The organism is Dorea chungnamensis, assembly GCF_039832125.1.
Classification (GTDB): domain Bacteria; phylum Bacillota; class Clostridia; order Lachnospirales; family Lachnospiraceae; genus JAFBIX01.
The window spans coordinates 57,672-115,342 of the sequence record NZ_JBDOHT010000010.1; the positions used below are offsets into that span (position 1 = coordinate 57,672).

General features: G+C 40.1%; 59 protein-coding genes (2 of these 59 cut by a window edge). 2 read left to right on the plus strand and 57 right to left on the minus strand.

Annotated elements, in window-relative coordinates:
* From dxs to gpr, 34 genes are all read right to left on the minus strand, one after another.
* Positions 1-618, minus strand: partial view of a 1-deoxy-D-xylulose-5-phosphate synthase gene (gene dxs / locus ABE613_RS10035; protein WP_235231518.1) — the 5' portion only. Its footprint begins 1,257 nt before the window's first position; 618 of the gene's 1,875 nt are visible here — the first part of the coding sequence; the start codon lies at positions 616-618; the stop codon falls past the left edge of the window.
* Between the two features lie 14 nt (positions 619-632).
* Positions 633-1,535 carry a polyprenyl synthetase family protein gene (locus tag ABE613_RS10040; protein WP_235231519.1) on the minus strand — a complete coding sequence of 301 codons (903 nt, stop codon included), beginning with the start codon at positions 1,533-1,535 and terminating at the stop codon, positions 633-635.
* Complete coding sequence (gene xseB, locus ABE613_RS10045) at positions 1,525-1,749, minus strand: exodeoxyribonuclease VII small subunit (RefSeq protein WP_235231520.1); 225 nt, start codon at positions 1,747-1,749, stop codon at positions 1,525-1,527. The genes ABE613_RS10040 and xseB overlap by 11 nt, the downstream gene beginning before the upstream one ends.
* A complete protein-coding gene (gene xseA / locus ABE613_RS10050) occupies positions 1,742-2,953 on the minus strand; it encodes an exodeoxyribonuclease VII large subunit (RefSeq protein ID WP_347376290.1) in 1,212 nt (403 codons plus the stop codon). The genes xseB and xseA overlap by 8 nt, the downstream gene beginning before the upstream one ends.
* A gap of 16 nt (positions 2,954-2,969) precedes the next feature.
* Complete coding sequence (gene nusB / locus ABE613_RS10055) at positions 2,970-3,368, minus strand: transcription antitermination factor NusB (protein ID WP_347376291.1); 399 nt, start codon at positions 3,366-3,368, stop codon at positions 2,970-2,972.
* Complete coding sequence (locus tag ABE613_RS10060; protein ID WP_235231523.1) at positions 3,369-3,752, minus strand: Asp23/Gls24 family envelope stress response protein; 384 nt, start codon at positions 3,750-3,752, stop codon at positions 3,369-3,371.
* A gap of 120 nt (positions 3,753-3,872) precedes the next feature.
* Positions 3,873-5,474 (minus strand): peptide chain release factor 3, encoded by a 1,602-nt coding sequence (locus tag ABE613_RS10065; RefSeq protein ID WP_235231524.1) that lies wholly within the window; start codon positions 5,472-5,474, stop codon positions 3,873-3,875.
* A 193-nt stretch (positions 5,475-5,667) separates the two neighbouring features.
* On the minus strand, positions 5,668-6,303 hold the full coding sequence (locus ABE613_RS10070) for a SpoIIIAH-like family protein (protein ID WP_347376292.1): 636 nt from the start codon (positions 6,301-6,303) through the stop codon (positions 5,668-5,670).
* 30 nt (positions 6,304-6,333) lie between these two features.
* Complete coding sequence (locus tag ABE613_RS10075) at positions 6,334-6,933, minus strand: SpoIIIAG-related protein (RefSeq protein WP_347376293.1); 600 nt, start codon at positions 6,931-6,933, stop codon at positions 6,334-6,336.
* Positions 6,923-7,300 carry a stage III sporulation protein AF gene (locus ABE613_RS10080; RefSeq protein WP_347376294.1) on the minus strand — a complete coding sequence of 126 codons (378 nt, stop codon included), beginning with the start codon at positions 7,298-7,300 and terminating at the stop codon, positions 6,923-6,925. The genes ABE613_RS10075 and ABE613_RS10080 overlap by 11 nt, the downstream gene beginning before the upstream one ends.
* Positions 7,301-7,309: 9 nt before the next feature.
* Positions 7,310-8,470, minus strand: a complete 1,161-nt coding sequence (locus ABE613_RS10085; RefSeq protein WP_235231528.1) for a stage III sporulation protein AE — start codon at positions 8,468-8,470, stop codon at positions 7,310-7,312.
* Positions 8,467-8,853 carry a SpoIIIAC/SpoIIIAD family protein gene (locus ABE613_RS10090; protein WP_347376295.1) on the minus strand — a complete coding sequence of 129 codons (387 nt, stop codon included), beginning with the start codon at positions 8,851-8,853 and terminating at the stop codon, positions 8,467-8,469. The genes ABE613_RS10085 and ABE613_RS10090 overlap by 4 nt, the downstream gene beginning before the upstream one ends.
* Positions 8,854-8,869: 16 nt before the next feature.
* Entirely contained in the window at positions 8,870-9,064 is a 195-nt protein-coding gene (spoIIIAC, locus tag ABE613_RS10095; protein ID WP_347376296.1) for a stage III sporulation protein AC, read from the minus strand.
* An 11-nt stretch (positions 9,065-9,075) separates the two neighbouring features.
* Positions 9,076-9,597, minus strand: a complete 522-nt coding sequence (locus ABE613_RS10100; protein WP_347376297.1) for a stage III sporulation protein AB — start codon at positions 9,595-9,597, stop codon at positions 9,076-9,078.
* Entirely contained in the window at positions 9,594-10,538 is a 945-nt protein-coding gene (gene spoIIIAA / locus ABE613_RS10105) for a stage III sporulation protein AA (protein WP_235231556.1), read from the minus strand. Before spoIIIAA ends, ABE613_RS10100 begins: the two co-directional genes overlap by 4 nt.
* Positions 10,539-10,702: 164 nt before the next feature.
* Complete coding sequence (locus tag ABE613_RS10110; RefSeq protein WP_347376298.1) at positions 10,703-12,790, minus strand: polyribonucleotide nucleotidyltransferase; 2,088 nt, start codon at positions 12,788-12,790, stop codon at positions 10,703-10,705.
* A 183-nt stretch (positions 12,791-12,973) separates the two neighbouring features.
* On the minus strand, positions 12,974-13,693 hold the full coding sequence (locus ABE613_RS10115; RefSeq protein ID WP_347376299.1) for a LytR/AlgR family response regulator transcription factor: 720 nt from the start codon (positions 13,691-13,693) through the stop codon (positions 12,974-12,976).
* 113 nt (positions 13,694-13,806) lie between these two features.
* Positions 13,807-15,903, minus strand: coding sequence for an RNA polymerase sigma factor (locus ABE613_RS10120; protein WP_347376300.1), 2,097 nt, complete (start codon positions 15,901-15,903; stop codon positions 13,807-13,809).
* Positions 15,904-16,079: 176 nt separating this feature from the next.
* The gene (gene rpsO / locus ABE613_RS10125; protein WP_235231535.1) at positions 16,080-16,346 is read right to left on the minus strand and encodes a 30S ribosomal protein S15; all 267 of its coding nucleotides are present in this window, start codon (positions 16,344-16,346) and stop codon (positions 16,080-16,082) included.
* Positions 16,347-16,472: 126 nt separating this feature from the next.
* Positions 16,473-18,122, minus strand: a complete 1,650-nt coding sequence (locus ABE613_RS10130) for a Na/Pi cotransporter family protein (RefSeq protein ID WP_347376301.1) — start codon at positions 18,120-18,122, stop codon at positions 16,473-16,475.
* 11 nt (positions 18,123-18,133) lie between these two features.
* Positions 18,134-19,060 (minus strand): bifunctional riboflavin kinase/FAD synthetase, encoded by a 927-nt coding sequence (locus ABE613_RS10135; RefSeq protein WP_347376302.1) that lies wholly within the window; start codon positions 19,058-19,060, stop codon positions 18,134-18,136.
* A 17-nt stretch (positions 19,061-19,077) separates the two neighbouring features.
* Positions 19,078-20,004 (minus strand): tRNA pseudouridine(55) synthase TruB, encoded by a 927-nt coding sequence (gene truB, locus ABE613_RS10140; protein ID WP_347376303.1) that lies wholly within the window; start codon positions 20,002-20,004, stop codon positions 19,078-19,080.
* 16 nt (positions 20,005-20,020) lie between these two features.
* Positions 20,021-20,980: a DHH family phosphoesterase gene (locus ABE613_RS10145; RefSeq protein ID WP_235231539.1), complete on the minus strand. Its 960-nt coding sequence runs from the start codon at positions 20,978-20,980 to the stop codon at positions 20,021-20,023.
* Positions 20,970-21,353 (minus strand): 30S ribosome-binding factor RbfA, encoded by a 384-nt coding sequence (gene rbfA, locus ABE613_RS10150; RefSeq protein ID WP_235231540.1) that lies wholly within the window; start codon positions 21,351-21,353, stop codon positions 20,970-20,972. Before rbfA ends, ABE613_RS10145 begins: the two co-directional genes overlap by 11 nt.
* A gap of 37 nt (positions 21,354-21,390) precedes the next feature.
* The gene (infB, locus tag ABE613_RS10155; protein WP_347376304.1) at positions 21,391-24,162 is read right to left on the minus strand and encodes a translation initiation factor IF-2; all 2,772 of its coding nucleotides are present in this window, start codon (positions 24,160-24,162) and stop codon (positions 21,391-21,393) included.
* A 14-nt stretch (positions 24,163-24,176) separates the two neighbouring features.
* Positions 24,177-24,500, minus strand: a complete 324-nt coding sequence (locus ABE613_RS10160) for a L7Ae/L30e/S12e/Gadd45 family ribosomal protein (RefSeq protein ID WP_347376305.1) — start codon at positions 24,498-24,500, stop codon at positions 24,177-24,179.
* Positions 24,487-24,741 carry an RNase P modulator RnpM gene (rnpM, locus tag ABE613_RS10165; RefSeq protein WP_328282582.1) on the minus strand — a complete coding sequence of 85 codons (255 nt, stop codon included), beginning with the start codon at positions 24,739-24,741 and terminating at the stop codon, positions 24,487-24,489. Before rnpM ends, ABE613_RS10160 begins: the two co-directional genes overlap by 14 nt.
* A 32-nt stretch (positions 24,742-24,773) precedes the next feature.
* The gene (nusA, locus tag ABE613_RS10170; protein WP_235231544.1) at positions 24,774-25,949 is read right to left on the minus strand and encodes a transcription termination factor NusA; all 1,176 of its coding nucleotides are present in this window, start codon (positions 25,947-25,949) and stop codon (positions 24,774-24,776) included.
* Positions 25,950-25,969: 20 nt separating this feature from the next.
* Positions 25,970-26,437: a ribosome maturation factor RimP gene (rimP, locus tag ABE613_RS10175; protein ID WP_235231545.1), complete on the minus strand. Its 468-nt coding sequence runs from the start codon at positions 26,435-26,437 to the stop codon at positions 25,970-25,972.
* 117 nt (positions 26,438-26,554) lie between these two features.
* Entirely contained in the window at positions 26,555-27,397 is an 843-nt protein-coding gene (nudC, locus tag ABE613_RS10180; protein ID WP_235231546.1) for an NAD(+) diphosphatase, read from the minus strand.
* A 12-nt stretch (positions 27,398-27,409) separates the two neighbouring features.
* Positions 27,410-29,650: a DNA gyrase/topoisomerase IV subunit A gene (locus ABE613_RS10185; RefSeq protein WP_347376306.1), complete on the minus strand. Its 2,241-nt coding sequence runs from the start codon at positions 29,648-29,650 to the stop codon at positions 27,410-27,412.
* A 73-nt stretch (positions 29,651-29,723) separates the two neighbouring features.
* Positions 29,724-31,646 carry a DNA gyrase/topoisomerase IV subunit B gene (locus ABE613_RS10190; protein WP_235231548.1) on the minus strand — a complete coding sequence of 641 codons (1,923 nt, stop codon included), beginning with the start codon at positions 31,644-31,646 and terminating at the stop codon, positions 29,724-29,726.
* 84 nt (positions 31,647-31,730) lie between these two features.
* A complete protein-coding gene (locus ABE613_RS10195) occupies positions 31,731-32,915 on the minus strand; it encodes a stage II sporulation protein P (protein ID WP_347376307.1) in 1,185 nt (394 codons plus the stop codon).
* An 89-nt stretch (positions 32,916-33,004) separates the two neighbouring features.
* Positions 33,005-33,976 (minus strand): GPR endopeptidase, encoded by a 972-nt coding sequence (gene gpr / locus ABE613_RS10200; protein WP_347376308.1) that lies wholly within the window; start codon positions 33,974-33,976, stop codon positions 33,005-33,007.
* A 186-nt stretch (positions 33,977-34,162) separates the two neighbouring features.
* Between gpr and rpsT the strand changes: the two genes are divergently transcribed.
* Positions 34,163-34,426, plus strand: coding sequence for a 30S ribosomal protein S20 (gene rpsT / locus ABE613_RS10205; protein WP_235231551.1), 264 nt, complete (start codon positions 34,163-34,165; stop codon positions 34,424-34,426).
* A gap of 407 nt (positions 34,427-34,833) precedes the next feature.
* Here the strand turns inward: rpsT and ilvC are convergent, their stop codons facing one another.
* From ilvC to ABE613_RS10275, 14 genes are all read right to left on the minus strand, one after another.
* Positions 34,834-35,853, minus strand: coding sequence for a ketol-acid reductoisomerase (ilvC, locus tag ABE613_RS10210; protein WP_235233125.1), 1,020 nt, complete (start codon positions 35,851-35,853; stop codon positions 34,834-34,836).
* Between the two features lie 118 nt (positions 35,854-35,971).
* Positions 35,972-36,469 carry an acetolactate synthase small subunit gene (ilvN, locus tag ABE613_RS10215; protein WP_235233126.1) on the minus strand — a complete coding sequence of 166 codons (498 nt, stop codon included), beginning with the start codon at positions 36,467-36,469 and terminating at the stop codon, positions 35,972-35,974.
* 90 nt (positions 36,470-36,559) lie between these two features.
* A complete protein-coding gene (locus ABE613_RS10220) occupies positions 36,560-37,210 on the minus strand; it encodes an HAD family hydrolase (protein ID WP_235233127.1) in 651 nt (216 codons plus the stop codon).
* 95 nt (positions 37,211-37,305) lie between these two features.
* The gene (locus ABE613_RS10225) at positions 37,306-37,494 is read right to left on the minus strand and encodes a response regulator (RefSeq protein ID WP_328282609.1); all 189 of its coding nucleotides are present in this window, start codon (positions 37,492-37,494) and stop codon (positions 37,306-37,308) included.
* Positions 37,495-37,577: 83 nt separating this feature from the next.
* Positions 37,578-39,116 (minus strand): 2,3-bisphosphoglycerate-independent phosphoglycerate mutase, encoded by a 1,539-nt coding sequence (gene gpmI, locus ABE613_RS10230; protein WP_347376309.1) that lies wholly within the window; start codon positions 39,114-39,116, stop codon positions 37,578-37,580.
* Positions 39,117-39,173: 57 nt separating this feature from the next.
* A complete protein-coding gene (locus tag ABE613_RS10235) occupies positions 39,174-39,995 on the minus strand; it encodes an alpha/beta hydrolase (RefSeq protein ID WP_347376310.1) in 822 nt (273 codons plus the stop codon).
* A gap of 66 nt (positions 39,996-40,061) precedes the next feature.
* Positions 40,062-40,811 carry a triose-phosphate isomerase gene (tpiA, locus tag ABE613_RS10240; RefSeq protein WP_235233130.1) on the minus strand — a complete coding sequence of 250 codons (750 nt, stop codon included), beginning with the start codon at positions 40,809-40,811 and terminating at the stop codon, positions 40,062-40,064.
* A gap of 56 nt (positions 40,812-40,867) precedes the next feature.
* The gene (locus ABE613_RS10245; RefSeq protein WP_235233131.1) at positions 40,868-42,061 is read right to left on the minus strand and encodes a phosphoglycerate kinase; all 1,194 of its coding nucleotides are present in this window, start codon (positions 42,059-42,061) and stop codon (positions 40,868-40,870) included.
* Between the two features lie 122 nt (positions 42,062-42,183).
* Positions 42,184-43,197, minus strand: coding sequence for a type I glyceraldehyde-3-phosphate dehydrogenase (gene gap, locus ABE613_RS10250; RefSeq protein ID WP_235233132.1), 1,014 nt, complete (start codon positions 43,195-43,197; stop codon positions 42,184-42,186).
* A 164-nt stretch (positions 43,198-43,361) separates the two neighbouring features.
* On the minus strand, positions 43,362-44,165 hold the full coding sequence (locus ABE613_RS10255; RefSeq protein ID WP_235233187.1) for a histidinol-phosphatase HisJ family protein: 804 nt from the start codon (positions 44,163-44,165) through the stop codon (positions 43,362-43,364).
* A 5-nt stretch (positions 44,166-44,170) separates the two neighbouring features.
* Positions 44,171-45,256, minus strand: a complete 1,086-nt coding sequence (mnmA, locus tag ABE613_RS10260) for a tRNA 2-thiouridine(34) synthase MnmA (protein ID WP_347376314.1) — start codon at positions 45,254-45,256, stop codon at positions 44,171-44,173.
* A gap of 14 nt (positions 45,257-45,270) precedes the next feature.
* Entirely contained in the window at positions 45,271-45,714 is a 444-nt protein-coding gene (gene nifU, locus ABE613_RS10265) for a Fe-S cluster assembly scaffold protein NifU (protein WP_235233134.1), read from the minus strand.
* A gap of 14 nt (positions 45,715-45,728) precedes the next feature.
* Entirely contained in the window at positions 45,729-46,913 is a 1,185-nt protein-coding gene (gene nifS / locus ABE613_RS10270) for a cysteine desulfurase NifS (RefSeq protein ID WP_235233135.1), read from the minus strand.
* Between the two features lie 23 nt (positions 46,914-46,936).
* Complete coding sequence (locus tag ABE613_RS10275) at positions 46,937-47,401, minus strand: RrF2 family transcriptional regulator (protein ID WP_347376311.1); 465 nt, start codon at positions 47,399-47,401, stop codon at positions 46,937-46,939.
* 128 nt (positions 47,402-47,529) lie between these two features.
* Between ABE613_RS10275 and ABE613_RS10280 the strand changes: the two genes are divergently transcribed.
* On the plus strand, positions 47,530-48,858 hold the full coding sequence (locus ABE613_RS10280; protein ID WP_347376315.1) for an oligosaccharide flippase family protein: 1,329 nt from the start codon (positions 47,530-47,532) through the stop codon (positions 48,856-48,858).
* A 31-nt stretch (positions 48,859-48,889) separates the two neighbouring features.
* Here ABE613_RS10280 and ABE613_RS10285 read toward each other — a convergent pair whose 3' ends face one another.
* The 9 genes from ABE613_RS10285 to scpB all read right to left on the minus strand — a co-directional run.
* Positions 48,890-49,423, minus strand: a complete 534-nt coding sequence (locus ABE613_RS10285; RefSeq protein WP_235233138.1) for a stage II sporulation protein M — start codon at positions 49,421-49,423, stop codon at positions 48,890-48,892.
* Positions 49,424-49,478: 55 nt separating this feature from the next.
* Positions 49,479-50,021 (minus strand): NUDIX domain-containing protein, encoded by a 543-nt coding sequence (locus ABE613_RS10290; protein WP_235233139.1) that lies wholly within the window; start codon positions 50,019-50,021, stop codon positions 49,479-49,481.
* 90 nt (positions 50,022-50,111) lie between these two features.
* Positions 50,112-51,665 carry a ribonuclease Y gene (rny, locus tag ABE613_RS10295; RefSeq protein WP_347376312.1) on the minus strand — a complete coding sequence of 518 codons (1,554 nt, stop codon included), beginning with the start codon at positions 51,663-51,665 and terminating at the stop codon, positions 50,112-50,114.
* A gap of 72 nt (positions 51,666-51,737) precedes the next feature.
* Positions 51,738-52,352, minus strand: a complete 615-nt coding sequence (locus ABE613_RS10300; RefSeq protein WP_235233141.1) for a regulatory protein RecX — start codon at positions 52,350-52,352, stop codon at positions 51,738-51,740.
* 2 nt (positions 52,353-52,354) lie between these two features.
* Positions 52,355-53,425: a recombinase RecA gene (gene recA, locus ABE613_RS10305; protein ID WP_235233142.1), complete on the minus strand. Its 1,071-nt coding sequence runs from the start codon at positions 53,423-53,425 to the stop codon at positions 52,355-52,357.
* Positions 53,426-53,678: 253 nt separating this feature from the next.
* Positions 53,679-55,349, minus strand: a complete 1,671-nt coding sequence (locus tag ABE613_RS10310; protein ID WP_347376316.1) for an alpha-glucosidase — start codon at positions 55,347-55,349, stop codon at positions 53,679-53,681.
* A 20-nt stretch (positions 55,350-55,369) separates the two neighbouring features.
* Positions 55,370-55,837: a YbaK/EbsC family protein gene (locus tag ABE613_RS10315; RefSeq protein WP_235233143.1), complete on the minus strand. Its 468-nt coding sequence runs from the start codon at positions 55,835-55,837 to the stop codon at positions 55,370-55,372.
* An 85-nt stretch (positions 55,838-55,922) separates the two neighbouring features.
* Complete coding sequence (locus ABE613_RS10320) at positions 55,923-57,128, minus strand: D-alanyl-D-alanine carboxypeptidase family protein (RefSeq protein WP_235233144.1); 1,206 nt, start codon at positions 57,126-57,128, stop codon at positions 55,923-55,925.
* A 68-nt stretch (positions 57,129-57,196) separates the two neighbouring features.
* Positions 57,197-57,671: the 3' portion of an SMC-Scp complex subunit ScpB gene (gene scpB / locus ABE613_RS10325; RefSeq protein ID WP_235233145.1), read on the minus strand. 104 nt of this gene lie beyond the right edge of the window; 475 of the gene's 579 nt are visible here — the last part of the coding sequence; its start codon lies off the right edge, out of view; it ends in the stop codon at positions 57,197-57,199.

Here is a 57,671-nt window from a genome sequence, read left to right on the forward strand (position 1 = left end):
TGCATTGGTTACTCCTTTTTTTAAGCCAGTGTAGATATCTGCTGTTCGAAGTCCTGCCAGATACTTAGACATTCCTCCTACATTTTCTGATATCGACATCTTATTATCATTCAATACAATTATAAAATTAGTCTTTAGAAGTGACGCATTATTCAGTGCTTCATACGCCATTCCTCCAGTCAGTGAACCATCTCCGATCACTGAGATAACATGATATTTTTCTCCTTTGATATCTCTGGCATGAACATAACCCAGCCCTGCCGATATAGATGTAGAGCTGTGCCCGGTATCAAACGCATCACAGGCACTTTCTTTGCGCTTAGGGAAGCCACTCATTCCTCCATATTTACGCAGATCATCAAATCCCTCTTTTCTTCCGGTTAAAAGCTTATGTGTATAAGCCTGATGACCGACATCCCAGATAATCTTATCTTCTGGAAGCTGAAAGACCAGATGCATAGCCATTGTCAATTCCACGACCCCAAGATTAGATGCAAGATGACCACCTGTCTTACTAATCTTTTCAATCAAAAAATGTCGGATTTCTTCCGCTAACTGATCTAACTCATCTGGATTCAGTTCTTTAATATCATTTGCCTTTTGTATACGTTCTAACATAATCAGGTTCCCCTCTATTTGTCTCTGTGAATCAGTTGAATCAACAACTGTTCCAGATATTTATTTTCTCCTGATAACTGATGCAAAAGTCCAATTGCTTTTTCCGAAAGCTCCTCTACGACCTTTCCCGCCTCAGTTGTTCCCATTAATGTGACATACGTCGTCTTTTCATTCTTTTCGTCACTGTGAATTGGCTTTCCAAGCACTTCTTCTGTACTAGTCACGTCCAGGATATCATCTTGAATCTGAAAAGCAATTCCTACATAATGAGCAATTTTTTCCACTTTTTTTACTTCTTCCTCAGTAGCACCAGCCAAGATTGCACCAATCATCATTGATGCCTCTATCAACGCTGCCGTCTTCAATTCATAGATTGTGTCCAACACCTCTTTGGTCACGGCATGTCCTGTCTCTTTTACGTCAATCACCTGACCGCCGATCATACCATATATTCCGGCCTTTTCTCCCAAAACCGTCAATGCTCTTCCAATCAAAAGTCCATCTTCTGGATCTGACACAAAAGCTTTAAAAGCAGTCTCAAATGCATAATTAAGCAAGGCATCCCCCGCCAGAATTCCCATATCTTCTCCATAGACCACATGCGTTGTTTTTCTTCCACGTCTATACTCATCATTATCCATCGCCGGTAGATCATCATGCACAAGAGAGTAAGTATGTATCATCTCAATTGCTGCCATAAATGGCTGAATCGCTTTGGAAGTTCCCTGAAACAAAGAGTATGTCTCTTGCATCAGCATTGGCCGCAGACGCTTTCCACCAGCCAGAAGACTATAACTCATCGCTTCCATTATGACGCTTTGATATCCCTTCTGTTTCGGAAGATATTCCTGTAAGATACCCTCGATATTCTGAACTTTCTGCTTCATTTGTATCTGAAAATCATCTTTAGAACTCATGAGTCTCTCCTTCTTCATCTAATATCAGCATTTTTTTCTCTACTTTGTCTATTTTATCATTACACTGTTTTAACAGATCCATACCTTTATGGTATAACTGAAAAGAATCTTCCAGAGAAATTTCTTCTTTTTCCATCTTCTGGATCGTATCTTCCAGTTGACCAAAAAGTTCTTCCAGATTCTGTCCCTCTTGTAATTCTGCCTGATTAGCCATGCTGCTCCTCCTTCACCTCTTCCACAACAGCGTGTATTACTCCATCTGTCACATACACGGACAATAGATCCTGCGGACGCACTTGCTCAATACTTTTAACAACAGTTCCTGATTCACTTTCTACATACGAAAAACCATGATTCAGCTTTTGAATCGGCGATAATCCTTTCATAATCTCCATGTAAATAGCCATCCTGTGTCTGGCATCTCTGACCTTCCCATCCATCAACGCCCGAAGTCGATCTTCTAATTCCACGATTCTTTGCTGATGTTCTTGTAATTTGTAACGTGGATGTAGATATTTTAACCTTGTCTGTAGTTCTTTCAGATGAAGGCGTTCCATCTGTATCCTCTGAGCCAGAAGTCGATTCATTTTGAATTGATATTCCTGCAATCGCTGCTCGGTCTGCCGAACATCACTGACCGCCAATTCTGCAGCTGCTGACGGAGTCGGTGCCCGAAGATCAGCCACATAATCTGCAATTGTAGTATCCGTCTCGTGACCAACCGCAGAGATTATCGGAATACTACAGTTAAAGATTGCTCTGGCAACTTCTTCTTCATTAAATGCCCACAAATCTTCTATCGAACCACCGCCACGGCCCACAATCATTACGTCAACATCTGCTTTTTCCAGCATCTGGATTCCTCGTACAATGCTTTCCTTTGCTCCCTCGCCCTGTACCTGGGCAGGATATAGTATCAGCTGGACATAAGGATTCCTGCGCGCAGTAATATTCATAATATCCCGGATTGCGGCTCCTGTGGAAGCCGTTACTACACCAATCCGTCTGGCATAGGCCGGGATCGGCTTTTTATACTCAGGCGCAAACATACCCATCTCTTCCAGTTCTTTCTTCAACATCTGAAAACGTTCATAGAGAAGCCCATCTCCATCGAGATGAATTTCTCTGGCATAGAGCTGATAGGAACCACTTCGCTCATAGACATTTACCGATCCCAGAACCACTACCTGCTGACCTTCGCTCATACGAAAAGAGAGTCCGCCTCGCTGCCCTGCAAACATAACACAGGCAATCGTTCCAGACTCATCTTTTAATGAAAAATATATATGTCCTGATGTGTGATACTTACAGTTCGAGACTTCACCCTTCACATAGATACGGTTCAGCATATAATCCTGGGTAAACATATTTTTAATATATGCATTTACCTGTTTTACAGTATATACATTTCGAGCCATTATCTACCTCTGCTTATTATTCTGCAAGTTTTCCAAGCACAGCATTTATGAAAGCAGGGCCTTCATTACTACTATACTTTTTCGCTAATTCTACTGCCTCATCAATTGCTACGCCTGTCGGTACATCTTCATCCCACTTCATCTCATATACAGCAAGTCTGAGAATCGTCAGATCCACCTTGTTCATTCGACTGGTCTTCCATCCGGTAGTATGCTCATTAATCAACGAATCAATTTCCGCAATCTTCTCCGCAATTTTAGATGATTTGGTTCGAATATAATCCAGATCTTTTTCCCTGGCATCCTCTAATTGTTCAAAATAAAGCTGTAATTGTTCTGGCATTTCCTGCTCTGCATTAAACTCTACTCCAAACAATACCTTAAAGATATGTTCTCTTAACTCTGTTCTCTTCACTTATACTTCCTCCGGCACATCTACCCCGGCCACACGGATATTCACGTCAGCAACTTCAAGACCTGTCATATTTTCAATTGCCGCTTTTACCTTCTCCTGCACCTTAGCTGTAGTCTCTTTGATACTATACCCATACTTCAGGTTCAGCGCCAGTGAAACGGTAACAATTCCTTCCAGTACATCAACTTTTACTCCTTTAGACAGAGACTTCATTCCCAACTTGCTAATCAACTCTCTGGTCGCATTCCCGGCCATTGATGACACACCGTCCACTTCCATCGCTGCAAGACCGGCAATGATAGATACAACATCATCTGCGATCTTAACCTCTCCAAGATTCTCGTCAGCTTTTATTGTATACGTACTTTTCTCTTCTTTACTCATTCTAGAAACCTCCTGTCTCATCTTACAATTCATTTTATTATATCAAATTTATACACATTTGCAAAGTGGGGACGGGGGTTTTTTCATTTTCCCCCGTCCCAAATTAAATTTACCGTGTCCCTATCTGCCAAATTCGGATAATTCTAGTCCGTTGTTTCTTTCCAATGTCATACGGATGCTCCAGTCATTGACGAACAGGAGTAACGGACGTCCTTTCAGATCTTTTACTTTCTTCATATCTGAAGTTCCAGTGAGTTTATCGAGATCAATATCTGTATTTTCTATCCAGCGAATGTGTTCATATGGCAGAGTATCCAGACGGATCTCTACGTTATATTCATTCTCAAGTCTGTATTTCAGTACATCAAACTGGAGAACACCAACTACTCCAACGATAATTTCTTCCATTCCTGTATTATATTCCTGGAATATCTGGATTGCACCTTCCTGAGCGATCTGGTTGATACCTTTGATGAACTGCTTTCTCTTCATGGTATCTACCTGACGCACTCTTGCAAAATGTTCTGGCGCAAAGGTCGGGATTCCTTCATATGCAAATTTATCACCGGATGTCGTCAGAGTATCTCCAATGGAAAAGATTCCCGGATCAAATACACCGATGATGTCTCCACCATATGCTTTTTCAATCATCTTCCTTTCACTTGCCATCATCTGCTGTGGCTGAGAAAGCCGTACTTTTTTGCCGCCTTGTATATGAAATACATCCATTCCTGCTTCGAATTCACCGGAACAGATTCTCATAAATGCAATTCTGTCTCTGTGTGCCTTATTCATATTCGCCTGAATCTTGAATACAAATGCAGAGAATTCTGATTCTTCCATCGGATCTATCGCCCCCTGATCAGACATTCTTGGAAGCGGTGAAGTCGTCATTTTTAAGAAATGTTGTAAAAATGTCTCTACTCCGAAATTTGTAAGTGCTGATCCAAAGAATACAGGTGACAATTCGCCTTTACTGACTAATTCCTGATCAAATTCTGCACCGGCACCATCCTGAAGTTCAATCTCTTCTTCAAGCTTCTCCCTTTGTTCTTCTGTCACCCAATCTGTAATCTCAGGGGCATCGATTGCGATCTTCTTTACTTCACCCTGTGTTGTTCCCTTATGGGTATCGGAAAAAAGTTCTACTTTCTTCGTTGCTCTGTCATAAACCCCTTTAAATTCCTTACCTGAACCAATCGGCCAGTTTACCGGGCAGGTTGCAATTCCAAGCTCGCTTTCAATATCATCCAAAAGCTCGAATGTGTCCAACGCCTCACGATCCATCTTATTAATAAATGTAAAAATTGGAATGTGACGCATAGTACATACCTTGAACAGCTTTCTGGTCTGTGCCTCGACACCTTTCGATGCATCAATGACCATCACCGCAGAATCAGCCGCCATCAGGGTACGGTAAGTATCTTCCGAGAAATCCTGATGTCCAGGCGTATCCAGAATATTAATACAATAGCCGCCATAATTAAACTGCAATACGGAAGACGTAACAGAGATACCTCTTTCCTTCTCAATTTCCATCCAGTCAGACACGGCATGCTTTGCAGTGGCTTTTCCCTTGACACTTCCGGCCTGATTGATGGCTCCTCCATACAACAGGAACTTTTCTGTCAATGTTGTTTTACCGGCATCCGGGTGGGAAATAATTGCAAATGTTCTTCTTTTTTTAATCTGCTCCTTTACTTCATTCGTAATCTGTGACATATATATAAACACTCCTATAAATAATATAACCGTTTTTACACGCTATTAGTCAGTATAACACACCTTTTTTCATTCCTCAATTACGAATTTTCGGAATCTATCAAAGAATCCCGAATCCACCATTGTCAGCTTCCTTCGGATGCATAAAATAAAAAAGGAAACCCGAAATGGATTTCCTTAATCTATTCATGATTTATTCCGATTTTCCTTCATTATATACAGGCGTGATTACGATATTCTGCGCTGCCACTCCGGTCTTTCTGGTAACAATATCTTCAATCTGGGCCCGATTCGCATCACTCAATTCTGCGGCATTGACAACTACATCCGCAGTATCGGCTGTTAAACTGACGACAACTTCATCAAACCCTTTGGATGCAAGCAATGTCTCTGCCGCTGCTTCTTTTTCTGCCAATTCAGTCATTGCTACCATCTGATTGACTGCTTCCTGTTTCTGTTCATCACTTAGATTCTCATTATCTATGATTTCCATCAAAGATTCTTTGTTCTTTGCACGCACCTGCTCTCTGGTTACCTTCGCTTCTGCCACAACACCGCTTGCCTCTCCGCTTGTAAGTACTGCTTCCCCTGGAGTTCCGTCTACGCTGTCACCTGCATCACTGTCCTGACTTTCGATATCACCCGCTGAACTTTCCAGATCTTCCTCCGAAATATCCAAAAGTTCCTGATTCGCCAATTCTGCATTTGTCTGTTCTGCATCATTTTTCTCACCAAATATTTTGCCGGAATAATTCAAGTATCCGGCCGCTGCGATCATAACAGCCAATGCTGCAATAATAATCTGGTTCTTCTTCAAAATTCGTTTCACTGTTCATCCTCCTACCATGCCACTTATTTTTTAACTTTTCTTCATTACCCTAATCTTATGCGTGTCTATTCCAAATAATGCTTGGACAGCTTCAGTTATATTCTGTTTCACGACTGCATTATCACCACCTTCCGCAAGAACAACTACTCCTTCTACCTGAGGGCTTAATTCTTTACTTATATAGGGCTCCTGACTCTGCGTATTGTCTCCGTTATATACAGTGGTTTCTCCATGCGTACTGTTCTGCGTTGTACGTGTCCCTCCCTGACTGTCTGTCTCCGTAACCGTCTCGCTGTCCGCCTCTATATCCTTTTCCACCACTTTCTCTGCAGAAGACTCCAAAGTAATCATAACCGTGACTTTGCCAGTTCCTTCCATCTGTGATAAGACATTTTCCAGCCGCCTTTCTAGTTTCGAAAGATACACATCCTGCTCGGTATCAATTCCGCTTCCTGCAGTTGAAACCGTTTCTTCTTCATAAGTATCCGATTGTTCTTTCTTTTGTTCTGTAGGAAGAGCAATGACAAGTAAAAGAACTCCCACCAAAAAAATAATCATTAGCTGATCTTTCTTTATATTTTTTATTGAGAAATCCTTTGGAATCTTAAACCACTTCTTCTTATCTTCCAATTCTTATCTCCTCCACATCAATTTCCATATTTTCTTCACTGCCTTCTTCATTTTCGTTATCATCCTGATATTCCTTCTGAACTTCATTCAGATATTCTTCCGGATTAATTGTTTCCAGATAATCTGTGGAATTCTCTATTTTTTCAATCTGAGTCAAATATTCATCATTCTCGTATAGATTTTCCCAACTGCTCTCCATTCCCAAGAGTTTCACTATCGGCGCAGCCAGCATAATAATCAGGACCAGCCCCGTAAAGAAGCGCAGATATCGTTGATATCCCTTATCAGGAATAATATGCATAACCGCTGTGATCATAACCATATAAAACGCAAGATTTTCCATCCATTGATACAGATATTCAAACATCACATCACCTTAGATATTTCCCGTTGTTGCTGCCACTACAACGATTGTAAGAAGGAACAAAACTCCTGTCGTAAATAAGACTTTTAATAAGAGATGGCATCCTTCACTGACTGTTTCTACACACCCCACCATTCGTTTATCAGAGATTGGCTGGATCAAGGCTGCCATTAATTTGTATAAAAATATAATACATATAATCTGAAGCATTGGCACAACACAAAGGGCAATACAGATTACTGCTCCAGTCATGCCAATACCATTTTTTACTAAAACCGCTGTCCCTAGCACAACTTCTGTGATTCCGCCGATTGCATCTCCAACTCCCGGAATTGCCTCTGCACTGCGTGTAACGACACTTCGTTTTACCGTATCAATAGCCGGATTAATCAACCCCTGAACTACATTTAACCCTATAATACACGCTAATAAAGTTTTTAAGATCCAAGATACGCCCAGTTCAATAAGCTCCGAAAACTTACTGAGATAATCTTCCTCAGACAGATAATTTAGTACTTTTACCATCATGTAGATATGTATCAATGGAAGTAAAAAATTAGCCACCAGAAGTTCTACCAGATAAATCAGAAATAAAACCAGATTATAAAAAGCAACGGATGTAACACTACCTTTTGCAATTGCAACTGCCAAAAAATACAATGGACAAAACACTCCCATAAACGAAGTCAGATTTGTAATCCCACCGCTGACCCAGTCTACTACAGCTGCAAAAGAACTTAATGTCAATGCAATCACCAGAAGATATAAGACATAAAAACTGATTTCTGCAATTTGGCGGCTTTGAAAAACTCTGGAAAAATTCGTAAATACTGCTGCAATCACAGCGATCAGAAGAATATGAATCAGATTGTCTTTGCTGACTCGAAATGCATATCCGACCTGGTCTTCCAATAACCGATTCAGCAATTCTGCAGAGAAAGTCAGATCCCCAGAAAGAATCCCCAATAATGTTTCCTTAAAATCCATCTTTTCTTCTGGAAATAAATCTTTCAGAACATCGTTGATATCCTCAAAATCAAACTGGTCTATCATTTCTTCTTTCAGTCTGCTTTGTTCTTCCTCTGTTTCCGCTGCCGATACCTGACCTCCAATCCCAATCCACACAGCCATGATTTCAAATATCGTAAGCCATATAATCAGCCTTTTTCTCATGACAAAAACCCCTTGATTGTATCCAGAAGCGCCATAAGAATCGGCATGCTTAATAACATAACTGCCAGTTTGCCGAATATTTCAATCTGCGTGGCAATCGTCTGATATCCTGAATCTTTGCAGATGCTGGAAGAGAATTCTGCCACATAAGTAATTCCTAGCATTTTCATTAATGTGCCTATATAAGACTGATCCATCTTAATATAATTTCCAATTGTTTTCACGGCATCCAAGATGATATCCAGTTGTCCAAGAATGCAGGAAAAAATAATCAGACTCAACGCAGCGCTTATATAGATACCATATTCTGATTTTCCACTTTTGAATTGTACTGCCAGAAGTGTTCCCGCAACTCCCAGAATCCCAATCTGCAGCATATTCATATGTATCCCTTCTTTCCTATAACGAAAACAGTTGCCGGATGGAAGAAAACAATTCATATATATATGGTACAATCCAAAACAGCACCAGTATCAGACCTGCCAGACTTGTCAGAAATGCCTGTTCTTCTCTCCCACTGTGTTTTAAGACCTGGCACAGTACTGATACCAATATTCCAACCGCCGCAATCTTAAAAATTAGATTTATACTCATTTATGCCTCCTTTATATCAGCAGGATCGTAACAAAGATTCCACTCATGACACCCAGACAACGATATAATCTGATTCTTGAATTCATCGTTTCATGTTGTTCTTCCATAGACAGATTCAATTCTTCCAGATAAAGATCCAGCGTCCGGACCTGCATCTCAATATCTGCAATTCCAAATTGTCCGCCCAGTGCCGATAATCTATCCAGAACATCTTTCGGAAGTCCGGCATCTGCAAGATATTTTCGTGTGTTTTCTTCCCATATGATTGAAAATACCCCTCCGGTTCTTCTTTCTGTCTGTTCCGCCAGCTGCTTCATCCAACTCTTGTATGGCTCTTTGGATGATACTGCAATCTGCTGAAATGCTTCGCCCAGATATGCTCTAGAATAAAAGATCTCACTACGGAGCCGGTAGATCAACTTCTGAAGATATCTCATCTGTTCATATTGATCCCGAATGTGCTCTGCAGCCACAATTCCTCCACAGGCAGATATCATTATAACAATCAGACTTCCTATAACTTTCAACATCATGACACTTGTAACGTCTCCCGATACAAAAGAGTTCCTCTGCTGTCATAGATTCCTTCTACCTGTCCTACATGTTCCCGGTTTTCCAGCAATACATACCGTTCAAACCGTTTTTCAGCCACCATCTGATCAAACAAAGGCTTCTTCCGTAATTCTTCCATAGAATCTGCATGCACGGTTGCCAGCATCTTACATCCACAATGCATGGCATATTCAATAGCATGTACATCCTCTGCCGTTCCAATTTCATCCACCGCAATCACTTCCGGCCCCATGGAACGAATCAACATGATCATACCCTCTGCTTTCGGGCAGCAGTCCAATACATCCGTACGGATTCCAAGCTGAGTCTGTGCTACTCCCATATAACATCCGCCGAGTTCCGAGCGCTCATCTACTACTCCAACTGACATTCCGTTTATCCATCCATTTCCATTGGAAATTTGTCGGATCATATCCCTTAGCAGAGTTGTTTTTCCACACCGCGGCGGTGATACGATCAATGTATGGTACAATTTTTTGTTATACGTTATAAACGGAAATATCGGATCCGCACATCCAAGAATCTCATGAGACATTCTCAGATTAATTGACGAAATATATCTTAAATTCTTTACTTTTCCATTTTCAATGATTGCCTGTCCTGTCATTCCAACTCTATGTCCTCCTTCAATCGTAATATATCCTTGCTTCATTTCCTGCTCATATGCATATAAAGAATAATTACTGATATATTCCAGCATTTCTCTGATGTCTTCCCTGGTAACGATATAAGGCTTGCCCCGCTGATTGCCAGGTATTATCTCCTCTCCGCGGTAAACCAGAAGCAGCGGCTTCTCCACACGTAGTTTAATCTCCTGCAAATACTCATATTGCAGATGTTCTTTACCGATCAACACCCGAATGCTGCGGGGTAAAACACTTAATATTCGATTCTCTTGCATCATTGTCCACCTCTTTAACTCAATATATGTTCCAATCCAACATTTATGCCAAAATAAAAAAAGACATAGACTTTTCGTCTAAATCTTTTCATTTGGGTACACCGCATATTGCAAATGGGGACGTAGTATTTTGCAAAAATACTACGTCCCCATTTAACACTTTTTTATTCAGCTACGTCTTTCATACTAAATGACATTCTGCCCATCTTATCTTTTCCAAGGCATACAACTTTGACTACATCGCCTAATGTCAATACGTCTTCTACATGGTTGATTCTTTCTTTGGAAATCTTTGAAATGTGTACCATTCCTTCTTTTCCTGGTGCAAATTCCAGGAATGCGCCAAATTCTTTGATGCTGACTACTTTTCCTTCTAATACCTGTCCGGCCTCAAAGTCTGTTACAATAATGTGAATCAGTCTCTGGGCTTTTTGCATATTATCTGCGTCTGTTCCGCAGATGGATACTGCTCCGTCATCGGTAATGTCAATCTTTACGCCTGTCTGTTCAATAATCGCATTGATTGTCTTACCGCGCTGACCTACAACATCACCAATCTTCTGTGGATCGATCTGCATCTGGATGATCTTCGGTGCGTATGGGCCTACTTCTGGTCTTGGCTCGGCGATTGTCTTTGACATTACTTCATCCAGAATATAGGTTCTTGCCTTCTTTGTTGCAGCAATAGCTTCTTCAATAATTGGTCTTGTCAAGCCGTGGATCTTGATATCCATCTGGATTGCGGTAATACCTTTGTGTGTACCGGCTACTTTAAAGTCCATATCGCCGAAGAAGTCTTCCAGCCCCTGAATATCTGTCAACACCAGATAATCATCATCCGTCTCTCCTGTTACCAATCCTGCAGAGATCCCTGCAACTGCGGATTTGATTGGCACACCTGCAGCCATCAGTGACATAGAAGATGCACAGATACTTGCCTGAGAAGTTGAACCATTAGATTCAAATGTCTCAGATACGGTACGAATTGCATATGGGAATTCTGCTTCGCTTGGAAGTACCGGTACCAATGCTCTCTCAGCCAATGCACCATGTCCGATCTCACGACGACCAGGTCCTCTGGACGGTCTTGTCTCACCAACAGAGTAAGACGGGAAATTATAGTGGTGCATATATCTCTTAGAAGTCTCGGATTCATCCAGTCCATCCAGTCTCTGCGCTTCTGCAAGTGGCGCAAGTGTTGTAACTGTACAGATCTGAGTCTGTCCACGTGTAAACATTGCAGAACCATGAACTCTCGGAATCAGGTCGATCTCTGCAGCAAGCGGTCTGATCTGATCGATTGCTCTTCCATCCGGACGCTTGTGATCTTTCAAGATCATCTTACGAACCGTCTTTTTCTGATATTGATATACCGCTTCACCCAGCACAGCCAGCCATTCTTCATTGTCTGCAAATGCTTCCTCTAATTTTTCTGTAATCTGTCGGATATTTTCTTCTCTTACCTGCTTCTCATCGGTAAATACAGCTTCTTCCATCGCCTCAGGCGGAACGATTTCTTTGATTGCAGCAAATAATTCTTCCGGTACTGCACAGCTTTCGTATTCATGTTTTGGCTTACCGCACTCTTCTACGATTGTTTCAATAAAAGCAATAACTTTCTGATTCACTTCATGTGCAGCAAAAATCGCCTCGATCATCTGCTGTTCCGGAACTTCATTTGCTCCGGCTTCAATCATGATAACCTTTTCTTTTGTAGAAGCAACTGTTAACGCAAGATCAGATACTTCTTTCTGCTCTGCCGTCGGATTAAATACAAATTCTCCATTAACCAGACCTACCTGAGTCGTAGAGATCGGTCCATCAAACGGGATGTCTGAGATGCATGTTGCAATAGCAGCTCCCAACATTGCTGTTAATTCTGGAGAGCAATCCTGATCTACAGATAATACAAGGTTTTCCAAAGTAACATCATTACGGTAATCCTTTGGGAATAACGGTCTCATCGGACGGTCAATTACACGACAGGTGAGGATTGCATTCTCAGATGCTTTTCCCTCTCTCTTATTGAATCCTCCCGGAATCTTTCCAACAGAATATAATCTTTCATTATATTCAACACTTAAAGGAAAGAAATCAATTCCTTCTCTTGGTTTTTCAGATGCTGTTGCCGTACATAATACGGTCGTATCTCCATAATGCATTAAGACTGCACCATTGGCCTGCTTTGCAACTCTGTCAACATCAACGCGCAGAGTTCTTCCAGCTAATTCCATTTCAAACTTCTTATACATATGATTCTCCTTTATCATTCTTAGATATACATTTCTTGCAAAACAGGAGCTGCCGAAACTACTGAAAAACACATTTATCAGGCAAATGTACTTTTCAGTGGTCTCGGTCTAGATATTCCTGTTCGCAATCCTAAATATTATATCATATAGGTTTTAAATATTCTACTACCAAATTACATATTCTCACAGATTTGAACAACTTTCAATTTTTTGATTTACTTCTTCACGGTATTTACGGCTGACCGGAATTTTCTCATTTCCTTTCATCACAATGCTGTTGCCATCCCAGTAGAGGACATGATGCATATTTACCAGATAGCTCTGATGACATCGAAAAAATCCTGCTGATTTCAATACTTCTTCTGCTTCTTGCATCTTCATATAAAATTCAATGGATTCGCAGGGATATTCAACGACTGCTTTAATTTTTCGTTTATCACTCATCAGATATTTAATTGCATTTAATAGGATAAACTCTTTCCTTTTCTGCCTTTTTATTAAAAAGAACTGTCCCTGAACCTTTCTTCGTTTTTCCAGATAAGACCGCAGTATTTCTTCCAGTTTTTCTACTGCCACAGGTTTTATTAGATATGCATACGCCTGTACTTCATATCCCTGAAATACCATATCCTTTCTTGCAGTAATGAAAATTATTGCAGAATCCACATCATTTCTCCGTAAAATATGTGCTGTTTTCATTCCATCTAATCTGGGCATCGTAATATCCATGAAGATTAGATCTGCCCAGATATGTCCGCCTCTTTCCATCACTTCCACCAATTCAGATCCGTCTTCATAACACTCAAAAGTCACTTCCTCTCTGTCAAAAAGCAGATGACTGAGTGTCTGTTTTAATTCTTCACAATCATTTATATTATCTTCACAGATTATTATTTTTAACATATGTTCTCCCCCTTTGTCATTTTCCTATTCGTTTCAAAATCAAAAACGGGGACATATTATTTATTTTTTTGTAAAAAAAGAAGCCGATTATGAAGTCGACTTCTTTTCTTTCATTATTCTTGAAGTGTAATATCAAATAAAACTTCTTTCTTCAATACATATACCGGGCTATAAAATTGTACATTCAAAGATTCCGGTATATCCTCACTCTCTACAGATAACGCATAAAACTCCCGGTCATCTATATATGGAACACTGGCATTTACCGACTGCCCATTTGATGCATTCCCTGTCGCCTTTGCAATCACAAACTGAGGCTCCGTTTCAGGCGATCCAGAAACCGGTTCATATAATAGTTCATAATCCCAGCGACGGCCCTCAATGATATCGACCTGTCCGTTCGAGAGATTATATTGATACGTAATGGTACAATGACGTCTGATCCCTGTGATATGAAGCCCTGTCCCATCATCAAATAAAACCGTCTGGTCACACCCCAGGTAATCATCCTCTTCCATTGGAAGATCAATCTCTACCGGCTCTGTCATAGCTTCTTTTCTCAGGCATAACTGAGGGATCCGCAGTATATATTCTCCTGGCTCTATATTCCGAAAATAAATCTCAAATCCTCTTCTGTATCCTGTTTCCGTCTCTGTATCCTGCACATTTATCCGGCAGCGTTCATAAGAATTCCCAGCCGAGTCAATTAATACAGGATGCTCTATCTCCCCTTCCTGATACCAAAAGTAACCTCTGGTTATCAGATCATCTATTTTATATTCTTCCGGATTCTCCTGATAGAGATTAACAATGGCCATTCCTTCTTTTAACGCTGTAAGCCCTGTCTTCATATAGATTCCATTCACAACTGCTGAGTTACGTTTTACCCCTTCTGAAGTATCTTCTGAAGATTCACTATATTCTTTTACATCCAGTTTTTTCATTGTCACAAAGAATTCATTCCCCTCAGGAAGCACGATTGAGACATCGATCTTGTCGGCTCCATCCTCTTCCGGTACCCATTTTCCATAATAACTGGCTATAAATATGTACTCCTCTCCGGGACTATTAATGTGTCCCTTTTGATATTCCAAGAAAAATTTTCTATCACCTGCCGACTGCAAATATGCCTTTTCCAGATAGTGTGCTTCATTATAGCTCCAGCCATTCGGCTTATTTTGGAATAGTTCCGCCTTTTCTTCTGGTGTCAGTTCTTCATAAGAATCTATATCATCATATACTCGCTCCATATCCGAACACGTTAATCTGATATCTATCTTCCATATTCCATTTTGATAAAATACATTATCCAGTTCATATGTCACATCATCCTTCACAAATTTCTGTGTATTTTTCACCATTTCATAGGACGGAATATCGGACCAGATCAAGCCGTCCATAAGAGAAAACTGATACTTTTTCACACCACTTACTGCTTCTTTTATAGAATGAACTGCGCCAGCCACTCCTGACTGTTTTATTTCTTCTTCCTGATTGTCTTCCGTTTCCTCTTCTTTTGAACGAGTTTTTATTGGATCTTCTCCTTTCCTTTTTTGCACAGTTTCATCTTGATTCGAAGATTCTTCCGACATAATCAAATCATAGAATGGGAACCAGGATGGAAGCCAGCCATGTCTCTTCATGATATTGACTGCACTGGCTGTAATGCCGAATATCAATATACTGATCAGGATAAAATACAACAATTTCTTTTTCCCTCTCGATCCTCTTTTCTTGACATTTTCATACTTCATATCCAGCTCTTCTGCAATTTCCCCATAACTTAAGCCATTATAATAATGCATGCTCAAAATCTGCTGGTCCAAAGGCGGAAGCTGTTCCATTGCTTCTTCCAATTGTTCCGCCTGCTTTGTCTGATTAATATGGATGTCCTTTTCTTCTTTATATCTTTCCAGGACCTCATTCTCTATTTTCTGTCTTCGACAGTTTTTCCGAAATCTGTCAACGGCTCTTCGTTCAGCAATAGTACACAGATAATTTCTGAGAGTTCCCTTTGATTTGTCAAAACGACTGTGATTCAGACAGAATTCTGCAAACACATCATTCACACATTCATCAATATCTTCCTGACTCCTAAGTTTTGAGGCACAAGTACTTCGAATCAAAGACGAATACTGTTCCATCAGCACTTTTGCCCCGTAATCTTTATCTTGCTCTAATAAATCTAAAATTTCTTCGTCTGTAAACATCTCAATTCCTTTTTTCTATACGTATCTTAAGATTAGAATACCAGATATACAGTAGATTGTGTCTGTTTTCGTAATATCCAGCTTGATTTTTGTAATTTTTGTCACTGCATTTCAGGTAACAAAAAGAAAACCCTGCCTGTATCCAGGCAAGGTTCTTTCGTACACAAACTATGCAATTATTTTCTTAATCCAAGTCTTTCAATTAATGTACGATATCTCTCGATATCTGTCTTCTTAAGATAAGCAAGAAGTCCTCTTCTCTGACCAACCATTTTCAAAAGTCCTCTTCTTGAATGATGATCCTTTGGATTGTTCTTGAAATGCTCTGTCAGATCATTAATTCTTGCTGTCAGAATAGCAATCTGTACTTCTGGTGAACCTGTATCCCCAGGTGTTCTTCCATATTCTGCTACAATCTGTTCTTTCTGTTCTTTAGAAATCATTTTTGTTTCCTCCTTAAACTTTTATAACGCCAGACATTAAGTAACGGTTGGAGATTCCATTTACCGAACATCGGCTCTCACAGTGATATAGTATATCATAACATACACCTAATGTAAAGAAAAATCTTATTCTTCCTCTTCATCATCCTGTTCATTCATTGGTTCCAAAATTGCAAATGCAATATTGGTCGCATGATCAGCTACACGCTCCAGACCTGATATTGTATCAGAGAATATCATTCCCGCCTCCGGAGTACATTTATTCTTCGTCAATCTCCTTACATGTGCATTCTGCAGTTTCTTCTCCATCTCATCAATCTCTTCTTCCAACTGCAGAATTTCCCTCATATGCTCATAATTGCGGTTTGTAAACATTTCAAGAGAATATTCTAATATTTTCGTAGTCTTATCCATCATATCAAGAAGCTGCTTTTTTGCCTTATCAGTCAGCTCTATCCCGCGCTCAATTCTAGTCTTCGCAGAATCCACAAAATTCTCTGCATGATCTCCGATTCTTTCAATATCATTCACCACATGAAACAAACCACCGATCAATTTTTCATCCGCAATAGGGAGCGCGATCTCATTTGCTTTTACTAAATAATCCGTAATTTTACGGTTCAAGAAATCGATATATTCTTCTGTTTCATAGACTTCTTGTATCTCTTTTTCATTCAGATTACAAAGCGCATCCATTGATTTTTTTAAATTCATGACCGCAACTTTACCCATATGCTCAATTTCATGAATGCTATCCATTACTGCTGTTGTAGGTGACATCATAGAACCATCACCAATATAAAGCAATTCATACTGATCCTCTGCAGTTGTATCTTTACCCGGAACAATCTTATAAGTTAATTTCACAATCCATCCCATGAATGGGAACATCATGGCTACTTCCAATACTTTCATCAGAGTATGTACATTTGCAACGGAACGTGCCAGACTACCACCAGATATATACAAAATCGCATTTGTAAACGGTTCAACTGCAACAAGCAAAATACAGAAGAATATTGCAGAACCTATCACATTGAACAGGAAATGAATCAATGCGGCACGTTTTGCATCCTTTTTTCCGCTAAGGCTCGCTACTAATGCAGATACGCAAGAACCAATATTACAGCCCAAAATCATAAACGGGCAAATGGTAAATTCCAAAAGTTTCTGGGATACCATCAACAGAATGATACCTACCGTTGCAGAAGAGCTTTGTAGTACAGCGGTAATCAAAAAACCAACCAAAATCGCTGCAAACGGATTCGTCAATGAAGCCAGGAAATTCAAAATTCTCGGCGAATTTTTAACTGCTGACATACTGTCTGACATGATACTCAGACCCATGAATAAAATACCAAATCCCAGTATTACTTCTCCGATTTTTTTGATACTCTGTTTCTTACAGAACATGATCATAATGACACCAATAATAACAATTAATGGTGCAATATCCGATAAATTAAATGCGATAAGCTGCCCTGTTATCGTGGTACCAATATTAGCACCCAAGATTACTCCTGATGCCTGCATCAAATTCATAAGTCCCGAATTCACAAAACTTACTACCATCACAGTTGTTGCATTGGATGATTGAATAATTGCGGTAAATATAATTCCTACCACCATTCCAATAAATCTGTTCTTGGTAAAAAATTCAAGAATACTTCTCATTTTGGCTCCAGCCGCTTTTTCAAGACCTTCGCTCATCATTTTCATACCATACAGGAAAAATCCCAATCCCCCAAACAACATAAAAATTGTTGTAATACTCATTTGTATTCTCCTTATCTCTCAAGCGCAAAAAAATGTTTGCCGAATTCAATGTCTCTATCGATACAAGTCTTCATCTCTTCAATATTTTCAAATTTCTGTTCCGGACGTCGAAATTCCAACAGTTCAATAGTCACTTCTTCTCCATAGGCATTTCCTTGAAAATCAAACAGAAAGCTTTCAATCAGCACCTTGTTCTCATTGCTTACCGTTGGCTTCACTCCCACATTCGAAATACCATGATACCAACAGCCATCTATTCGGACATTGCTAAAATACACTCCTCGCGGAGGAACTATTTTATCATGTGGCCATACTACATTCAATGTTGGAAATCCCAATGTTCTTCCAAGCTGTTTGCCATGTTCCACTCTGCCGCTGACGCTATACGCATACCCAAGAAGTTTTTTTGCCAGTTCCATATCTCCCTGCTTTAAAACTTCTTTGATATAAGTACTACTGATAATCCGTTCTTTATAACGTTCCTTTTCCATCACAAGCAATTCATATCCATAACGTTTTGCATAATCCGCAAGCATATGAATGTCTCCATGCTTTTCATATCCAAACTGAAAATCTGTTCCTACCACAACATACTTCGCATGAAAAATACCATTTATGATATTTTTAATAAAATCTTCTGCATGAATCTGACGAAACTCCTGAGTAAATGGACATTCTACGAGATAATCCACTTTTCCTTCCAAGTGTTCCCTTCGTTCCTCCCCCGTCATTAATACTTGCGGGAGAATGCCTTTACTTTCCCATAAAGGATGCATATCAAAGGAACACACAACACTGTTCATTTTTTCTTTTTCTCCCAGCTCACGTACCTTTTCTGCCAAAATCTGATGTCCTCTGTGAAGTCCATCAAATTTTCCAAAAGTAACTGCCGTTTCTCTGCTGTCATTATAATGTGACAGCAAACTGATATATTGCATTCTATTCCCTCTAATCGTTATTTATCTTCGCAAAAAAACATCTTTATGATCTGATATTCTTTCTTTTCATCGTTCCAACTATAAATTGCAACAAAATGTCCCTGTTCATCATATAACCGCATATAATCTCCATCCACTTTTTCTCTGGATTTTTCTTCGTTCTCAAAGTACACGGCATTCATCGGCAATGAATTTCCATTCTTCGCCAAAAAATCCCAGCTCCTTTTTACCACAATCCTTTGATATTCCTGGAACATTGCATCAATTGGAATGACCACATCCATCAAACAATCTTTCATACATTTTTGGGAAATCTCTTCCAGAGTCATACTATCAGCAATCCGAAAGCTACTGACTCGTGTTCGTACTAAACTTTCCATACATCCACCACATCCAAGTGTTTCTCCAATGTCATGACATAAAGTTCGGATATACGTTCCTTTTGAGCAGGACACCTCCATTTTCACGCGCGGAAGCTCCATCTTAAGAATCCTGATCTGGTATATCACAACTCTTCTTGCCTTTCGTTCTACTACTTTTCCTTCTCTGGCAAGTTCATACAATTTCTTGCCATTTACTTTCAATGCAGAATACATCGGTGGTATCTGATCATACTCTCCCACATAACTTTCTATCACTTCTGTTACTTTTTCCTCTGTAAGAGCAGACGTATCCCGGGTTGTCAAGGTTGTTCCGCTAGTATCCTGCGTATCCGTAGAGCGTCCCAACAGAAGAATTGCCTCATACGTCTTATCCTTATCGGTAAGCATATCGCATAATTTAGTTGCTTTTCCCAGACAGACAGGAAGAACACCAACCGCATCCGGATCTAACGTTCCCGTATGCCCAATCTTTTTCTGTCCAACAATTCCCCTTAGTTTTGCTACAACATCATGAGAAGTATATCCTTTTTCTTTATACACATTTAAAATACCGTGTATCATCTTTTTCTCCTGTCTTTTATTCTGCCAATTCCTTCATCTGTATTTCAATCTGCTCAGAAAGATTATTAATCACATCGTGCGGCCTTCCAATCATCGTCAGTCCGGCAGCTTTCTTATGTCCTCCACCGCCAAAATACTGTGCAACCTTACTCACATCAATATAATTTTTAGAGCGAAGACTTACTTTGTATGTATTTGACTCTATCTCATACATAAAAATAGCGACTTCTACACCCTTCGTAATTCTAAGCTGACTTACGATTCCATCCAGATCTTTAGCATCAACTCCATAAAAATCCATGACTTTTTTGGTGACATAAGATGCAATACAAGTACCATTCATAAATAAAATACTCTCTAACAATGCTCTTCCCAAAATCTGATTCTGAGCATAACTCTTTTCATAATATGTATCCTGTATCATTCTCGGTGCATCCACACCTTTCTCTAACAATCTGGCTGCAATTCTGAATGTCGACGGGGTCGCACATGAATATTGGAACACACCTGTATCATGAACAATGCCAAGATAGAGAGCATTGGCAGTATCCAGAGAAATCTTCTCATCTTCCAGCAAATTATATACTAACTCTGAGGTAGAACTTGCATCCGGCACCACATAACTTTCCTGTGCAAACCCAGTATTACTGATATGATGATCAATACAATAAGTATATTTCGCATTGTCAAACAACTCACCAGAGAATCCCAGACGTTCTTTATCACCACAATCCAGGCAAAAGAACAGATCATATTGCACTTTCTCGTCCGGAATCTCATGACGAATCTCTTTCGTAGCTTTCAGACATGTGAATGCTTCTGGAATCTCTTCCAGATAGACATCCACTTTTTTTTCTGTAAAATTCTCTTTAATATACTGGTATAACCCAATACAAGATCCTACACAATCGCCATCCGGGCGCACATGTCCGCTAATTGCAATTGTCTTAGCATCGCTTAAAATCTTATTCAGCATCTGCATCACCTTCCGTTGTCATGCCCTTGGTCACTTCATCGATTTTTTTTGACATATTGACGCCATATTCAATCGACTGATCCAACACAAATTTAATTTCTGGTGTATTTCGCATATTCAATGTACGTGCCAGTTCTCGCCGGATATAGCCTTCCGCACTTTGCAGGCCCTTAATTGTCTCTGCCTGTGCATACGCATCCCCCAACACACTGATATATGCTTTACAGGTTTTCAAATCCGGGGCTACTTCCGCCGCGACCACAGAAGTCCATGGAGCTACTCGCGGATCCTTAATTCCTCCGCGAATTATATTACTAAGTTCTCGCTGTACTTCTGTATTGACTCTTGTATTTTTAATACTTCTTTTTCTCATTTTACTCCCTCTTTTCTGCAGGAAGAAACACCTGAGATTATCTAGGGATTTCTACCATCTTGAATGCTTCTACAAGGTCACCTTCCTTAATATCATTAAAATTGGCGAACACAAATCCACATTCATATCCTGCTTTTACTTCTTTTACATCATCTTTAAAACGTCTCAAAGACGCAAGAGGTCCTTCGAAGATAACGATTCCATCTCGTGTCAGACGCACAGAACAATCTCTTTCAAACATACCATCCAACACATAAGAACCTGCAATAGTTCCTACGCCAGATGCTTTGAATGTCTGACGTACTTCTGCATGGCCTAATACCCTTTCTTCAAAAATTGGATCCAGCATTCCTTTCATCGCTGCTTCAACATCTTCAATCGCATTGTAAATAACTCGATAGAGACGAATATCTACACCTTCGCGCTCTGCCGTCTCTTTTGCAGTTGCATCCGGGCGCACATTAAATCCTATGATAATCGCATTGGATGCAGATGCAAGACTGACGTCAGACTCATTGATTGCACCGACACCACCATGAATGATCTTTACAACAACTTCATCATTAGACAGCTTTAACAGACTCTGCTTCATTGCTTCAACAGAACCTTGTACATCTGCCTTTACAACAATACCAAGTTCTTTCAGATTACCTTCCTGAATCTGAGTAAACAGATCATCCAGAGACAGTTTTGATTTTGTCTCTTCCAATAATTTCATCTTACTCTGAGAGATGAATGTCTCTGCAAAGCTTCTTGCTTCCTTATCATTTTCACATCCCACAAATACTTCACCGGCATTCGGAACATCATTCAATCCAAGAATCTCTACTGGCATAGATGGACCTGCTTCTTTCACACGTCTTCCTTTATCATCCATCATAGCTCTTACTTTACCATAAGCAGAGCCTGCGGCAATGGAATCACCAACACGCAGAGTTCCTTTCTGTACAAGAACCGTTGCTACAGAACCTCTTCCTTTATCCAATTGTGCCTCCAATACAAGACCTCTTGCACTTCGGTCAGGATTGGCTTTTAATTCCATCACTTCTGAAGTCAGGATGATCATTTCCATCAAATCTTCCAGACCTTCTCCAGTCTTTGCAGATACAGGAACAAATACTGTACTTCCGCCCCAGTCTTCCGGAATTAACTCATATTCTGTAAGCTCTTGCTTCACACGCTCGATATTGGCACTTGGTTTATCAATCTTATTGACAGCTACCACAATCTCAACACCTGCGGCCTTTGCGTGATTGATTGCTTCAACCGTCTGCGGCATAACACCATCATCTGCAGCCACCACAAGAATCGCAATATCTGTCGAACTTGCACCACGCATACGCATTGCAGTAAATGCCTCATGTCCTGGTGTGTCAAGGAATGTAATCTTCTCTCCATTTACATTTACTACATATGCACCGATGTGCTGAGTAATACCGCCCGCCTCTTTATCAATCACATTCGTATGGCGAATGGCATCCAGAAGAGAAGTCTTACCATGGTCAACGTGGCCCATGACGCAGACTACCGGCGGACGCTTCTTCATCTTAGATTCGTCTTCTTCATCTTCTTTCAAAAGCTCTTCAATAACATCTACAACCTCTTCTTTTTCACAGAGCACATCAAATTCCAGTGCGATCTCTTCTGCCGTCTCGTAATCAATCTCCTGATTCACCGTTACAATCTTGCCTTGCATAAAAAGCTTCTTAACGATGACAGATGGTACGATCTTCATCTTATCTGCAAGCTCTTTAATTGTAAGTACTTCCGGAATTACGATAGACTTAATCTCTTCTTCCACCTTCTGTTGTTTCTGCTGAGGTTTTTGAAGTTGCTGTTTTGGCTCATTCTTTTTCTTTCCCTTTGGCATTCTGTCATCTTCATCTTCGCGGCGATAATCTTTCTTCTTATAGTCGTCTTTTCCCTTTCCTTTGCTACGCTGTGGCTTCTGTGTCTCTACAGCTGGTGCCGGAATGCTGGTATTATTTCTTCTGTCATTATTACGACGGTCATTTCTATCCCCGGATCTGCGGTTCTGATTTCTGTCCCTGTCTCTTCCATCTCTACTGTCTCTGTCTTTATTATCCCTATCATTCGAGAATCTATCCTGACGATTTCCCTGTGGGCGATCTCCACGCTGCGGACGCTGTCCTAATCCTCTGGAATCTTTGGAAGAATCCTGACGTCTGTCCCCGCCTTTTTCCTGACGCTGCTCCGGGCGTCTCTGAGACTGATTTCTATCGGAATTTCTCTCGGAATTTCTATCAAATGATCTTTCCGTTTTTTTCTCTGCCGGCTTCTCCACATTCTGCACATTCTTTGGTTTTTCTGACACTGGCGCAGTCGGCTGTACCGATTGAGCTGCCACTTTTTCTACTGGTTTTTCCGGCGTCTTTACTTTCTGTGGTTTTTCTGCCGCCGGTGTTGCCGGACGTACTTGCTGTGTTGTCTGAGCAGCCTTGGATGGACGTCCGTTGTTAACCTGCATCGGTCTTCCCTGAGAAGCTTGAGGACGTCCTCCCTGCTGTGCCGGACGATTGCCAGGTCTTCTTCCCTGCTTTGCTCCATTTTGTGTATTCTGCGGACGGAATACATGAACGATATTCTTCTTCTTTGGAGCTTCCTGTTCTGTCTTTGCTTCTGGAGCTTTTCGTTTTGCCAGGGCCTTTCTTGTCATATCCGCTTCTGAATCCTCCAATGTACTCATATGATTCTTTACTTCAATATTCTTTTCAGTCAGAAATTCGATGACATCCTTGCTTGGGACATCTAATTCCTTTGCTAATTCATATATTTTAATTTTTGACATATTAACTACCTCCTCTATGCAATTGTGTTATCTTCTGTGTCCATATGCTTCCTGATTCCTTTTGCAAACCCCTCATCCAATACTGCAAGAGATGCGCGGAACTGTTTTCCCATTGCATGCCCCAAGGTATCTTTATCTTCATAAAAATAGATTGGCACGTGATAATAGTCACACATATTTTGAAACTTCTTCTTCGTATTATCAGACGCATCTGCCGCCACGATTACCAATGCAGCTTTTCCAGCTTTCACTTCCCTCTCAGTACAGAATTCTCCGCTGACCGTCTTGCCTGCTTTGGTTGCCAGACCAATAAGCGCTAATACTTTACTCTGTTTCAAGTATCTCCATCTCCTTTTCCAATGCTTCGTACACTTCCCTCGGAATAGACTGCTTAAATGACCGTTCAAGGCCTTTATTCTTTACTGCCTTTTCCAGACAGTTCTTAGAAGGACAGATATACGCTCCACGCCCATTCTTTTTTCCGGTCGCATCCAGAAGAAATTCTCCTTCTGAAGTTCTGATCACACGAATCATCTCTTTTTTACTCTTCATTTCCTGACATCCCACACATTTACGCATAGGTATCTTTTTATTTGCGCTCAAACAATCACCTATTCCTCTGTATCGTCTACTTCCTCAAATGCAATTTCCTCTTCCGGTGCATATCCTTCTGATTCCTCATATGGCTCATCGTATTCTTCTTCAAATACTCCTTCGCTCAGTTCCATATAATTTTCAGGTAGTTCTCCAGATTCAATTGCCTGAGATTCACTCTTTATATCAATCTTATATCCTGTCAGTCTTGCAGCAAGTCTTGCATTCTGACCTTCCTTACCAATTGCCAGTGAAAGCTGATAATCTGGTACAATGACACTTGCGGTCTTCTCATCCGGATCAGCCATGACAGAAATCACTTTCGCCGGACTTAACGCATTCTCAATAAAAATGGCCGGGTTATCACTCCAGTTAATAATATCAATCTTCTCTTTACGCAGTTCCTCTACAATCGCATTCACTCTTGCTCCGTTCATACCGACACATGCGCCTACCGGATCAACGTCAGGATCATTAGACCATACTGCAATCTTCGTTCTACTTCCCGCCTCTCTTGCAATGCTCTTAATCTCTACGATTCCTTCTTTTACCTCTGTCACTTCTGATTCAAACAAACGTTTTACGAGTTCTGGATGTGTACGGGATACAAGAATCTTTGGTCCCTTTGTCGTATTCTTCACTTCAACGATATACAATTTGATTCGTTCTGTCGGTTTGAATACTTCTCCTTTTACCTGTTCATTCTCTGTAAGCATTGCATCAGCCTTTCCAAGGTTAATACTTACATTCTTTCCTACATAACGCTGAACAATACCCGTAACGATATCCTTTTCTTTTTCAAAATACTGATCATATACTACTTTACGCTCTTCTTCACGAATTTTCTGAAGAATCAGATTCTTTGCATTCTGAGTTGCAATACGTCCAAAAGATTTTGATTCAATTGGAATCTGGACAATATCTCCCAACTCATATTTACTGTCAATTTCTTTTGCATCTTCCAAACTGATCTGCTCTAACTTATCTTCTACTTCTTCTACAACCGTCTTCTCTGCGAACAAGCTATAATCACATGTCGATCTGTCCATGATCAATTTAATGTTGTCGGCCTTTCCAAAATGGTTCTTGCAGGCATTCAGCAGAGAATTTTCAATTGCATCCAACAAAGTCTCTTTGCTGATATCCTTTTCTTTTTCCAAAATATTCAATGCTTCTAATAATTCTGTATTCATTTACTATTCCTCCTTCTAATTTAAAAATCAAATGCCAGACGAATCAGAGCGATGTCACTTTTTTCAAATGTTTTTGTTGTATCATCATCCATCTCAATCGTAACCGTTTTTTCATCATAGTCTTTTAAAATTCCAGTAAATTCTTTCTGTTTATCTATCATACGATAAGTTCGAATCTCAACTTCTTCACCCAGGCTTCTTTTAAAATCTTTTTCTTTCTTTAACGGTCTTCCAAGCCCCGGCGAACTGACTTCCAGGATGTATGCATCATCGATATAATCTTTCTCATCCAAGATATCAGAAAGTCTGCGGCTTACTACTTCACAGTCATCAATATTGATACCTCCCGGTTTATCAATGTATGCTCGAAGATACCATGTACTTCCTTCTTTTACATACTCTACATCCACCAGCTCAAATCCATTTTCTTCCACAATCGGTAACAGAATCTCTTCGGTTTTTTGTTCGTAAAGTTCCCTTTTTGTCAATGTAAAATTCCTCCTTATCAACAAAGAAGAGTGAACTTTACGTTCACTCTTCTGCCGACTTCATTATGTAACTGTAAGCTAGTATAACACCATACTTCTGCAAAATCAAGGGTTTTTCTATATTTTCCCTTCTTTAAATACCATCATCATCTCATTCGTCAGGCTTAAGTCTTCTGCTTTCACCGGGATATCCTCCCGTTCAAACCATTCTGCAAGAGCAAGCTCTTCCTTATCCAATGTAATCTCTGCTTCTCCATCCAGCTCGCAAAAAAATCCCATTAATAATGTATCGGTAAACGACCACGGCTGGCTTTTATAATAAGTAATATTTTTGACCTTTAATCCGACCTCTTCCATGACTTCCCGGCGGACCGTCTCTTCAATCGTCTCCCCGATTTCCGCAAATCCTGCCAGCAGTGCATATTTCTTATATGCCCTGCCTGCATATTTTGACATCAATATCTTATTTCCATGCGTAACAGCAATGATGACAGCCGGACAAATCTTTGGAAATTCCATAAGGCCACACTCTGGGCAGCGCATCATCCGTTCTTTTTCATCATGTACCATAGGTTTCCCACATCGTCCACAAAAACGATGTGACTGATACCAGCGGTATAACTGCCATCCCGTCACACCCGCGAACTGCAGATGTTTTGGTCTTGCTGTACGAAGTATCTGTGTATCTTCCATTTCGAATTCTGGAATCTTATCATAAGAAATATGACTGCCCAGATAAAATCTCACATCAGCAATGGAAAATAAATATATGTACTCTTGATAGAGTTTTGTAACATCAACATAAGCCTCTGCTTCTTCAAAAGTAAGAAAAGAAATCTCTCCTTCTTTTTGTTTCACCAATATATTTCGCCCTTCATAGCACAATAAGATGCTATGTTTTTCCGGCGGCATTGGCCGATATTCGTTTCGATATTGATATGGAGCAATTTCTTGTATCATATTTTTTCTCCTTTATCCTCGATTCTTTGTTCCAGTCCCATCTCGTTTTGCAAGCTTTAGACGATTCAAGGTCACTTCACGATCCTTATATGGGATTTTTGTCTCTACCCCATCTTCAAATAAATATACCCTCTCCAGTTCATCCTTCTTTTGCAGTTTAATTCCACGGACTCCGATTGCACCTTTCTTCTTTTCAGAGACTTCTTCGGCTAAAAAGCGCAGGAAATATCCCTCTTTTGTCTGCAGTACAATATTTTGATTTTCATTGATCACCTGAACACTCATAACTTCATCATCCGCCTGAAGTTTCGTCGCTGCAATCGTTCTTTTCGCTACCTGAAATTCAGTTCCTTCCACCTTCTTAATCATGCCCTGCTTTGTAGCAAATAACAGCTTCGCATAACGCATCTGCTCTGCATCACAGATATATACGATTTCTTCCTGTGTACTGTCGTAATTGCTCACATTATCCACCGGCAATCCTTTATCGCGGAACTTTCCATATGGTAAATCCAATACTTTAATCTGATGCATTTTTCCGGTATTCGTAAATAGACAGATTCTTCCGGTATTCATACAGGAAATCACATATTTATTTTCCGTATCTGCCGCCTCTTTATTTCTTCCATAAGCATTGGTATCAATCGTCTTTGCATAACCAAAACGATCCATCAGGAAGACAACCTCTTGCTCTTCGATCTTATTCTCCTCATAAACCGCCTCTTCTGCATTCTCGATCTGCGTCCGGCGCTTTCTGGAAAATTCTGCTTTCAATTGTTCTAAATCTGCGATAATGACCTCTGCCATTGAATCATAATTATTTAGAATATCTTCATACCTAGCAATTTTTTTCAGAGTCTCATCATGTTCCTTCATCAGAGCTTCTATTTCCAGCCCAATCAATTTGTACAGGCGCATTTCAAGAATTGCTGTAGCCTGTCGTTCTGTAAACCGAAGCATAGCTGCCATTTTTTTAGAAATACTGGATTTGAACTTAATATTATCCGTAATACCGCTGGTCAGACATGCTTTTGCATCTTTGACCGACTGGCTGCCGCGAAGAATCTCAATGATCAGATCAATAACATCACATGCTTTGATCAGACCCTCTTGGATTTCTTTTTTATCTTGTTCCTTTTTTAATAAATTCTTATATTTTCTGGTGGCCATCTCAAACTGAAAATCCACATGGTGTTCTATGATTTTCTTCAATCCCATGGTCTCAGGTCTGCCATCTGCAACTGCGAGCATATTGACACCAAAAGTATCTTCCAGACGAGTCTTTTTGTAGAGCATATTCGTCAGATTTTCGATATCTGCTCCACGTTTCAGTTCAATGACAATTCGAATACCTTCTTTCGATGACTGGTTGGAGATATCCACAATGTCACTGGTTTTTTTTGATTCTACCAGAGCACATACATCATTCAGGAACTTTCCGATTCCGGCACCTATCATGGTATAAGGGATCTCTGTGATAACAAGCCGTTTCTTGCCGCCCTTCATCTCCTCTACTTCTACTTTCCCGCGAATCTTAATCTTGCCGGTTCCCGTCTCATAGATATCCAGAAGATCATCTTTATTTACCACGATCCCCCCTGTTGGGAAATCAGGCCCTTTTACATACTTCATCAACTGCTTCGTGCTGATCTCATCATTTTTCATGTAGGCTTTGACCGCATCAATGACCTCCCCAAGATTATGGGTCGGTATACTGGTTGCCATACCTACAGCAATTCCCTCTGCTCCGTTGACCAGAAGATTCGGAATACGCACAGGAAGCACCTCAGGTTCCTTTTCTGTCTCATCAAAATTTGGTACAAAATCTACAATATCCTTATCCAGATCTCCCAGATAAGCTTCCTGCGTAATCTTTGCCAGACGAGCCTCCGTATAACGCATGGCAGCAGCTCCGTCACCTTCAATAGATCCAAAATTACCATGTCCGTCTACCAGAATCATGCCCTTTTTAAAATCCTGCGCCATCACCACCAGCGCTTCATAGATAGAACTGTCCCCATGCGGATGATACTTACCCATCGTATCTCCAACAATACGTGCACACTTTCGATATGGCCTGTCATATCGAATACCCAATTCATGCATATCATACAGCGTACGCCTCTGTACCGGTTTCAATCCATCCCTTACATCCGGAAGCGCTCTGGCAACAATAACACTCATAGCATAGTCAATATATGATTTCTTCATAACATCAGAATATTCCGTTCTGATGATCTGTGAATCTTGCATAATTACCTCCTTTGGGGACGTAGTATTTTTAAAAAACACTACGTCCCTAATTTAAAAATGGGGTGTACCCAATTTAAATATCCAGCTCTGCTTCTGTCGCATTTTCATAGATAAATGTCCTTCTTGGTGGTACTTCGGTTCCCATCAGCATCTCTGTCACACTGGATGCCATACGGGCATCTTCGATTTCTACCAGTTTCAGGATCCTTGTCTCGGGATTCAGGGTTGTCTCCCACAGTTGCTGGGCATCCATCTCTCCCAGACCTTTATAACGCTGGAGCGTAAAAGGGCCATCATGGGTCTTACGATATCTCTCTAACGCCTTATCATCATATAGATATTCTTCTTCCCCTTTTTTCGGCATAGCTTTATACAATGGCGGCATGGCAATATAGACATGTCCTTCATAGATTAATTCTGGCATAAAACGATAGAATAGCGTCAGCAACAAGGTAGAGATATGTGCCCCATCCACATCGGCATCGGCCATGATAATAATCTTGTCATAACGCAGCTTGCTGATATCAAAATCATTGCCATATCCTTCTGAGAAGCCACAGCCAAATGCATTGATCATCGTTTTAATCTCTGCATTGGCCAGCACTTTATCTATACTAGCTTTCTCCACATTCAGAATCTTTCCTCGGATTGGAAGAATTGCCTGATACATACGATCTCTGGCCGTCTTTGCAGAGCCACCGGCAGAATCTCCCTCTACGATAAAGATTTCACATCGGCTCGCATCTCTGCTTTCGCAATTTGCAAGTTTCCCATTACTGTCAAAAGAATATTTTTGCTTTGTCAGAAGATTCGTCTTTGCGCGTTCTTCTGTCTTACGAATCTTCGCAGCCTTTTCTGCACAGCCAATTACTTTTTTCAACGTCTCAAGATTACGGTCGAAAAATCGAATAATCTCATCATTCGTCACCTTGCTGCAAGCCTTTGCGGCATCAGGGTTGTCCAGCTTTGTCTTCGTCTGTCCTTCAAATCTGGGATCTGGATGCTTGATGGAAACAATTGCGGTCATTCCATTTCTTACATCTGCCCCTGTAAAATTCGCATCTTTTTCTTTTAGAATCCCAAGTTCCCTGGAATACTGATTCATAACAGTTGTAAATGTAGTCTTAAACCCAGTCAGATGTGTGCCACCCTCTGCATTATATATATTATTACAGAAACCAAGGACATTTTCATGAAATTCATTCACATACTGAAACGCCACTTCAACTTCAATTCCTTCTGCTTCTCCTTTAAAATACACAGGTTCATGAACAACCTCTTTTTTGGAATTCAGATCCTGAATAAAGCCAAGAATCCCATCCGGTTCATGATATACAATACGCTCCGTCTCACTGCCTCTTTTATCTTCAAATACAATCGTCAGTGTCGGATTCAAATATGCCGTTTCGTGCATACGACTTTTTACTTCCTCTGCACGGAATTTTGTTTTTTCAAATATAGTATCGTCTGGCAGAAAATTAACCTTTGTTCCAGTCTTTCTTGTCTTTCCAATCTTCGGCAGAAGTCCATCCTCCAGCTCAATTACCGGCTTTCCTCTCTCATACCGGTCATGATGGACATATCCATCCCGACTGATTTCAACATCCATATAAGTAGATAATGCATTGACAACAGAAGAGCCGACTCCATGAAGTCCGCCACTGGTCTTGTAAGCAGAATCATCAAACTTTCCACCGGCATGCAGCGTTGTATATACAACACGGGCTGCTGATACACCAGTCGAATGCAGATCCACCGGTACTCCACGTCCATTGTCTGAGACAGTTGCAGAACCATCCTTTTCAAGTGTTACACGGATCTCTGAACAATATCCCGCCAGATGTTCATCTACAGCATTGTCAACAATCTCATAGATCAGATGATTCAGCCCTTTCGTAGATACACTACCAATATACATTCCCGGTCTTTTCCGTACCGCTTCCAGTCCCTCTAATATGGCAATACTATCTGCATCATATGTATTTTTTTTCGCCATTCCCATATATCCTTTCTATCATTTTACATACTTTTCCATACTGCCAATATCTTAGCACAAAATGTAGTCTGTTTCAAACATATTTTATTTCACAAGTACACTATCTAGTGTTGATGCCAGAATCTCCATAGCATTTCTCATTTCTTCCACAGTATTGGTCTGAGCCCCGGCCTCAATCAACAACGTTTTCGGTTTAAAGTGCATGTTATATCGATATCCTCTCAGATAAATATGTCTGGTAAATCCAGGATATTTTTTCGTAGCTGCAATCTGCATCTGAAGAGAAAACGCAAGATTATCTTCAATATAAGGATTGGGCAGATAACTGATATTTCCATTGGCTCTTGTTCGGCTCAGCCCATTAAAAAACATAATTTGTGCAGTCTGCTTACCATTAATCTCTGTCACAAGATGTGTTCCCTCCGCCACACCATCTCTATGAAGATCAATCACAACCTCTATCGTTGGATTATCCTGCAGAATCTTCTGGATCTCTGGTTCTGCCAGCTGATACGCCATACTTCTGTCAAGCTTCCCACTAACCAGATCATACACTCCTTCATGATGAATCGTCTCGATTCCATAGGTGTTATTTAAAAGTTCTGCCAGATAAGCACCCATTCCCATTATCGTTGTACTGGTATCCCCTTCTACAGAATCTGCAAATGCTTCCTGGGAATGCGTATGATAAATCAGAACTTTTGGACCGGCAGCAGACTGATCAATTGTCATGTCCATTCCCATTAATTTTTCAACATTTAACAAATCCTGATCAATCATCGTATTAGAATCTACTGTATAAAAATTGCTGATCAGATACTCAAAATTCATCAATTTTTCCATAGATGTATCAATTGGTGTTCCTGAAGTCTGAACAGATTCTTCTTGTGAAGTCTGCTGAATCAGATTCCCGTTTTCATCTACCATATTTTCATCATTTGCCTGTTTTTCCAATATCATCTGATATGTTTCCTGATCCTCCACATCCGTAAACAACATCGATTTTTCTTCCACATATGTCCCTAGTGGAATTATTTTCAACACACTCTCTGCCATCCAGTCTATCAATGAACTCCCCTGCTCATTTTCCAGATATGTGAATCCCGTAAGATACATTTTTTCCGCCTGTTCCAAACAAATACTCCCAATCCGTATCTGTTCATTCCAATTTATTTTATCAAATTCCATCATCTGCACACAGACATATATGATTAAAATTCCGGTGATCACAAGTATTGCAATCCGACTGATCTGCCGTTTTATTTTCACAATATTTCACTCCAGTCAAAGTAAAGCTGCCTGCCATTTTAGCAGCACTTTTCGTACTTTATGTCTTAACACTATATGACCCACCTGGATTATTTATGTGCATGTCCTTTAGAAAACAACAGATTCAGCGCTTCCGATATCGTATAACTGATTCTCTTCACAGTCTCATCAATATCCTTAGGAGTCACAAACAAACCATTTAAATGTGGAGATATCAACTCCTTCACTAATTCATATTTTTCCGCTGCATTATAGCCTTGCATGACCACCCCGACCCCCCGCAATGTCTCAGAGCTTTCCAATGCAGAGATCAGGTTCTCCATGGTATCATTTACAATAGTCGCAGCATCCACCACAGTTGGAACCCCGATAGCAATTACTGGAATTCCAACGGTCTCTTTTGTAATAGCGTTTCTATGATTGCCCACTCCTGACCCTGGATTGATCCCTGTATCTGAGATCTGAATCGTGCGATTAAGTCTTCGAGAGCTTCTGGCAGCCAACGCATCAATAGCAATCACCATATCCGGATTCGTTTCCCGCGTAATTCCTTTGACAATCTCAAGAGTTTCCATTCCAGTCTGTGCCATAACTCCCGGTACAATCGCACTGGTAAGGCAGATTTCATCTTCTCCCATAGCATATTTTCCGTATTCCTTTGCGATATGCCGGGAAATATTCAGATTATCTACAACATATGGGCCTAACGCATCTGGTGTAACCTTACGATTTCCAAGCCCTACTACCAAAATAGAATAATCTTCTTTATCTTTTTTGACAAAATATTCCAGAAATCTTTTTAACTCTTCTGCTATCTCTTTATGATAATCTTCATCTGGAACAGCCATATTCGGTGCCTCCATTGTAATATAGGTACCCACCGGTTTCCCCATGATTTTTGCTCCATTTTCCGTCTCAATTTTAACAGTCGTTACTTTAATCTCACGTTCTTCATCATAATCTTCTTTTAACGATACTCCTTGAATTTCTACGTGATCCGATTCAAAACGTTCTTTTTCCTCCAGAGCCAGATCTGTTCTGATATTATATTTTTCAATCATCCCATATATCCTCACTTTAGTCCTATTTATTTCCTAGTTTTTACAATATTTTCAGAAATATGTATTGACAGAACTCATTCCTTGCCCTAAAATAAGTTCGTATGTTTCGTTAGAACGTCCGTGTCCGGCTCTAACGAATGTAAAATCGATACAGAATCGAAATATAAGATATTGGAGGTGGACAAATTGGCTAATATCAAATCTGCAAAGAAGAGAATCTTAGTAAACGAAACAAAAGCTGCTAGAAACAAAGCAATCAAATCTAAAGTAAAAACTTGCGTAAAGAAAGTTGAAACAGCTGTAGCTAACAAAGATGCTGAAGCTGCTGCAGCAGCATTAAAAGTTGCAATCGTTGAAATCAACAAAGCAGGAAGCAAGGGTGTTTATCACAAGAACACATGCTCTAGAAAGATTTCCCGTTTAACAAAAGCTGTAAACGGAATTGCTTAATTATTATAGAAAAAATTGCATGCAATAAAAAAACAGCCATACCGTCAGTGGCTGTTTTTTATTTTTATCTTTTATAATCCAGAATACCCATAACTATTGACAATAGCATCTACCCACATACTGTGCCACCATAATATATCACTGTATTAATCGCCTGGATCATTGTCTTACCTGTATTAATTGAACCCGCAAGAATTAAAACATTCTGCCCTTCCACCATTCGCTTAGTATTATCGCAATTTTAGCATAATAAGTGTGATAATACACTATAAATATGAGAATTTTCAGATTTTTTCGGTCAGAAATGACACCGACAGCTTTTTCTTCAGATCCATGATAATCGAAAAACACACATCTCAAATTCATGAGATGTGCGCTAATATAATTCTTATAATTATGTACAATAATTAGTTGTTAATCAACTTATCTTCGCCATTCCAACTGTACAGCTGTCTGATCTCTTTACCAATCTTCTCAGATGGATGTTCAGCAGCAAGCTTTCTCATAGCCTTGAAATGTACTTGACGTCCTGCAGGTGACATATCAAGCAAGAAGTCTTTTGCAAATGTACCATCCTGGATATCTGCCAGAATCTGCTTCATAGCTTTCTTTGTATCAGCTGTGATAATCTTAGGTCCTGTAATATAATCACCATATTCAGCTGTATTAGAAATAGAATATCTCATTCCTTCAAATCCACTCTGATAGATCAGGTCAACAATCAACTTCATCTCATGGATACATTCAAAATAAGCATTTCTTGGATCATATCCTGCTTCACAAAGTGTCTCAAAACCTGCCTGCATCAATGCACATACACCACCACAAAGAACAGCCTGCTCACCAAAAAGGTCTGTCTCTGTCTCTGTACGGAATGTTGTCTCAAGAAGTCCAGCTCTTGCTCCACCGATTCCAAGACCGTAAGCCATTGCTTTCTCCCATGCTTTTCCTGTGTAATCCTGTTCAACAGCGATCAAGCAAGGAGTTCCCTTTCCAGCCTGATATTCACTTCTTACTGTATGTCCTGGTGCCTTAGGTGCAATCATCGCAACATCAATATTCTTTGGTGGTTTAATACATCCAAAGTGAATGTTGAAACCATGTGCGAACATCAGCATATTGCCTTCCTCAAGGTTCGGCTCTACATCTTTCTTATACATATCAGCCTGTAATTCATCATTAATCAAGATCATGATGATATCAGCCTGTTTAGCTGCTTCTGCTGCTGTAAATACCTGTAATCCCTGTGCTTCAGCTTTTGCCCAAGATTTACTTCCTTCATAAAGACCAATGATAACGTCACATCCAGACTCTTTTAAGTTAAGGGCATGTGCATGTCCCTGGCTTCCGTAACCAATAATTGCAATCTTCTTTCCCTCTAATACTGATAAATTGCAATCTTCCTGATAAAAAATTCTTGCTGCCATTTTGACATTCCTCCTAATTATTATAAATCATTTAATTTTGTATTGTTAAACAAGGGCAGGTATCTGAAGCCACCCTTATTTAAAGGCTTTGTCTTCTCTCGAACATTGTTATAATCGATTAATCAATAATCGTAACATCCTTGATTCCTCGAGATAATCCTGTAATTCCGGTTCTCGCCAATTCCAGGATCTCATATCCGTCGAGCAATTTCAAGAAAGCATCCAGTTTTGACTGATTACCTGTAAGTTCCACCATTAACGATTCCGTCTCAACGTCTACGATCTTAGCACGGAAAATATCTGCCACAGAGATAATCTCCGATCTTTCTGCTGCATTGGCACGAATCTTAACCATGATTAATTCACGATATACGGATTCATCTGGTTTTAACACTTTGATTTCAATGACATCTTCCAATTTCCGAACCTGCTTTTCAATCTGAGACAAAATCAACTCATCTCCAGATGCAACAATGGTAATCCTTGTAAATCTGGGATCCGCAGTCACACCAGCAGTAATACTGTCAATACTGTATCCACGTCTGCTGAAAAGTCCTGCGATGCGGCTTAATACACCCGGATTATTGTCAACCAATAATGAATAAACTCTTTGCATACTGCACCTCTTCCCCATCTTTATTTTAAAAACAGAGTGCGTTCTGTTTTTTTATAATAACAATATCTTCCTGTTTTGTCAAGCGAAACATCAACAATATTTCAAGATATCTTCCACAGATTCTTCAATATAATCTGCACCGGCTTCTTCCAACTCTTCTCTGTTACCAAATCCATAAAGGATTCCCAGGCAATCAATTCCTGCTGTCTTGGCGCCAAATACATCGTGCTCCCTGTCACCAATCATCAAAACAGAGGACTTATCTTTGATCTTACATGCCTCCAGCGCATACTGTATCACTTCTGCTTTCGTTTTTCTTCTGCCATCCAACTCCATTCCCGCCACATAATCAAAATACGGTGTCAGTCGAAAATAATCTATAATTTTTCTGGCATATGGCTCAGGTTTTGAAGTTGCCACTACCAATCTTACATCGGCATTTCTCAGTTTTTTCAGCACTTCTTCCAATCCATCATAGACACGATTCTCAAAGATGCCTTTTTCCTGATAATATTCCCGGAAATAACCAATGGCCTTCCAACACTGTTCGGTTGAAAATTCATATAACTTATGGAACGATATATCCAAAGGCGGTCCTATAAACTCACATAGCTTTGTACGATCCTTTTCTTCAATTCCGAATTTATTCAACGCATATTTTACAGAATTTGTAATACCCTGCTCAGAATCTGTAATTGTCCCATCCAGATCAAAGAAAAAAGTATGATATCTTCTGTTCATATCTGCTCCTTCCAAAACTGTCATGATATCCAAACACCCAAGACTGATTATAATATTTTCCCTCGGTCTGCGCAAGACGTATCTTATATGCCTTCTCAGGTAGTTTCCACATTTCTTTTGAATTCAATATACGTTACAATAAAATAAAGAAAATCCTTCTTAATACAAAAAAAAGCAACATCCTCAAACTCCTCTGGGGCTGTCACCTGATATAATGCATTCTCTAATAATTGCTTCAACTCCTGCCGGATGACCGGTTCATCCTCAATAATCACAATGTGCATTTTTCTTTCCTTGTTCAAAAAGGTACACCACATTTTTCAATTGGGGACGTAGTACTTTGCAAAAGTACTACGTCCCCAGTTAATTATTTCACAAGCAAGCTCTTTCCTGTCATTTCTTTTGGCTGTTCCATTCCCATAAGTTCAATAAGGGTCGGAGCGATGTCTGCCAGACATCCACCTTCTCTTAACTTATAAGCCGGATCAGCATTCACAAGAATAAATGGCACCGGATTGGTCGTATGGGCGGTAAATGGCTCACCTGTCTCATCATCAATTAATTGTTCTGCATTTCCGTGATCTGCACAGATGAACATCTGACCATCTACTTCCTTGACTGCGTTAACTGCTTTACCTACACATTCATCGACTGCTTCGATTGCCTGAATTGCAGCTGCTTCTACACCAGTATGTCCAACCATATCTGGGTTTGCGAAGTTGATGATAATTACATCATATTTATCAGATTTGATTGCATCTACCAATTTATCACACACTTCATATGCGCTCATTTCTGGTTTTAAATCATAAGTTGCTACCTTTGGAGATTTTACCAGAATTCTGTCTTCTCCTTCATTTGGCTCTTCCACTCCGCCATTAAAGAAGAATGTAACATGTGCATATTTCTCTGTCTCAGCGATACGCGCCTGTTTTTTGCCATGTGCAGCCAAAAACTGTCCAAAGGTATTCGTGATTTCTTCTTTTACGAAAGCAACCTGTTTATTTTCAATCGTAACATCGTATTCTGTGAAGCAGACAAAAGTTGTCTTGATTCTGTCTCCTCTTTCAAATCCCTGGAAATCCTCATCGCAGAAAGTTCTGGTGATTTCTCTTGCACGGTCAGGACGGAAATTGAAGAAGATAATGGAATCATCATTCTTGACAGTCGCTGTTGGAGCTCCATCTTTTATCACTACTGTTGGAAGCACGAACTCATCTGTTGTATCTTTGTCATAAGATGCCTGAATTCCTTCCGGTCCACTGACAGCAGTTTCACCTGTTCCATCTACCAAAGCGCGATATGCCTTTTCCACACGATCCCAGCGGTTATCTCTATCCATTGCATAATAACGCCCCATAACGGTTGCAACTTCACCAACACCTATTTCCCCCATCTTGGCAATCAGCTGTTCCACATACTCTTTACCAGATGCAGGAGGTGTATCACGTCCATCCAGGAAACAGTGAACATATACTTTTTTGATCCCCTGTCTCTTTGCCAACTCTAGCAGTCCATAAATATGCTCATTATGACTGTGTACACCACCATCTGATACCAATCCCATCAAATGCAGTGAAGAATCATTAGCCTTTACATTCTCACATGCTGCAAGAAGTGCAGAATTCTCAAAGAAATCACCATCCTGAATTGCCTTTGTAATCTTAGTAAGATCCTGATAAACAATACGTCCGGCACCCATATTCAGATGTCCAACTTCAGAATTCCCCATCTGTCCATCAGGAAGCCCTACTGCCATTCCACTGGCATTTCCCTTTACAAATGGATACTCTGCCATCAATTTATCCATAACCGGAGTCTTTCCTTCTGCCACAGCATTTCCGGTAGTATTCTCATTCAGTCCATATCCGTCTAAAATCATAAGTACTGTTGGTTTTTTGCTCATTTTATTTCTCCTTTATTCTTCGATTATAAATGTTGAAAATATTCTAATCATCGGACTTTATTTACACAATTTTTCTAACCACACATCCGCAAGTTCTATCCAGCATGCACATTCATCTTGCACACCACTTCCATCTTCCCGCTCTACATGTTTTGTTGCAAGACTCAATCCATGCTCTCCTTCCGGAAAAATATGCAGTTCAACGGGAACATCAGCCCTTCGAAGCGCCATTGTCATCAAAAGGGAATTTTCAACCGGCACCGTCTGATCTTCAGCCGTATGCCATATAAATGTGGGCGGCATTGTATGCGTCACCTGATTTTCCAGAGACATCTGTTCCCGACACAATACAAACTTATCTCCCAGCAAGTTTTGAAAACTTTCGATATGTCCATATCGAACATCTGAAGTAATCACTGGATAACTAAGCATAATTCCTCTAGGCTTTAATTCTTCTGTTGTAAGCCCGGATTTGGAAGCCATAAAATCCTGATTCCAGAAAATCCCATAACTTGCTGCCAGATGCCCTCCTGCTGAAGAACCCTGAACAAATATTCGTTCTGTATCAATACACCACTCCTTCGCATATTCCCGCAATATCTTCATCACCTGACCCACTTCCAGAATCTGAGTCGGAAATTGTGCAGGTGCAACAGAATAACGAAGCACACAGGCATGATATCCCTGATTCAGAAAATGCATGGCCAAAGGCTCTCCTTCCCTATAGCTGGTCATTTGGTACGCCCCGCCAGGACATATAATAATCATCGGTCGCTTTTTTATCTTTATCTTATCAACCGGAGTATCCAAAATATATGTTTCAAGCTTTGCATAATCCAAAGACCCTTCCGCCCGTATCGGTATCTCTTTATAAATCATAAACGTAATCCTCGCAACCCAAAAATCGTAGGGAGCGTATGCTGCCCCCTACGACTGATGATATTCTTACTTGTAATTTACGATCTTTCCAAAGTCAGCTTTTAAAGAAGCTCCACCTACAAGACCACCATCAATATCAGCCTGAGCAAATAATTCTGCCGCATTTCCTGCATTTACAGATCCGCCGTACTGGATACGAATTGCTTCAGCAGTAGCTTCGTCATAAATCTCTGCAATACATGCACGAATTCCAGCACAAACTTCTTCCGCCTGTTCTGTTGTAGCTGTCTTACCTGTTCCGATAGCCCAGATTGGCTCATAAGCGATAACTGCTGTCTTAGCCTGATCTGCTGTTACATTCAGGAATCCAACCTTAACCTGCTGACGGATGAAATCCATAGTTACGCCCTGCTCTCTCTGTTCTAATGTCTCGCCACAGCACATAATTGGTGTGATACCATGCTCAAATGCTTTTAACATCTTTTTATTGACTGTCTCATTTGTCTCTGCAAAATATTCTCTTCTTTCAGAATGTCCAAGAACAACATACTTGACACCTGCATCTGTAAGCATTGCTGGAGCAATCTCTCCTGTGTATGCACCTTTTTCTTCAAAATACATATTCTCAGCACCGACCTGAATATTAGAACCTTTACAAGCCTCTACTACAGGGATAATATCAATTGCCGGTACACAAAATACCACATCAACATCTTCACTTGCTACTAATGGTTTTAACTCTTCAACTAATGCAACTGCCTCACTTGGAGTTTTGTTCATTTTCCAGTTGCCTGCTACAATTTTTCTTCTTGCCATTTTCATTCTTCCTCCGAAATTATAAAAATATACATATTCACTAAGTCGCCTTCGGCCTACTTATCATTTGCTGCTGCTACACCTGGCAGTTCTTTTCCTTCCAGGAATTCAAGAGATGCACCACCGCCGGTAGAAATGTGGGTCATCTTATCACCATAACCAAGCTGATTAACTGCAGCTGCAGAATCACCGCCACCAATAATAGTCACTGCATCTGTCTCAGCAAGTGCTTTTGCAACTGCTTCTGTACCGTGTGCAAAATTCGGCATCTCAAAGCAGCCCATTGGTCCATTCCATACAACCGTCTTAGCATCATGTACAGCTTCACTGAAAATCTGCGCTGTCTCAGGTCCGATATCAAGACCTTCCCATCCGTCTGGGATTTCACCACGCTGTACTACTTTAGTATTTGCATCATTGGAGAAATCATCAGCGATAATGTTGTCTACAGGAAGCAGCAATTTTACGCCTTTTTCTTCTGCCTTTTTCAACATATTCAATGCATATTCACAATAATCTTCCTCAAGAAGAGAATTACCTACATTTCCGCCTAATGCTTTACTAAACGTATAGGACATTCCGCCACCGATGATCAATGTATCTACTTTATCAAGAAGGTTCTCGATAACTGAAATTTTGCTGGACACCTTAGCGCCGCCAAGTATGGCAACAAATGGTCTCTCCGGATTATTAACAGCATTTCCAAGGAAATCAATCTCTTTCTGCATTAAGTAACCTACAACTGCTGTATCCACAAACTTTGTAACACCTACATTAGAGCAGTGTGCACGATGTGCGGTTCCGAATGCATCATTAACAAATACATCACAAAGAGAAGCCAGATCTTTGCTGAAAGCATCACCATTCTTTGTCTCTTCTGCTCTATAACGTGTATTTTCAAGAAGAATTACATCTCCGTCTTTCATAGCTTCAACTGCGGCTTTTGCATTAGGGCCGACAACTTCTGGATCTGCTGCAAATTTCACTTCCTGTCCAAGTAATTCAGACAAGCGGACAGCAACTGGTGCAAGAGATAATTCCGGTTTTGGCTCTCCCTTTGGCTTTCCAAGGTGAGAACAAAGAATAATCTTTCCACCGTCTGCGATTAACTTTTTAATTGTAGGAAGTGCGGCAACAAGACGATTCTCATCTGTAATCTTTCCATCAATAAGCGGTACGTTAAAGTCACATCTTACAAGTACTTTCTGTCCCTTTACATTAATATCGTCTACTGATTTTTTATTAAGCATATGATTTGCCTCCTCAGTTATATTTTAAGGTAACACACCTTAATATTTTCAAAACAACTATTGTAAAAAAGGGTCCGGTCCAATATAAGACCGGACCCTGTGTGAGTCTTAATATTCTGAAATTATGCTAATTCAGAGAAGTATTTGATTGTTCTTACCATCTGGCTTGTGTAAGAATTTTCATTGTCATACCAAGATACAACCTGAACTTCTGTTGTTCCATTGTCTAATGGGCATACCATTGTCTGAGTAGCATCGAATAAAGAACCAAATCTCATTCCTACGATATCACTGGATACGATTTCATCAGTATTGTATCCGAAAGATTCGTTAGATGCTGCTTTCATAGCTGCGTTGATCTCATCAACTGTTACATTTCCTTCAACAACTGCTGTTAAGATTGTTGTAGAACCTGTTGGAGTTGGAACACGCTGAGCAGATCCGATTAATTTACCATTTAATTCTGGGATAACTAATCCGATAGCTTTTGCTGCACCTGTGCTGTTTGGTACAATATTAACTGCTGCAGCACGAGATCTTCTTAAGTCACCTTTTCTCTGTGGTCCGTCAAGTGTCATCTGATCACCTGTGTAAGCATGAATTGTGCACATGATACCAGATTTGATTGGTGCAAGATCATTCAATGCTTTTGCCATTGGTGCAAGGCAGTTTGTTGTACAAGAAGCTGCAGAAATAACTGTATCTTCAGCTGTCAATGTATCATGGTTTACATTATATACAATTGTTGGCAGGTCATTTCCAGCTGGTGCGGAAATAACAACTTTTCTTGCTCCTGCTTTTACATGTGCAGAAGCTTTTTCTTTTGATGTATAGAATCCTGTACATTCAAGAACAACGTCTACTCCGATTTCTCCCCAAGGAAGTTCTTCAGCGTTAGCTTTTGCGTAGATCTTGATTTCTTTTCCATCAACGATGATAGAATCATCTGTTGCTTCTACCTTATCAGCCAAAGCATATTTACCCTGTGAAGAGTCATATTTTAATAAATGTGCAAGCATCTTAGGAGATGTTAAGTCGTTGATTGCTACAACTTCATATCCCTCTGCTCCAAACATCTGTCTGAATGCAAGACGTCCAATACGTCCGAATCCATTAATCGCTACTTTTACTGCCATGATTAATTCCTCCTAAAGTTTGTTTATTAACTGGTTACGCAGTCTAATATTGTGAACTCTTCAACATCTCATCCCAATGACTTTGTTAAAGATTCCTCAACTAGAAATAATTGTACTAAATCTGATACAAAAATTCAAGTGGTTTTCCTTCGCTTTTCCTATTTTTATGGAAGTTGCTTAAAATGAGGCTTTCGTTCAGAAAATTCTGTATAATATTTAAAACCACAATCTTTTAAAATACCAGAAACCTTATCAAAATCATAAGCAATATGTTCCGGCTTGTGTCCATCTGCACCCACGGTAATGATCTCTCCACCCAGTTCTCTGTATCTTTTTAGGATATCAGAATGTGGATGCGCAAACGGCAGACCATATTTTAACCCTGACGTGTTCAATTCAATTCCTTTTCCGTGTTCAATCAGATATTTTAAGATCATATCTATTTCACCTGAAAATTTCTGGTACGAATATTCTTTTTCTCTATTCTCTCCATAACGAATCACATAATCAACATGTCCCAGTACATCAAAATCCTGACACTTCTGGATATCTTCATAAGTCTCTTCAAATGTAATTCTATACGCTTCTTCATCTGTATGATTTTGAAATAATTTTCTTGTTGCCGGATCGGATGTTTCCACCCAATGGACGGATCCAATCACAAAATCAAATGGATAACCGGATACAAATTGACGGTAGTATTCTCCCAAATGAGGGCGCAATCCGAGTTCCACTCCAATTCGCACCTCAATCTGTTCACGATATTTTTCACGAAGCGGACGTAATGTTCTAAAGTACTCTTCTGGTTCAAAGATATCTTCTGGCCCCCATTCCATATTATCTTTATCAAAATGATCTGTGATACATATTGTATTCAATCCTTTGTCAATGGCTCCCTGTATCATTTCTTCTGGTTTCGCATCGGAATCATGTGAAAAATTCGTATGCAAGTGACAATCTGATATCATTACTTTCATTCCTCTCCTATAATTGTTCCACCGCCCAGCACATATTCGCCATGATACAGTACTACAGCCTGACCAGGAGTAATCGCCCTTTGTGGTTCTTCAAACCGGCATAATATCTCATCTTCTCCCGTCTTTTCTACAGTACACCAAGCCCCACGGTGATTGTATCGTATTTTTGCCCAGACTCTTTTTTTCTCAGGGAGATCTTCTTCCGACATGAAATTTATGCGATTGGCTCTTACATAATACGACATAGACTCTTCACTGGTCCCTACTACAACTTCATTCGTTTCTGGACGTATCTCTAAAACAAACACAGGATGTCCCAGCGACAAACCAAGTCCCTTTCTCTGCCCAACCGTATAATGAACAATCCCCTTATGCTGTCCCACTACAGTACCGTCAGACAGAACAAAATTGCCCGGTAAAATCTTCACCCCGGCATTCTCTTCAATATAAGATGCATAATCTCCATCCGGCACAAAACATATATCCTGACTGTCTGGTTTATTCGCAACCTGAAGCTGTAGTTTCTGTGCCATCTCGCGAATCTCACTCTTCGAATAAGCGCCTACCGGCATTAATGTATGCGACAGTTGTTCCTGCGTCAGATTATAAAGAGCATATGTCTGATCTTTTGCATCGGTCGTAGAAGTCTTTAATGCATACCGGCCATTTGGCAATTGATCAATCCTTGCATAATGTCCCGTTGCAATATAATCAGCCCCAATATCCAGACTCCTTTTCAGAAGTGCCTCCCATTTTACATAACGGTTACAGGCAATACAAGGATTCGGTGTTCTTCCATGCAAATATTCATCTACAAAGTAATCGATGACATTCTTTTTAAATTCTTGTCTAAAATTCATGACATAATAAGGAATTTCTAGAGAAGCCGCTACTCTTCGTGCGTCTTCTACCGCACTGAGCCCACAGCAGCCTCCTTGTTCTTCCTGCACACTCTGCTCTTCTTCCTGCCAGATCTGCATCGTCACTCCTATTACATCATACCCCTGTTCTTTTAACAGCCAGGCAGCCACAGAGGAATCGACTCCTCCAGACATTCCAACTACAACTTTTTTCTTTTCCATCATGCATCCTCAGTCTAATACTCCTCTTCTTCTGCTTCTTCGCCTTCATGAATGTCTGATTTTGGCTTTTTTAACCCTTCAATCTCAATTCCATTTTTTTGTGCATAGTCCCACAATGCAGCATGAATCGCTTCTTCTGCCAATAATGAACAATGAACTTTCACCGGCGGGAGGCCATCCAGAGCTTCCATAACTGCTTTATTCGTCACTTTCATTGCTTCCTGGACAGATTTACCTTTCACCATCTCAGTAGCCATACTGCTGGTTGCTACTGCGGCACCACAGCCAAATGTTTTGAATTTTACATCGCGAATAATCTGATTTTCATCAACATCAAGATAGATTCTCATGATATCTCCACATTTTGCATTTCCAACTGTGCCAACTCCGCTGGCATTTTCTATTTCACCCACATTTCTCGGGTGTTCAAAATGATCCATTACTTTTTCTGTATACATGACATTTCTTCCTCCTATGCCTGTTCCTTTTTGATAAAATCTTCATACAATGGAGACATCTCTCTTAGATGACTCACAATTCCTTTTAATGTGTCTACCACATAGTCGATATCTTCTTTTGTGATTTCTTCACTCAAAGTCAATCTCAGAGAACCATGTGCAATTTCATGCGGCAATCCAATTGCTAATAATACATGAGACGGATCCAGAGAACCCGAAGTGCATGCTGACCCACTGGAACCGCAGATTCCCTTCATATCCAGCATAATCAAAAGAGATTCTCCCTCTACGAACTGAAAACTAAAGTTTGCGTTATTTGGAAGGCGATCCGTTCTGTGTCCATTTAATCTACAATATGGGATTTCCTTTAATACACGATCGATCAGATAATCCCGAAGTTCTACTTCTTTGTCTGTTCTTTCCTGCATCGTTGCCACAGCACGTTTTACCGCTGTTCCCAGGCCTACGATTCCCGGAACATTTTCTGTTCCGGCACGGCGCTTTCTCTCCTGCGCTCCGCCATGTACAAACGAACGAATCTTTACGCCTGTACGTATATATAAGAATCCGATTCCTTTCGGGCCATTTAATTTGTGTCCACTGGAGCTCAACATATCGATATGACATTCATCTACATTAATCGGAACCTGTCCAAACGCCTGAACTGCATCTGTATGGAACAAAATTCCATGTTCATGCGCAATCTCACCGATTTCTTTGATTGGCTGGATAGTTCCAATCTCATTGTTGGCAAACATAACCGATATTAAAATGGTTGTAGGGCGGATTGCTGCTTTCAGATCATCCAACTTGACTTTTCCATTCTCATCTACATCCAGATAGGTAACCTCAAATCCTCTTTTTTCGAGATATTCCCCTGTATGAAGAATTGCGTGATGCTCTATCTTTGTTGTAATGATATGATTGCCCTTTCCAGAATAAGCCTCTGCTGTTGCTTTTAACGCCCAGTTGTCTGATTCCGATCCGCCAGCGGTAAAATAAATCTCATTACTTTTTGCACCTAACGCCTCGGCAATAATATCTCTCTGTTGATTAATGACTTCCTTATTTCCTGCCGCGAAACTATATACACTGGAAGGATTACCAAACTTTTCAGTAAAATATGGAAGCATTGCCTCTACTACCTCCGGTGCTGTTTTCGTTGTTGCTGCATTATCCAAATAGATTAATTTATCCATGGTTTTTCCTCCATTCATACTTATTATTTATCTTGATTACATTTCGAGCTGTCACACGCTCCTGCCGGATTCAAATTCTTACTCTCTCGCACCAATTCATCCAGCATCATCTGATTCACCGTTTCGTTAATACTATCGTTGATTTTCTGCCATACGTATTTGGTAACACACCCATCGGACGCCATACACCCTTCTTCTGAATAAAACGCTGCACATTTGACAGGCTCAAGGCTGCCTTCAAGCGCCCGCAGAATATCTCCTACAGAAATCTCTGCCGCATCTTTCGCAAGTATATATCCACCAGTCGCACCCCGGATACTTTTTACCAGCCCGGCTTTTCGCAGCAATGCCACTAATTGCTCCAAATATCTCTCGGAAATATTCTGTCTTGCCGCGATACTGTTAATGGATACCGGCTCTACTTCACTATATCTGGCAAGATCTATCATTGCCCGCAGACCATACCTACCCTTGGTCGAAAGTTTCATTTTCTTCTCACCTTCTTTTAATCCCTAGTATTTTGCTAGGATTTTCATTTGTAGAATACCACCACGTACTTGTTCTGTCAAGGCATTCTTTAGAATATATTATAACAATATCTTTCCGGGGGTCTGATATGACACACAAACAAGCAATCATGAAAGGAACTTTCATCTTAACACTGACAGGATTTGCCACCCGATTCATGGGATTTTTTTACCGCATTTTTCTAAGTCATACTTTTGGCGAAGAATGCGTCGGACTATACCAACTGGTTTCTCCTATTTATACACTCTGCTTTTCACTTACCTCTGCCGGTATAGAATTAGCTTTGTCTCGCTGCGTTGCAACACGCATTGCACAAGGCCAGCCAAAAGAAGCGAGAAAGTTGCTGTACACCAGCCTCTTCCTCACCGTCACAGCTTCTTGCATTACAACATTGTTATTACAGCAAAATGCAGTTTCAATTTCACAGACATTTTTACAAGAACCTCGATGCACAGACTTGTTAATCATTCTTTCCTATGTATTTCCATTTTCATCTATCCATAGTTGTATCTGCGGATATTATTTTGGTCTAAAACAGACGAAAATTCCAGCTGTTTCACAACTTATTGAACAGACTGCAAGAATCGCAAGCGTCTATTTTATTTATCTGTACGGGGAAAGAAACGGCATTCATTTTGGTATATCACTTGCAGTTGCAGGTCTTATTGCCGGGGAGATTACTTCTTCCCTCTTTTGTCTTCGCTCGATTTACGGAAATAAAGAATTTTCAAAACTTTCTTTATTCTCTCTACAAAAATATTTTAAATATGGACGTGAACTAATCACATTATCATTACCACTGACCGGCAACCGCGTACTTCTAAATATCCTCCAAAGCATCGAAGCTGTATCTATCCCTGTCAAACTACAAACATACGGAATGTCACTGAAAGACTCTTTAAGCGCCTATGGAGTTTTGACCGGAATGGCACTGCCTTGTATCCTGTTTCCTTCGGCAATCACGAACTCCATTTCCACCATGCTTCTTCCCACTGTTGCGGAGATTCAGGCATTAAACAATCGTAAGGAACTAACGAATCTTATCAAAAAAGTATCCTATTCTTGTATTTTTCTTGGTAGTATCTGCTGCGTTGCTTTACTAGCTTTCGGAAAATGGATCGGTATTTTTTTATTCGATAGTTCTATGGCTGGAGATTTCATTATTACTCTCGCTTGGATATGCCCTTTTCTATATACAAATAACACTTTTATCAGCATTATTAATGGAATCGGAAAGACAACTTTGTCTTTTGCAATCAATTCCGTAAGCCTTAGTATCCGTATCTTCTGTGTATTTTTCTTAATTCCTGTTCTCGGTATACAAGGTTATCTGTGGGGACTCCTTGCCAGCCAGCTAAGTACTTTTTTCTTCTGTCTGCTCTATCTCAGCCACTTTTTACATAAGTCACAGACTTAGTCTGTCGTACTGCATTCGGATACGGTTGTGTTTATAGGGTCCGTAAAAACAATTGCATGAGCATTGGATTCACATAACTTTCCAGTAAAATTCCTACTGCGACAAAAAGTATCATACAGATTGTCTTGGATGCATTCCATTTGGAAGCCGGATAAGAGAAAAAATACCACAAAAGAATCATATATCCTGCAATATAAAAGAAAAAATGTGGTGTCAGCGCTACAAGACATAATACCATCCCTTTTAATCCCATTTTCAGAACAGCAGCTGCCATGATCAGACCACCTGCAAAACTTGTCCATAACAAAAATATTATTGTAAGGATCTTCCGTAATCTTCCATATCCAATAGCTACCATCAAAATAAGAGGTGTACATCTTACTCTTATGATATACCAAAGATATTCTGTAACTTCAATTTCATCCGTATTATATTGATTCAGAAAAAAATCATTTAGTATGCCCATACTTGTAATATATTCTTTTGGTACCAGATTCGCACACATAATTCCAATAAAAAAACCCAGCATACAAAGCAAGACCAAATACCTTTTGCTCTCTCGCATCTTTACAAACGTCCCTCCCTTTGCCAAGATACTTCATTATATGCCAGGCAAAAAATTATATTCTTATATACTTTGATTCATAAGCAAGAATTGCTGCAATTGTCTTAGAATCTTCAATCTTTCCTGTAAAAATCATCTCTTTTAACTCATCTAGAGTATATGCCTTCACATCAACATATTCATCTTCATCCAAATGCTGATGCGATGGTATCAAATCTTTTGCAACATAGATTTCAATCTTCTCATCACAAAATGCTACCGTTGTCCGTAATGTGAGCAGCCATTCAAGATGTTCAGACTTATATCCCGTCTCTTCTTCCAATTCCCTTTTTGAACACTCTATCCCAGGCTCATTCGGAGCATCTAACTTCCCCGCCGGGATCTCTAAAGTATGTCTTTCCAAAGCATTTCTATACTGTGTTACCATTAAGATTCTTCCGTCAGGAAGGACAGGGACAACTGCAGCCGCTCCATCATGATGAATAAAATCCCAATCTGCCGAATTACCATTTGCAAACTCCATATGATCTTTATATATCTCCAGGATTGCTCCCTGATATACTAATTCACGCCCCGTACGTCTAACTTCTTCGCTCATTCTTGCCGCCACCTTTCTTTTATCAATAAAAATCTGTTTTCTGAGATAGAAAAAGGATCAGCCGAAACTGATCCTCTTTACATTTATCTTCTACTTGGCATAGTCAGTAACACGTGACTCACGAATTACATTGACCTTAATCTGTCCAGGATATTCCAATTCATACTCAATCTGTTTAGCAATATCTCTAGCCATCAATACCATGTCTGCGTCAGATACTTGTTCTGGAACTACCATAACACGAATCTCTCTACCTGCTTGAATCGCAAAAGATTTATCAACACCCTTGAACTGGTTGGTGATATCTTCTAATTGTTTTAACCTGTTTGTATATGTTTCTAATGTTTCTCTTCTCGCACCTGGTCTTGCAGCAGATATCGTATCGGCTGCCTGTACCACGCATGCAATCAAAGTTTCCGGCTCTACATCCCCATGATGTGCTTCTACTGCATTAATAACAGTCGCAGACTCTTTGTATTTTCTACAAAGATCTACACCAATCTGAATATGTGATCCCTCCACATCATGATCTATAGATTTTCCGATATCGTGTAAAAGTCCGGCACGTTTAGCAATTCTGACATCTAAACCGATCTCACCTGCCAAAAGTCCGGCAAGCTGTGCCACTTCTACAGAATGTTTTAAAGCATTCTGTCCATAGCTTGTTCTGAATTTCATACGTCCCAAAAGTCTGATCAACTCTGGATGAATTCCATGAACACCTACTTCTAACGCAGCTGCTTCACCTTCTTCACGTATCATAGCATCCACTTCTTTTTGCGCTTTTTCTACCATCTCTTCAATTCTGGCCGGATGAATACGTCCGTCAACAATCAGTTTCTCAAGCGCAATTCTTGCGACTTCTCGTCTTATTGGATCAAAGCCTGACAATACAACCGCTTCCGGAGTATCATCAATAATCAATTCTACACCCGTCATCGTCTCTAAAGTTCGAATATTACGGCCTTCACGTCCAATAATTCTTCCTTTCATTTCGTCACTCGGAAGCTGTACAACCGAAATTGTAGTCTCCGCAACATGATCTGCTGCACATCTCTGAATAGCAGTAACAACATATTCCTTTGCCTTTTTATCTGCTTCTTCCTTAGCCTGCGCTTCAAGTTCCTTGACCATCTTTGCAGTATCATGCTTTACATCTTCTTCAACAGTTTTTAACAAATATTCTTTTGCTTGTTCGGAGGTAAGTCCTGAGATTCTTTCTAGTTCCTGTACTCTTTGCCTGCTCAGCTCTTCCACTTTCGCTTCGCGCTGTCTCAGCTGTTCTTCTTTTGCTGTAAATCCTGCTTCTCGCTTTTCAATCGCATCCGCTTTTTTGTCTAAAGCCTCTTCTTTGGAAAGGACACGCTTTTCATAACGTTGTAACTCTGCTCTGCGTTCCTTAGTCTCCTTCTCAAGTTCATTCTTGTTCCTAATAGACTCTTCTTTAATTTCCAAAAGAGACTCCTTCTTTTTTGCCTCTGCGGTTTTCACTGCATCATCAATAATTTCTCTTGCTTTGCTTTCCGCATTTCCAATCTTCGATTCTGCATTTTTCTTCAGATTAGAAACAGTCAGAAAATGACTGATGACTGCTGTTGCAATAATCAATGCAATTACTACAGCAATTAATATTCCCATCGGCACAGGAGCACCTCCTTATTTAATTTTCATTGTACAAATACAACACTTAAATTTTATACTGTTTTCACAAAGATGTCAAGCATTCCACTCAGAAACTTGTATCACTTGCCGTATGTCGTCATATCGAAAGCCTTTTCTGACCAAATACCCCATCATTTTCTGCATTTCTTTATAATCTGTTGACTTGGGATCAAACTTTTTCTTCCTGACAATTGCTTCAATCGCTGCTATAGAATCATCATCTGCATAACACTCCTCCAAAGCTGTTTCGATCAAATCTTTGGGGAGTCCTTTCTGACAAAGTGCAGCATATATTTCTTTTTTGCTCTTCTTTTCTTTACGATTTTCGATAAAACTCCTGGTGTATTCTGCATCATTAATATACCCGAATGATTTTACATATGCTATTGCTTCTTCTACAATATCCGATGGATAATCGTTCCGTAATAATTTCGTCCGAAGTTGCGACTCCGTTCTTCCCATATCATTTAATAGATGCATCGCTCTTAATTTTGCACGTTTTAGAATAATCTCCTTACGTATGCTTTGATAAGTCTTTTCTTCCAATTCACTATCTTCTGCAATATGATAGCGAGACAGTTCGCCTTTGTATAACACAAAAGCGAACTGTCCATCTACATACACTTTATATCTTGTCTTTGTAACCGGCTCAATCTTTGTAACAGTCATCTCTATTCTTCCTCTTTGGCCTTCTTTGTTCCGGTCTTTTTACTCTCTGCTGATGTCTCCGGTGTCTCCGAAGTCTCTCCTCCGATATTATAGTGAGCACGAATCTTAGCTTCTAACTCATCCATAATCTCCGGGTGTTCACTGAGATAGATCTTAGCATTTTCCCTGCCCTGGCCAATCTTATCCCCATTATACGCAAACCATGCTCCACTCTTACTTACAAGATTAATGCCGACTGCAAGGTCAAGGATATCCCCTTCTTTTGAAATTCCTTTGCCGAACATAATATCAAACTCTGCCTCTTTGAATGGCGGTGCTATCTTATTCTTTACCACCTTCACTCTCGTTCTGTTTCCGACCATCTCACCACTCTGCTTCAACGTCTCTATTCTTCTTACATCCATACGGATAGAAGCATAGAACTTCAATGCACGTCCTCCAGTAGTCGTCTCTGGATTTCCGAACATAACACCTACTTTTTCACGCAACTGGTTGATAAAAATAACAACGCAATTTGATTTACTGATTACCGGAGTCAGCTTACGCAACGCCTGTGACATTAACCTTGCCTGAAGTCCTACATGGCTGTCGCCCATATCTCCTTCAATCTCCTGACGCGGCACAAGAGCAGCAACCGAGTCAACAACGATTATATCCATGGCACCGGAACGTACCATCGTCTCCGTAATCTCAAGCGCCTGGTCTCCACTGTCCGGCTGAGAAATATATAATTCATCAATATCAACGCCTATATTCTTGGCATAAACAGGATCTAATGCATGTTCTGCATCTATGAATCCGGCAATACCGCCTCTCTTCTGTACTTCTGCAATCATATGTAATGCTACCGTAGTCTTACCACTTGACTCTGGCCCATAGATCTCAATAATACGTCCCTTCGGAACGCCACCAAGTCCAAGTGCAAGATCCAGGCTCAAAGATCCAGTTGGAATCGTCTCCACCGCAACCTGAGCTGCAGGGTCTCCGAGCTTCATAACCGTACCTTTTCCAAAATCTTTCTCTAATTTCGCAATCGCGGCATCTAATGCCCGTTTCTTATCATCACTTGCCATAATATAATCTCCTTCTTATAGGCGAACGGATGTTCGCTTTCTGATTAATATAGTATTATAAATATCCCCAAATGTCAATATGAATTTCATGAAAACACTGGAATTAAATCTTACAGACATGTATTGATCTCATAGAACAAAAGTGCCAGACTCCCTCAGAAAACAATTTAAAAATATCACACTTCTCACAATTCGTCAACAGACAGCTACACACAGCATAAAAGCTGCCACCGCTGCCTGTCCATACATACATTTATATACTTACCACCACTACTTCGCATGGCTTTAAAATCACTTTATTTTCATCAATTCCCGCCATTTTATCCTGATTAGACAACAAGACCTTTCTAATCTTTTTGTCCAGTTCTACGACCATCTCTTTCTCACCAAAATTTGCAAGAACAACCGCTGTCTTTTCCCCTGCTTTTCTTGCATACGCGAAAATCTGCTCATCTTTCTCGTACATAGGAAGAAAATTTCCATATACAAACACTTCTTTCCACTCAGAATCTTTTCGAAGGCGGATTAGTCTTTTATAATAATTCAAGACAGAATTTGGATCTTTTTCCTGATCCTCAACGTTGATCTCCCGATAATTCTCATTGACTGCAAGCCATGGTTTTCCCATAGTAAATCCCGCATTTTTCTCTGCATTCCATTGCATTGGTGTTCTGGCATTATCACGGCTGAATCGGTAACATGCATCTAATGCCTCTTCTTTTGACAGTCCTGCATCCAAGGCGACCTGATACTGATGATATGTATCAATGTCATCATAATCGTGAATATCTTCTCTTCGGCAGTTTGTCATCCCTATTTCCTGTCCCTGGTAGATAAACGGAATTCCGCGAAGCAAAATGCTTACTGTTCCCAGCATTTTCACTCCCTGTGGATTTCTTGCATGTTCCGGAAGATATCTGCTGGCTCCACGAGGTTCATCATGATTTTCAATAATATTTGCAAGAAAAACTCTGTCTTGACATTCCACCTGTGAAGAGAAAATTGCTGCTTTCCATTTTAGAAAATCAACTTCCCTGGTATCATACCATCCATTTTCACTGCTTGTCAGGATATGTGGCTGGAAATCGAACATCGTCGAGAAATATCCATCTTCCCCAACAAATTCTTCCAATTCTTCCTCTTTCATATTGAACACTTCTCCGACAGTGAAAGCATCATATTTTGCAAACGTCTCTCTCTTTAGTTCCCCAAGAAATTTGCCAATTCCATCAACCTCTTCTACCATCTTTGTCGCACGACACATACCGTCAGGTCCATCCGGTTCAAAATCTGGAAATGCAAGATCCTTTTTTATATTTATGATTGCATCAATTCGAAAGCCGCCGATTCCTTTATCCAACCACCAATTGACCATATCGAAAAGTTCTTTTCTCACCTTAGGATTCTCCCAGTTCAAATCTGGCTGTTCTTTGGCAAACATATGCAGATAATATTTGTCTGTTCCTGGAACCTTCTCCCAAGTACTTCCCCCAAAATATGAACGATAATTGCTCGGTGGATTTCCGTCTTTCCCTTTTACAAAATAAAAATATTCTGCATACTCTCCGGCCGGATCATCCAATGCTTTCTGAAACCATTCATGCTTGCTGGAACAATGATTAATAACCAGATCCATAACTATCTGAATTTCTCTTTTTTTTGCCTCTTCCAGAAGAAGATCAAATTCTTCCATCGTTCCAAATTCTTCTGCAATCTTGTAATAATCGGAAATATCATACCCCTGATCAATAAATGGAGACTGATAGATAGGAGAAATCCATATCATATCTATTCCAAGTTCTTTCAGATAATCCAATTTTCCAATAATTCCTCTTAAATCTCCTATACCATCTCCATTGCTGTCCATGAAACTTTTTGGATAAATCTGATATGCTACTTTATCATGCCACCATTTCTTCTGTATCATCACAACCTCCATCTGTACTACATCTCTTTGCAGACATCAATCCACTCTTTATAGTTACTGTATATTTCTAATTCTGGAATCGTCAATTCAATCATACTGTTACTGCTTCCTGCCGCAGGAAATACCGTTTCAAATCTTTGAAGCGCTACATCCAGATAGACTTCTACTCCTTCTTTTACAGCAAACGGACATACCCCGCCTATAGCATGTCCCACAAGAGGTTCTACCTCATCTGACTTTAGCATCTGTGCTTTACATCCAAATTGTCCTCGGTATTTTTTATTATCAATCTTACAATCTCCCGCAGTCACAATCAGAATAATCTTCTCTTTTGTCCGAAAAGACAAAGTTTTGGCAATCCTTTTGGGTTCACATCCCAGTGCCTCAGCCGCTTCTTCTACTGTTGCACTGGAATGATTTTCTTCTCTTACTCTCTCTTCCATTCCGAATTGTCGAAAATACTCTTTTACATTCTCTATTGACATCGTTCTTTCCTCTTTTGCATTTTATTTTTACATCTGTCGTCCATTATAACGCAAAGTATTTTTTCTGTACAGCCAAACTATTCTTTTACATGCTGGCGCACTTTAATATCCAACACATACACCATTTAAACGTTCTTTTCTCAATACTTTCATCTGCTATTACATCATAAGAGGCAATTTCCTCCCCTTCCAGAATATATCTGACAATCCCAAGTGTTTCCCCTTTTACCACAGGCGCTTCCACGGAAGATTCCACTTCTGTTTGAACTTTCACTTGTTCATCATCTCGTAATAAAACCGGAATATCTTCTTTTCCATCTACATGCGCTTCAATCTGTATATTTGATTCAAATGGACTCTGCTTTCTTACTCCATTCGTAACAAAAACATCCGGGATCGACACTTCCTGCCATACATTTCGATACTCATATTCATTCAGCCCATACTCCATAAGCGCTCTGGTATCCTCCCATTTATAACTTTTATGATTTGGCCATCCACATGCTAAAAGTGCTACAATAAAAGTTTTTCCATTTTGCCTGAGTCCTCCCACGTAGCAATATCCTGCATCCGCTGTAAATCCCGTCTTTCCGGTCAGTGCACCTTCCATCATATCTAGAAATGCATTGTGATTCGTACAGGTAAAATTACGTTTTCCATCTACATCAGTAAATTGATAACTCCTTGTCTGTGTAATCTCCAAAAACTCCTCTTTCATCGGTGACTGCATCATACAATATCTCATAATCATAGCCAGATCTCTGGCTGTTGTAGAATGTGTACCTTCCTCATCAGAATCATCCAGTCCATTTGGCGTCACAAAATATGTATGGTTACACCCTAATTCTTTTGCCTTTCGATTCATTCGATCAGCGAAAGACTCCACAGAGCCTGCTATTCCCTCCGCAATCGCTACAGCACTATCGTTATGTGATTCCAACATCAGTGAATATAAGAGATCTTTCAGATAGTATCTTTCCTGACTCTGCACTCCCAAATGAACTTTAGGCTGTTCGGCTGCATAATCTGATATCGTTACCATCTGATTTTTCTCCATCTCTTCCAGTGCCAATATACAAGTCATAATCTTCGTAGTACTTGCCATTGGACGAATCTGATTTTCTTCTTTTCCATACAAAACACGCCCACTGTCAGCATCCATAAGTACTGCTGACTGGGCGTGTAACTGTTTCGGCTCGTCCTTATCTTCTTCTGCTTTTGCTATAAGATTTCCAAACTGTAAAAACAAAAAAAATATCAAAAAACTACACACTAATGATTTCTTTTCCATCCATTACACCATACATTTCCATGTTATTGAAATATATGTGAACAGAAATAAGTCTATGCGCGCGATTATTAAATATCCAGTTTTAACTGAACCTCTTCTTCTGCCTCTTCCTTAAAATTCTCCATCTGTTCTGGATTCAGACTCGGCAAGTCCTCTACCGACTGAACACTGAACCTTCGCAAAAATTCTTCTGTTGTTCCAAATAAAATAGGTCTTCCAGGTGCATCCAATCTTCCACACTCACATACCAGATTATATTCCACCAGTTTATTCACCGCATGGTCTGACTTAACACCCCTGATTTTCTCAATCTCCAACTTTGTCACTGGCTGTTTATAAGCAATGATCGACAACGTTTCCAGCAAAACATCTGTCAAGACATACTTCTTTGGCTGTTTTGCGACACGGATCAGATATTCGTACATCTCTTTTTTTGTACACATCTGAAATGCATCTTCCAATTCGATAATACGTATTCCTCGGTCTTCGGATTCATATTTATCCATCATTCTATGTATGATCTTACGGGTTGTATCCTCATCA

Bases quoted from the DNA above. Each gene is read 5' to 3' on its own strand.
- ABE613_RS10320 (WP_235233144.1), bottom strand. From the start codon at position 57,128: ATGGAAAAGAAATCATTAGTGTGTAGTTTTTTGATATTTTTTTTGTTT.
- ABE613_RS10300 (WP_235233141.1), bottom strand. From the start codon at position 52,352: ATGACTGTTACAAAGATTGAGCCGGTTACAAAGACAAGATATAAAGTG.
- spoIIIAC (WP_347376296.1), bottom strand. From the start codon at position 9,064: ATGAGTATAAATCTAATTTTTAAGATTGCGGCGGTTGGAATATTGGTA.
- ABE613_RS10065 (WP_235231524.1), bottom strand. From the start codon at position 5,474: ATGTCACAGATTACGAATGAAGTAAAGGAGCAGATTAAAAAAAGAAGA.
- ABE613_RS10235 (WP_347376310.1), bottom strand. From the start codon at position 39,995: ATGATTTATAAAGAGATACCGATACGGGCGGAAGGGTCTTTGGATTAT.
- ABE613_RS10220 (WP_235233127.1), bottom strand. From the start codon at position 37,210: ATGAACAGAAGATATCATACTTTTTTCTTTGATCTGGATGGGACAATT.
- ABE613_RS10090 (WP_347376295.1), bottom strand. From the start codon at position 8,853: ATGAATATGCTGCAGATTGGGATTCTGGGAGTTGCGGGAACACTTCTG.
- gpmI (WP_347376309.1), bottom strand. From the start codon at position 39,116: ATGAGCAAAAAACCAACAGTACTTATGATTTTAGACGGATATGGACTG.
- ABE613_RS10145 (WP_235231539.1), bottom strand. From the start codon at position 20,980: ATGCTGAATAAGATTTTAAGCGATGCTAAGACAATTGCAATTAGCGGA.
- ABE613_RS10290 (WP_235233139.1), bottom strand. From the start codon at position 50,021: ATGAGCGAAGAAGTTAGACGTACGGGGCGTGAATTAGTATATCAGGGA.
- xseB (WP_235231520.1), bottom strand. From the start codon at position 1,749: ATGGCTAATCAGGCAGAATTACAAGAGGGACAGAATCTGGAAGAACTT.
- ABE613_RS10115 (WP_347376299.1), bottom strand. From the start codon at position 13,693: ATGTTAAAAATAATAATCTGTGAAGATAATATAAATGATTGTGAAGAA.
- ABE613_RS10185 (WP_347376306.1), bottom strand. From the start codon at position 29,650: ATGCAAGATTCACAGATCATCAGAACGGAATATTCTGATGTTATGAAG.
- ABE613_RS10280 (WP_347376315.1), top strand. From the start codon at position 47,530: ATGACACACAAACAAGCAATCATGAAAGGAACTTTCATCTTAACACTG.
- ABE613_RS10225 (WP_328282609.1), bottom strand. From the start codon at position 37,494: ATGCACATTGTGATTATTGAGGATGAACCGGTCATCCGGCAGGAGTTG.
- ABE613_RS10130 (WP_347376301.1), bottom strand. From the start codon at position 18,122: ATGAGTATTACAACAATTTTTATGTTGTTTGGGGGATTGGGATTTTTC.
- ABE613_RS10285 (WP_235233138.1), bottom strand. From the start codon at position 49,423: ATGCGAGAGAGCAAAAGGTATTTGGTCTTGCTTTGTATGCTGGGTTTT.
- ABE613_RS10245 (WP_235233131.1), bottom strand. From the start codon at position 42,061: ATGCTTAATAAAAAATCAGTAGACGATATTAATGTAAAGGGACAGAAA.
- infB (WP_347376304.1), bottom strand. From the start codon at position 24,162: ATGTCAAAAATTAAAATATATGAATTAGCAAAGGAATTAGATGTCCCA.
- truB (WP_347376303.1), bottom strand. From the start codon at position 20,004: ATGATACACGGTATTTTAAATGTGTATAAAGAAAAAGGATATACTTCT.
- nifS (WP_235233135.1), bottom strand. From the start codon at position 46,913: ATGGATAAATTAATCTATTTGGATAATGCAGCAACAACGAAAACAGCA.
- rpsO (WP_235231535.1), bottom strand. From the start codon at position 16,346: ATGATTTCTAAAGAACAGAAAGAACAGATTGTAGCAGAATATGGAAGA.
- ABE613_RS10085 (WP_235231528.1), bottom strand. From the start codon at position 8,470: ATGAGAAAAAGGCTGATTATATGGCTTACGATATTTGAAATCATGGCT.
- gap (WP_235233132.1), bottom strand. From the start codon at position 43,197: ATGGCAGTAAAAGTAGCGATTAATGGATTCGGACGTATTGGACGTCTT.
- tpiA (WP_235233130.1), bottom strand. From the start codon at position 40,811: ATGGCAAGAAGAAAAATTGTAGCAGGCAACTGGAAAATGAACAAAACT.
- ABE613_RS10255 (WP_235233187.1), bottom strand. From the start codon at position 44,165: ATGATATCAGATTGTCACTTGCATACGAATTTTTCACATGATTCCGAT.
- ABE613_RS10060 (WP_235231523.1), bottom strand. From the start codon at position 3,752: ATGAGTAAAGAAGAGAAAAGTACGTATACAATAAAAGCTGACGAGAAT.
- rbfA (WP_235231540.1), bottom strand. From the start codon at position 21,353: ATGAGAAAAAGAAGTATTAAAAATACAAGAGTCAATACAGAAGTACAG.
- ABE613_RS10135 (WP_347376302.1), bottom strand. From the start codon at position 19,060: ATGCAATATATCAGTTTGCTGTCACATTATAATGACAGCAGAGAAACG.
- ABE613_RS10275 (WP_347376311.1), bottom strand. From the start codon at position 47,401: ATGAAACTTTCGACCAAGGGTAGGTATGGTCTGCGGGCAATGATAGAT.
- recA (WP_235233142.1), bottom strand. From the start codon at position 53,425: ATGGCAAGTGATGATAAGAAACGGGCATTAGATGCCGCGATTGCGAAA.
- ABE613_RS10190 (WP_235231548.1), bottom strand. From the start codon at position 31,646: ATGGCGAAAAAAAATACATATGATGCAGATAGTATTGCCATATTAGAG.
- ABE613_RS10040 (WP_235231519.1), bottom strand. From the start codon at position 1,535: ATGAGTTCTAAAGATGATTTTCAGATACAAATGAAGCAGAAAGTTCAG.
- ilvC (WP_235233125.1), bottom strand. From the start codon at position 35,853: ATGGCAGCAAGAATTTTTTATCAGGAAGATTGCAATTTATCAGTATTA.
- ilvN (WP_235233126.1), bottom strand. From the start codon at position 36,469: ATGCAAAGAGTTTATTCATTATTGGTTGACAATAATCCGGGTGTATTA.
- ABE613_RS10100 (WP_347376297.1), bottom strand. From the start codon at position 9,597: ATGATGTTGAAAGTTATAGGAAGTCTGATTGTTATAATGATATCTGCC.
- ABE613_RS10110 (WP_347376298.1), bottom strand. From the start codon at position 12,790: ATGTATAAGAAGTTTGAAATGGAATTAGCTGGAAGAACTCTGCGCGTT.
- ABE613_RS10315 (WP_235233143.1), bottom strand. From the start codon at position 55,837: ATGTCAATAGAGAATGTAAAAGAGTATTTTCGACAATTCGGAATGGAA.
- nudC (WP_235231546.1), bottom strand. From the start codon at position 27,397: ATGATACAAGAAATTGCTCCATATCAATATCGAAACGAATATCGGCCA.
- nifU (WP_235233134.1), bottom strand. From the start codon at position 45,714: ATGTATACAGAAAAAGTAATGGATCATTTTGAACACCCGAGAAATGTG.
- mnmA (WP_347376314.1), bottom strand. From the start codon at position 45,256: ATGGAAAAGAAAAAAGTTGTAGTTGGAATGTCTGGAGGAGTCGATTCC.
- gpr (WP_347376308.1), bottom strand. From the start codon at position 33,976: ATGATTGAAAAATATAATATCAGAACAGATCTGGCTCTGGAGGAAAAA.
- ABE613_RS10120 (WP_347376300.1), bottom strand. From the start codon at position 15,903: ATGTTTACAGACGAAGAAATTTTAGATTTATTAGAGCAAGATAAAGAT.
- ABE613_RS10080 (WP_347376294.1), bottom strand. From the start codon at position 7,300: ATGTTTGAATATCTGTATCAATGGATGGAAAATCTTGCGTTTTATATG.
- nusA (WP_235231544.1), bottom strand. From the start codon at position 25,949: ATGAATACAGAATTATTAGAAGCATTGAATATTTTGGAAAAAGAAAAG.
- xseA (WP_347376290.1), bottom strand. From the start codon at position 2,953: ATGGCTCGAAATGTATATACTGTAAAACAGGTAAATGCATATATTAAA.
- spoIIIAA (WP_235231556.1), bottom strand. From the start codon at position 10,538: ATGCAAGAGAATCGAATATTAAGTGTTTTACCCCGCAGCATTCGGGTG.
- rnpM (WP_328282582.1), bottom strand. From the start codon at position 24,741: ATGCGTAAATGTGTGGGATGTCAGGAAATGAAGAGTAAAAAAGAGATG.